Annotated in this window: 51 protein-coding genes and 1 pseudogene (2 of these 52 running past the window's edge); 34 read left to right on the top strand and 18 right to left on the bottom strand. The window is 65.8% G+C overall.

Going from position 1 to position 56,994, the window contains the following annotated elements; translation table 11 throughout:
• Positions 1–10: the 3' end of a cysteine hydrolase family protein gene (locus tag FAS41_RS15980; RefSeq protein WP_138523904.1), read on the top strand. The gene continues 518 nt to the left of window position 1, outside the view; the window shows 10 of its 528 coding nt (coding positions 519–528); the start codon falls outside the window, past its left edge; it ends in the stop codon at positions 8–10.
• A gap of 8 nt (positions 11–18) precedes the next feature.
• On the top strand, positions 19–939 hold the full coding sequence (locus FAS41_RS15975) for a LysR family transcriptional regulator (RefSeq protein WP_138523902.1): 921 nt from the start codon (positions 19–21) through the stop codon (positions 937–939).
• Between the two features lie 63 nt (positions 940–1,002).
• On the opposite strand, the gene FAS41_RS15970 is transcribed toward FAS41_RS15975, so the two are convergent.
• The 4 genes from FAS41_RS15970 to FAS41_RS15955 form a co-directional block, all read right to left on the bottom strand.
• Positions 1,003–2,442 carry a short-chain fatty acid transporter gene (locus tag FAS41_RS15970; RefSeq protein WP_138523900.1) on the bottom strand — a complete coding sequence of 480 codons (1,440 nt, stop codon included), beginning with the start codon at positions 2,440–2,442 and terminating at the stop codon, positions 1,003–1,005.
• Between the two features lie 254 nt (positions 2,443–2,696).
• Positions 2,697–3,878: an acetyl-CoA C-acetyltransferase gene (locus FAS41_RS15965; protein WP_138523898.1), complete on the bottom strand. Its 1,182-nt coding sequence runs from the start codon at positions 3,876–3,878 to the stop codon at positions 2,697–2,699.
• Positions 3,879–4,040: 162 nt separating this feature from the next.
• The gene (locus FAS41_RS15960) at positions 4,041–4,697 is read right to left on the bottom strand and encodes a CoA transferase subunit B (protein WP_138523896.1); all 657 of its coding nucleotides are present in this window, start codon (positions 4,695–4,697) and stop codon (positions 4,041–4,043) included.
• 26 nt (positions 4,698–4,723) lie between these two features.
• Complete coding sequence (locus FAS41_RS15955; RefSeq protein WP_138523894.1) at positions 4,724–5,422, bottom strand: CoA transferase subunit A; 699 nt, start codon at positions 5,420–5,422, stop codon at positions 4,724–4,726.
• Positions 5,423–5,545: 123 nt separating this feature from the next.
• Between FAS41_RS15955 and FAS41_RS15950 the strand changes: the two genes are divergently transcribed.
• Positions 5,546–6,448: a LysR family transcriptional regulator gene (locus FAS41_RS15950; RefSeq protein ID WP_138523892.1), complete on the top strand. Its 903-nt coding sequence runs from the start codon at positions 5,546–5,548 to the stop codon at positions 6,446–6,448.
• Between the two features lie 111 nt (positions 6,449–6,559).
• Here the strand turns inward: FAS41_RS15950 and FAS41_RS15945 are convergent, their stop codons facing one another.
• On the bottom strand, positions 6,560–7,291 hold the full coding sequence (locus tag FAS41_RS15945) for an IclR family transcriptional regulator (protein ID WP_138523890.1): 732 nt from the start codon (positions 7,289–7,291) through the stop codon (positions 6,560–6,562).
• A gap of 99 nt (positions 7,292–7,390) precedes the next feature.
• Here FAS41_RS15945 and hmgA point away from each other — a divergent pair, with 99 nt between their 5' ends.
• Positions 7,391–8,683, top strand: a complete 1,293-nt coding sequence (gene hmgA, locus FAS41_RS15940; RefSeq protein ID WP_138523888.1) for a homogentisate 1,2-dioxygenase — start codon at positions 7,391–7,393, stop codon at positions 8,681–8,683.
• Between the two features lies 1 nt (position 8,684).
• Positions 8,685–9,989, top strand: coding sequence for a fumarylacetoacetase (gene fahA / locus FAS41_RS15935; protein WP_138523885.1), 1,305 nt, complete (start codon positions 8,685–8,687; stop codon positions 9,987–9,989).
• Between the two features lie 256 nt (positions 9,990–10,245).
• On the opposite strand, the gene FAS41_RS15930 is transcribed toward fahA, so the two are convergent.
• The 5 genes from FAS41_RS15930 to paaY all read right to left on the bottom strand — a co-directional run bounded on the left by FAS41_RS15930 (position 10,246) and on the right by paaY (position 15,178).
• Positions 10,246–11,736, bottom strand: coding sequence for an aldehyde dehydrogenase family protein (locus FAS41_RS15930; protein WP_138523883.1), 1,491 nt, complete (start codon positions 11,734–11,736; stop codon positions 10,246–10,248).
• 16 nt (positions 11,737–11,752) lie between these two features.
• Complete coding sequence (locus FAS41_RS15925; RefSeq protein ID WP_138523881.1) at positions 11,753–12,157, bottom strand: c-type cytochrome; 405 nt, start codon at positions 12,155–12,157, stop codon at positions 11,753–11,755.
• Positions 12,158–12,484: 327 nt separating this feature from the next.
• On the bottom strand, positions 12,485–13,402 hold the full coding sequence (feaR, locus tag FAS41_RS15920; protein ID WP_138523879.1) for a transcriptional regulator FeaR: 918 nt from the start codon (positions 13,400–13,402) through the stop codon (positions 12,485–12,487).
• Positions 13,403–13,565: 163 nt separating this feature from the next.
• Entirely contained in the window at positions 13,566–14,489 is a 924-nt protein-coding gene (gene paaX, locus FAS41_RS15915) for a phenylacetic acid degradation operon negative regulatory protein PaaX (protein ID WP_081519801.1), read from the bottom strand.
• A 77-nt stretch (positions 14,490–14,566) separates the two neighbouring features.
• Complete coding sequence (paaY, locus tag FAS41_RS15910; protein ID WP_138523877.1) at positions 14,567–15,178, bottom strand: phenylacetic acid degradation protein PaaY; 612 nt, start codon at positions 15,176–15,178, stop codon at positions 14,567–14,569.
• Positions 15,179–15,554: 376 nt separating this feature from the next.
• Between paaY and paaF the strand changes: the two genes are divergently transcribed.
• The 20 genes and pseudogenes from paaF (at position 15,555) to FAS41_RS31455 (ending at position 37,975) form a co-directional block, all read left to right on the top strand.
• A complete protein-coding gene (paaF, locus tag FAS41_RS15905) occupies positions 15,555–16,328 on the top strand; it encodes a 2,3-dehydroadipyl-CoA hydratase PaaF (protein WP_138523875.1) in 774 nt (257 codons plus the stop codon).
• A 72-nt stretch (positions 16,329–16,400) separates the two neighbouring features.
• Positions 16,401–17,192 (top strand): 2-(1,2-epoxy-1,2-dihydrophenyl)acetyl-CoA isomerase PaaG, encoded by a 792-nt coding sequence (gene paaG / locus FAS41_RS15900; protein WP_138523873.1) that lies wholly within the window; start codon positions 16,401–16,403, stop codon positions 17,190–17,192.
• Positions 17,193–17,195: 3 nt separating this feature from the next.
• On the top strand, positions 17,196–18,713 hold the full coding sequence (paaH, locus tag FAS41_RS15895; protein ID WP_138523871.1) for a 3-hydroxyacyl-CoA dehydrogenase PaaH: 1,518 nt from the start codon (positions 17,196–17,198) through the stop codon (positions 18,711–18,713).
• Complete coding sequence (gene paaI / locus FAS41_RS15890) at positions 18,706–19,146, top strand: hydroxyphenylacetyl-CoA thioesterase PaaI (RefSeq protein WP_138523869.1); 441 nt, start codon at positions 18,706–18,708, stop codon at positions 19,144–19,146. Before paaH ends, paaI begins: the two co-directional genes overlap by 8 nt.
• Positions 19,143–20,357, top strand: a complete 1,215-nt coding sequence (pcaF, locus tag FAS41_RS15885; protein ID WP_138523867.1) for a 3-oxoadipyl-CoA thiolase — start codon at positions 19,143–19,145, stop codon at positions 20,355–20,357. The genes paaI and pcaF overlap by 4 nt, the downstream gene beginning before the upstream one ends.
• 174 nt (positions 20,358–20,531) lie before the next feature.
• Positions 20,532–21,851, top strand: coding sequence for a phenylacetate--CoA ligase PaaK (gene paaK / locus FAS41_RS15880; protein ID WP_138523865.1), 1,320 nt, complete (start codon positions 20,532–20,534; stop codon positions 21,849–21,851).
• A gap of 336 nt (positions 21,852–22,187) precedes the next feature.
• A complete protein-coding gene (locus tag FAS41_RS15875; protein ID WP_138523863.1) occupies positions 22,188–22,541 on the top strand; it encodes a DUF1428 domain-containing protein in 354 nt (117 codons plus the stop codon).
• A 437-nt stretch (positions 22,542–22,978) separates the two neighbouring features.
• Entirely contained in the window at positions 22,979–23,971 is a 993-nt protein-coding gene (gene paaA / locus FAS41_RS15870; protein ID WP_138523861.1) for a 1,2-phenylacetyl-CoA epoxidase subunit PaaA, read from the top strand.
• Between the two features lie 20 nt (positions 23,972–23,991).
• Positions 23,992–24,273: a 1,2-phenylacetyl-CoA epoxidase subunit PaaB gene (gene paaB / locus FAS41_RS15865; protein ID WP_017520939.1), complete on the top strand. Its 282-nt coding sequence runs from the start codon at positions 23,992–23,994 to the stop codon at positions 24,271–24,273.
• A gap of 10 nt (positions 24,274–24,283) precedes the next feature.
• A complete protein-coding gene (gene paaC, locus FAS41_RS15860; protein ID WP_138523859.1) occupies positions 24,284–25,045 on the top strand; it encodes a 1,2-phenylacetyl-CoA epoxidase subunit PaaC in 762 nt (253 codons plus the stop codon).
• The gene (paaD, locus tag FAS41_RS15855; protein ID WP_138523857.1) at positions 25,032–25,565 is read left to right on the top strand and encodes a 1,2-phenylacetyl-CoA epoxidase subunit PaaD; all 534 of its coding nucleotides are present in this window, start codon (positions 25,032–25,034) and stop codon (positions 25,563–25,565) included. The genes paaC and paaD overlap by 14 nt, the downstream gene beginning before the upstream one ends.
• Before the next feature lie 25 nt (positions 25,566–25,590).
• Positions 25,591–26,667 (top strand): 1,2-phenylacetyl-CoA epoxidase subunit PaaE, encoded by a 1,077-nt coding sequence (gene paaE, locus FAS41_RS15850; RefSeq protein ID WP_138523855.1) that lies wholly within the window; start codon positions 25,591–25,593, stop codon positions 26,665–26,667.
• A 354-nt stretch (positions 26,668–27,021) separates the two neighbouring features.
• On the top strand, positions 27,022–29,073 hold the full coding sequence (gene paaZ, locus FAS41_RS15845; RefSeq protein ID WP_138523853.1) for a phenylacetic acid degradation bifunctional protein PaaZ: 2,052 nt from the start codon (positions 27,022–27,024) through the stop codon (positions 29,071–29,073).
• Between the two features lie 523 nt (positions 29,074–29,596).
• A complete protein-coding gene (locus FAS41_RS15840; protein ID WP_138523851.1) occupies positions 29,597–30,916 on the top strand; it encodes an amino acid permease in 1,320 nt (439 codons plus the stop codon).
• Complete coding sequence (locus tag FAS41_RS15835) at positions 30,909–32,183, top strand: aspartate aminotransferase family protein (protein WP_138523849.1); 1,275 nt, start codon at positions 30,909–30,911, stop codon at positions 32,181–32,183. Before FAS41_RS15840 ends, FAS41_RS15835 begins: the two co-directional genes overlap by 8 nt.
• An 11-nt stretch (positions 32,184–32,194) precedes the next feature.
• Complete coding sequence (locus FAS41_RS15830; RefSeq protein ID WP_138523847.1) at positions 32,195–33,214, top strand: phosphotransferase enzyme family protein; 1,020 nt, start codon at positions 32,195–32,197, stop codon at positions 33,212–33,214.
• A 92-nt stretch (positions 33,215–33,306) separates the two neighbouring features.
• Entirely contained in the window at positions 33,307–34,254 is a 948-nt protein-coding gene (locus FAS41_RS15825; protein ID WP_138523845.1) for a helix-turn-helix domain-containing protein, read from the top strand.
• A 227-nt stretch (positions 34,255–34,481) separates the two neighbouring features.
• Positions 34,482–35,819, top strand: coding sequence for an alginate export family protein (locus FAS41_RS15820; RefSeq protein WP_138523843.1), 1,338 nt, complete (start codon positions 34,482–34,484; stop codon positions 35,817–35,819).
• A 32-nt stretch (positions 35,820–35,851) separates the two neighbouring features.
• Positions 35,852–37,117: pseudogene (locus FAS41_RS31460) on the top strand (methyl-accepting chemotaxis protein); the annotation flags it as partial.
• Between the two features lie 102 nt (positions 37,118–37,219).
• A complete protein-coding gene (locus tag FAS41_RS31455; protein ID WP_425049172.1) occupies positions 37,220–37,975 on the top strand; it encodes a methyl-accepting chemotaxis protein in 756 nt (251 codons plus the stop codon).
• A 1-nt stretch (position 37,976) separates the two neighbouring features.
• Here the strand turns inward: FAS41_RS31455 and FAS41_RS15810 are convergent, their stop codons facing one another.
• Entirely contained in the window at positions 37,977–38,219 is a 243-nt protein-coding gene (locus tag FAS41_RS15810) for a DUF2790 domain-containing protein (protein ID WP_138523839.1), read from the bottom strand.
• A gap of 260 nt (positions 38,220–38,479) precedes the next feature.
• Here FAS41_RS15810 and FAS41_RS15805 point away from each other — a divergent pair, with 260 nt between their 5' ends.
• Positions 38,480–39,442 (top strand): GlxA family transcriptional regulator, encoded by a 963-nt coding sequence (locus FAS41_RS15805; protein ID WP_138523837.1) that lies wholly within the window; start codon positions 38,480–38,482, stop codon positions 39,440–39,442.
• 206 nt (positions 39,443–39,648) lie between these two features.
• Here FAS41_RS15805 and FAS41_RS15800 read toward each other — a convergent pair whose 3' ends face one another.
• The gene (locus FAS41_RS15800) at positions 39,649–40,110 is read right to left on the bottom strand and encodes an Lrp/AsnC family transcriptional regulator (RefSeq protein WP_024762520.1); all 462 of its coding nucleotides are present in this window, start codon (positions 40,108–40,110) and stop codon (positions 39,649–39,651) included.
• Positions 40,111–40,382: 272 nt separating this feature from the next.
• On the opposite strand from FAS41_RS15800, the gene FAS41_RS15795 reads away from it, so the two are divergent.
• The 6 genes from FAS41_RS15795 to FAS41_RS15770 all read left to right on the top strand — a co-directional run bounded on the left by FAS41_RS15795 (position 40,383) and on the right by FAS41_RS15770 (position 47,069).
• Positions 40,383–41,615, top strand: a complete 1,233-nt coding sequence (locus FAS41_RS15795; RefSeq protein WP_138523835.1) for a 3-methyl-2-oxobutanoate dehydrogenase (2-methylpropanoyl-transferring) subunit alpha — start codon at positions 40,383–40,385, stop codon at positions 41,613–41,615.
• Positions 41,612–42,664, top strand: a complete 1,053-nt coding sequence (locus FAS41_RS15790) for an alpha-ketoacid dehydrogenase subunit beta (RefSeq protein ID WP_017518320.1) — start codon at positions 41,612–41,614, stop codon at positions 42,662–42,664. Before FAS41_RS15795 ends, FAS41_RS15790 begins: the two co-directional genes overlap by 4 nt.
• Positions 42,665–43,948: a dihydrolipoamide acetyltransferase family protein gene (locus FAS41_RS15785; protein ID WP_138523833.1), complete on the top strand. Its 1,284-nt coding sequence runs from the start codon at positions 42,665–42,667 to the stop codon at positions 43,946–43,948. It abuts the gene before it with no gap.
• Positions 43,949–43,960: 12 nt separating this feature from the next.
• Complete coding sequence (gene lpdA / locus FAS41_RS15780; protein ID WP_138523831.1) at positions 43,961–45,367, top strand: dihydrolipoyl dehydrogenase; 1,407 nt, start codon at positions 43,961–43,963, stop codon at positions 45,365–45,367.
• Between the two features lie 407 nt (positions 45,368–45,774).
• Positions 45,775–46,215, top strand: a complete 441-nt coding sequence (gene aroQ / locus FAS41_RS15775; RefSeq protein ID WP_138523829.1) for a type II 3-dehydroquinate dehydratase — start codon at positions 45,775–45,777, stop codon at positions 46,213–46,215.
• Positions 46,216–46,220: 5 nt separating this feature from the next.
• Positions 46,221–47,069, top strand: coding sequence for a shikimate dehydrogenase (locus tag FAS41_RS15770; protein WP_138523827.1), 849 nt, complete (start codon positions 46,221–46,223; stop codon positions 47,067–47,069).
• A 63-nt stretch (positions 47,070–47,132) separates the two neighbouring features.
• Here FAS41_RS15770 and FAS41_RS15765 read toward each other — a convergent pair whose 3' ends face one another.
• Both FAS41_RS15765 and quiC read right to left on the bottom strand, forming a co-directional pair.
• Positions 47,133–47,798, bottom strand: coding sequence for a TetR/AcrR family transcriptional regulator (locus FAS41_RS15765; protein WP_138523825.1), 666 nt, complete (start codon positions 47,796–47,798; stop codon positions 47,133–47,135).
• A gap of 100 nt (positions 47,799–47,898) precedes the next feature.
• Complete coding sequence (gene quiC, locus FAS41_RS15760; RefSeq protein ID WP_138523823.1) at positions 47,899–49,809, bottom strand: 3-dehydroshikimate dehydratase QuiC; 1,911 nt, start codon at positions 49,807–49,809, stop codon at positions 47,899–47,901.
• Positions 49,810–50,345: 536 nt separating this feature from the next.
• Between quiC and FAS41_RS15755 the strand changes: the two genes are divergently transcribed.
• Positions 50,346–51,680: an MFS transporter gene (locus FAS41_RS15755; RefSeq protein ID WP_138523820.1), complete on the top strand. Its 1,335-nt coding sequence runs from the start codon at positions 50,346–50,348 to the stop codon at positions 51,678–51,680.
• Positions 51,681–51,812: 132 nt separating this feature from the next.
• Here the strand turns inward: FAS41_RS15755 and FAS41_RS15750 are convergent, their stop codons facing one another.
• From FAS41_RS15750 to FAS41_RS15740, 3 genes are all read right to left on the bottom strand, one after another.
• Positions 51,813–52,232, bottom strand: coding sequence for a cupin domain-containing protein (locus tag FAS41_RS15750; RefSeq protein WP_138523818.1), 420 nt, complete (start codon positions 52,230–52,232; stop codon positions 51,813–51,815).
• A gap of 343 nt (positions 52,233–52,575) precedes the next feature.
• Positions 52,576–53,457 (bottom strand): Dyp-type peroxidase, encoded by an 882-nt coding sequence (locus FAS41_RS15745; protein ID WP_138523816.1) that lies wholly within the window; start codon positions 53,455–53,457, stop codon positions 52,576–52,578.
• An 82-nt stretch (positions 53,458–53,539) separates the two neighbouring features.
• Complete coding sequence (locus FAS41_RS15740; protein WP_138523814.1) at positions 53,540–54,133, bottom strand: DedA family protein; 594 nt, start codon at positions 54,131–54,133, stop codon at positions 53,540–53,542.
• Positions 54,134–54,514: 381 nt separating this feature from the next.
• Between FAS41_RS15740 and FAS41_RS15735 the strand changes: the two genes are divergently transcribed.
• Entirely contained in the window at positions 54,515–55,969 is a 1,455-nt protein-coding gene (locus tag FAS41_RS15735; protein ID WP_138523812.1) for a high affinity choline transporter 1, read from the top strand.
• 57 nt (positions 55,970–56,026) lie between these two features.
• Here FAS41_RS15735 and FAS41_RS15730 read toward each other — a convergent pair whose 3' ends face one another.
• Positions 56,027–56,994, bottom strand: partial view of a TonB-dependent siderophore receptor gene (locus FAS41_RS15730; RefSeq protein ID WP_138523810.1) — the 3' end only. It continues 1,237 nt past the right edge of the window; 968 of the gene's 2,205 nt are visible here — the last part of the coding sequence; the start codon falls outside the window, past its right edge — the gene reads right to left on this strand; the stop codon is at positions 56,027–56,029.

Below are 56,994 nucleotides of genomic sequence, written 5' to 3'. Positions count from 1 at the left end.
GCGCTTCTGAGAGGCACCATGAACTTCGACTGGAACGATATCCCGATCCTGCTCGCCCTCGCCCGCCACGGCAGCATGAGCGCCGCCGGCCGCGCGCTGGGCGTCGATCCCTCGACCATGAGCCGGCGTCTGGTGGCAGCTGAGACCGCGCTGCAGACGCGCCTGTTCATCCGCGACAACGCCGGCTACAAGGCCACCGATGCCGGCGAGGCCTTCCTCAGCCATGCCGAGCGCATTCTCGGCGATGTGCAGAGCATGTTGCTGGAGACCCGCGACGAAGCCAGCGCCATCAGCGGCAGCGTGCGCATCACGGCGGTGGATTTCCTCTTCAGCCACTGGCTGGTGCAGCACATGCCCCACCTGGCGCGAACGTACCCGGCCCTGCAGCTGCAACTGATTCCGGCGAACCGTTCGCTGTCCTTCACCCGCCGCGAGGCCGACTTCGCCCTGCGCCTGGCGCGCCCGGCGGAGGACGCCGCACTGGTCATGCGCAAGGTGGCCGACATCGGTTTTGCGGTGTACGCCGCGACCTCCTTCTCCCGCGTGCCGGTGGAACTCTGGCCACAGCAGGCCTGGCTCGGCTATGGCGAGGAGCTCGACGATACCCCGGAGATGGCCTGGGTGCGTGGCTTCGCTCCCAAGGCAAACCTGGCCCTGCGCGCGAGCAGCGTGACGACGCTGATCCACGCCTGCCAGAGCGGCCTGGGCATGGCGCTGCTGCCCTGCATCCTCGGCGATCGCGAGGGGCTGGTGCGGCTCTCCGGGCCGGTGGTCGCTCGTGAAATCTGGCTGCTCAGCCATCGCGATGCCGGCCGTATCGGACGCTTCCAGGCAGTCAGCGACTGGTTGCGCGAGGTCTTTGACCAGGATGCCGCCCAGCTCAGCGGCGAGCATCTGGATGCACGGGTGCTGGGGCCGGTGGAGATCAGCCGGGGCTGAGCCTGAAAAAGCCCGGATATCCTGCGATATCCGGGCTCGCTGCCATCGGTGCCGAATGCGTGGTTACGGCTGGACTGGCGGCAGGTACTGCAGGGTGGTGCCCAGCGCCCAGAGCAGGAACAGCACCAGGGGTACGTGGACGAGCAGCTGGACGAAGCTGAAGCCGATCAGGTCGCGCGCCTTCAGGCCCAGCACACCCAGCAGCGGCAGCATGTAGAACGGGTTGATCAGGTTCGGCAGCGCCTCGGCGGCGTTGTAAATCTGCACCGCCCAACCCAGGTGGTATTGCAGCTCGTTGGCCACCTGCATCACGTAGGGCGCCTCGATGATCCACTTGCCGCCACCGGAAGGAATGAAGAAGCCCAGCACCGCCGAGTACACGCCCATCAGCAGCGCATAGGTATCGTGGGAGGCGATCTGCACGAAGAAAGTGGAGATGTGGTGAGCGATGGTGGAACCGTCACCGCCCTTCACGGTGGTCAGGATCGCTGCGATGGAGCCGTACAGCGGGAACTGGATCAGTACCCCGGTGGTGGTCGGCACGGCACGGGCCACGGCATCGAGGAAGTTGCGCGGACGCCAGTGCAGCAGCGCGCCCACCATGATGAACAGCAGGTTGTAGGTGTTCAGCCCGGAGATCGCGGTGATCGCCGGCTTGGTGCTGAACTCGTGGAACAGCCAGCCAGCGGCCAGCGCCACCAGCATCAGGATAAGCAGCGGGCTGTGTTCCAGCCATTCGCCGGGGCGGGTCGCCCTCGGTGCGCTGGGCGGAGTGAAGCTGACGTCCACGCCGCAAGCCTTGGCGTCACGGGCACTGGTCGCGCCGGGCGCGGTCATGTAGGCGATGACCAGCGACACCAGCACCAGGGCCAGCAGCATCACACCGGACTGCCAGAGGAAAATGGTCTCGGTGAACGGGATGACGCCGGTGATCGCCAGGATCGACGGCGGCAGGCTGGCGGGGTTGGCCTGCAACTGCGCGGCCGACGACGACAGGCCCAGCGCCCACACGGCGCCCAGGCCCAGGTAAGCGGCGGCTCCGGCGGCGCGGTAGTCCATCTTCAGGTCTTCGCGGCGCGCCAGGGCGCGTACCAGCAGGCCGCCGAACACCAGGGACAGGCCCCAGTTGAGCAGCGAGGCGACCATGGAAATGACCGCGACCCAGGCAACTGCCGAACGGCCATTCTTCGGCACGCGGGCGAACAGGTCGATGAGTCGGGAAGCCGGGCCGGAGCTGGCAACCACGTAGCCGCCAATGACCACGAAGGCCATCTGCATGGTGAAGGGAATCAGGCTCCAGAAGCCGTCACCGAAGGCCTTGGCGGTTTCGGTGGCCGGCGCGCCGATGGCCAGCGCGGCGACCGTGACGATCAGCACCGCGAGTGCGGCGAAGACCCAGGAGTCGGGGAACCAGCGTTCGGCCCAGTTGGAACAGGCCATGGCGAAGCGCGCGGAACGGCTGTCCTGCACAGCAGTACCGGGGGTGTGCACGTGGGAATTCATAAGGTCTACCTCATTGTTCTTGTCATGGCTCAATTCGGATGAGCTCGTTGTGGCAATGGTGCGGTATTCAGAAACAGAAAAACCGCCCGGCCTGCGTGGGGCCGAGCGGTGACGCAAGGGTTTGCCGGCACCGGGGGACGCCGAAAACCGCGGCGGGATGTCGTCTGTCGGTGTGCCCACCTCCCATCCCACCTGCCGGAGCAGCATTGCTACAAGCCGCCCGGCGCTCGCCAATAGGTCGTTAGTCGCGCGCCTCAGTCCCGGACGAGGGCCATGGCGACACCCTGGCCACCGCCGATGCACAGGGTCGCCAGGCCCTTCTTCGCATCGCGGCGGAGCATTTCGTGGAGCAGCGTCACCAACACGCGAGCGCCGGAAGCACCGATCGGGTGGCCAAGGGCGACGGCGCCGCCGTTGACGTTGACCTTCTCGGCGTTCCAGCCCAGCTCCTTGCCGACCGACAGGGCCTGAGCGGCAAAGGCTTCGTTGGCCTCGATCAGCTCGACTTCGTCGAGACTCCAGCCGGCCTTTTCCAGGCAGCTGCGGGTCGCGGTCACCGGGGCGATACCCATGATCGAAGGGTCTACGCCGCTGCTGGCATAGGCTTGGATGCGCGCCAGAACCGGCAGGTTCAGACGCTTCGCGCGCTCGGCGCTCATCAGCAATACCGCCGCTGCGCCATCGTTGAGGGTGGAGGCGTTGCCGGCAGTGACGGTGCCGTCCTTCTTGAAGGCAGGCTTGAGCTTGCCCAGGGACTCCGCGGTAGTGCCAGCGCGCGGTTGCTCATCGGTGTCGAAGGACAGCGGCTCACCCTTGCGCTGGGGAATCAGCACCGGGGTAATCTCGTCCTTGAAGCGGCCAGCTTCGATGGCCGACGCGGCTTTGAGCTGGGACTGCGCGGCGAAGGCGTCCTGCGCTTCGCGGCTGATGCCGAACTTTTCTGCCAGGTTCTCGGCGGTGATGCCCATGTGGTAGTCGTTGAAGGCATCGATCAGGCCGTCGCGCAGCAGGGTGTCCTGCAGCTCGGCATGGCCCATGCGCAGGCCGGTACGCGCCTTGGGCAGCACGTAAGGCGCGAGGCTCATGCTCTCCTGGCCACCGGCGATGATGGCGTCGGCATCGCCACAGCGGATCGCCTGGACGCCGAGGAACAGCGCCTTCAGGCCGGAGCCGCAGAGCTTGTTGAGGGTCATCGCCGGCACTTCCACCGGCAGGCCGGCGCCGATGGCGGCCTGGCGCGCGGGGTTCTGCCCGGCACTGGCGGTGAGCACCTGGCCGAGGATGACTTCGTCGATCTGCTCCGGCTTCACGCCGCTGCGCTCGAGCAGCGAGCGGATGACCAGGCTGCCCAGTTCATGGGCGGGAACATTCGCCAGGCTGCCCTGGAAGGCGCCGATGGCGGTGCGGGTGGCGGCAACGATGACTACGTCTTGCATGAATTTCTCTCCGGAAGGCTTGGGCTGCCCTCTCCCCCCGCCCTCTCCCGCAAGCGGGAGAGGGGGCTGTTCGCGTCAGGCTGACTCCCGTGCCAATCCCGGCACCGTGTCACCCCCTCTCCCTTCAGGGAGAGGGTTGGGGAGAGGGAATCGCGGAATCACTCAGAAGGTCATTTCCTTCACATCGTCCGGCACGATCAGGCGGCCGGCGGTCTTCTCGGCAATCTCGGCGACGCTCACGCCCGGCGCGGTCTCGCGCAGGATGAAGGCGCCGTCCTCGATCTCGAGGTAGGCCAGGTCCGTCAGCACCTTGCGGATGCAGCCGGCACCGGTCAGCGGCAGCGAGCAGCGCTCCAGCAGCTTGGACTCGCCGTCCTTGGAGGCGTGGGTCATGGTCACGATGATGTTGTCCGCGCCAGCCACCAGGTCCATGGCGCCGCCCATGCCTTTCACCAACTTGCCGGGGATCATCCAGGAAGCGATGTTGCCCTGTACGTCCACCTCGAAGGCGCCGAGCACGGTAAGGTCGACGTGGCCGCCGCGGATCATCGCGAAGGATTCGGCAGAGGAGAAAATCGACGCGCCCTTCACGGCGGTCACAGTCTGCTTGCCGGCGTTGATCATGTCGGCGTCGACGCTGTCCTCGGTGGGGAACGCGCCCATGCCGAGCAGGCCGTTTTCCGATTGCAGCATCACTTCCATGCCCTCAGGCACGTAGTTGGCGACCAGGGTCGGGATGCCGATGCCCAGGTTCACGTAGAAGCCGTCCTGCAGCTCGCGCGCCACGCGCTGAGCCATCTGTTCGCGGGTCAATGCCATCTTCTTGTCTCTCTTGTCCGGTGGGCTCAGGAACGAACGGTGCGCTTTTCGATGCGCTTCTCGAAGGTTCCCTGGATGATGCGGTCGACGTAGATGCCGGGCGTATGGATCTGGGTCGGGTCCAACTCGCCCGGCTCGACGATCTCCTCCACCTCGACGACGGTGATGCGGCCCGCGGTGGCGACTACCGGGTTGAAGTTCTGCGCGGTGTGGCGATAGATGACGTTGCCGTAATGGTCGGCCTTCCAGCCCTTGACGATGGCGAAGTCGCCGGTGATGGCGCGCTCCATGACGTAGTGGCGGCCGTCGAACTCGCGCACTTCCTTGCCGTCGGCGACCGGGGTGCCGTAGCCGGTGGCGGTGAAGAAGGCCGGGATGCCGGCGCCGCCGGCACGGAGTTTTTCCGCCAGGGTACCCTGCGGGGTCAGCTCGACCTCCAGTTCACCGGACAGCAGCTGCTGCTCGAACAGCGCGTTCTCGCCAACGTAGGAAGCGATCATCTTGCGGATCTGGCGGTCCTCCAGCAGCACGCCGAGGCCGAAGCCATCGATGCCGCAGTTGTTGGAGACCACGGTCAGGCCCTTCACGCCCAGCTTGCGGATCTGCGCGATGAGGTTTTCCGGGATGCCGCAGATGCCGAAACCGCCCGCCAGTACCGTCATGTCGTCGGTGAGCCCGGCAAGGGCTTCCTCGTAACTGCCTACACGCTTGTCGAGTCCTGCCATGTTGCTGCTGCCTCTTGTATTTGGAATGTCCGACCCATCGGTCAGAGAGCGAATGCAGCTTCACCGGCGGAGACTGATTTGTTAAGTTTGTTTTTCCAATCGATTGATTTGGCGATCTTATAAATGACCGTGAAGCAGCTGCGCGCCTTCCTCGCCGTTGCCCAGAGCCTGAGCTTTGCCCAGGCCTGCGAGCGCCTGCACCTGTCGCAACCGGCACTGAGCCTGGCGATCAAGAGCCTGGAGGAATCCCTGGGCGGCCAGCTGCTGGTGCGCACCACCCGCAGCGTGGCGCTCACGCCCGAGGGCGAAACACTGCTGCCGCTGGCCCGCCGCCTGCTGGCGGACTGGGACAATGCCGAGGAAGTGATGCATCAGCACTTCACCCTGCAACTGGGCAAGGTCTCCATCGCCGCCATGCCCTCCTTCGCCGGCAACCTGCTGCCCGCCGTGCTGCGCACCTTCCGCGACCGCCACCCGAAGGTGAACGTGGCGGTGCACGACGTGATCAACGAACAGGTGCTGGAGATGGTCCGCAATCGCCGGGTGGAACTGGGCATCGCCCTGGAGCCGGACAGCCTGGACGGGCTGATCTTCACTCCCTTCTATACCGACCGTTTCGTCGCGGTGCTGCCGGCGGATTCACCGCTGGCGAATGAGGCGCGAATTACCTGGGAGCAGTTGCTGGAAGATCACTTCATCACCCTGCAGCGCCCGTCAGCCGTGCGCTTGTTGCTGGAAGACCAGTTGGCGTCACGGCACGGTCGACTGCCGGTGGCGTTCGAAAGCCACCAGTTGGTGACGGTGGGCCGGATGGTGGCCGAAGGACTCGGCGTCAGTGCGGTGCCGCGCCTGTGCCGGCAGCAGATGGAAGAACTGGGCGCGCGCTGCGTAGCGCTCGACGAACCGCGCATCGAGCGCCGCGTAGGTCTGTTCTGCCTGGCGGAGCACCAGCTGTCCAGCGCCGCGCAGGCGCTGAGCGATGTGCTGGTGAAGGGGACGGATTGGGCGGGGATGGAGCAGGAGTGAGGTTTACCTGTAGGAGCGAGCTTGCTCGCGAACCCGCACCTCCCGGTCACTCCGCTGTCAGGCCATTCGCGAGCAAGCTCGCTCCTACAGAAAGCTCCGGGCAGTAGGCGATTAGTATTCGCCCCCCATCCGCAAGCTGATCTCCCGAGCGGCTTCCAACAATGTCCGCGCCGCCTCCCCTTGCGCTTCAGCGGCAAAGCTCGCCTGCGAACCCACCACGGTAATCACCCCGGCCAGTTCGCGGCCGGTCTTGAACAGCGGCACCGACAACGCGTTCACCCCCGGCATCAGCAAACCGTGGATCGCATGCAGTCCTTCGCTGCGAATGCTCTCCAGCACTGACTGGTCCGCGCCCTCCTCCAGCCCGGTCTTGAATGCCGCGAACACCAACCCGGTGGACGAACCGTGCAGCGGCAGCACCGAGCCGACCTGCGTTACCAGCGTGACCATGCCCTGGGCCGGCTCGACCTGCACTACGGTGGGCCCGTGGCTGCCCCAGATGGCGAGGAAGCAGGTCTGTCCCAGCGCATCGCGCAGATCGGCCAGCGCCGGGCTGGCGACCTTCACCACATCCAGCCGGCGGATTGCGGCCAGGCCGACGTACAGCGCCTCACGCCCCAGGCCGTAATGGTTGGTCAGCGGGTCCTGCTCGGCGAAACCGCTGGCGATCAGCGCCTGCAGGTAGCGGTGGACCTTGGCCGCCGGCATGTCCAGGTACTCGCCCAGATGCTTGAGCGAGGTGCTCGGTGCAAGGTCCGCCAGGGCCTTGAGGATCTGCGTGCCCACCTCGGCGGACTGCACCTTCGCGCCCTTCGTCGGGACGGTGTCTTCGGTGTCGTTCATGGTCTTCAACTTAAAGGAACTCCCAGACGGACTTGACGGGCCGTCGACACGAAATTACGTTAATCGTAATTCAATTACGATAAAAAGAGTGAAACCACCATGACCGCCTCCCCTGCCTACCAGTCCGGGTTCGGCAACGAATTCGCCAGCGAGGCCCTGCCGGGTGCACTGCCCGTGGGCATGAACTCGCCGCAGCAGGTGCCGTTCGGGCTCTACGCCGAGCAATTCTCCGGCACTGCCTTCACCGTCCCACGCAGCGAGGCCCGGCGCACCTGGATGTACCGCATCCGGCCGTCCGCCGCGCACCCGCGCTTCGAACGCCTGGAGCGGCAGATCACCGGCACCGCCCTCGGCCCGGTCACGCCCAACCGCTTGCGCTGGAACAGCTTCGTGACGCCCGAGGAGCCTACCGACTTCGTCGACGGCCTGCTATGCATGGCCGCCAATGCTGAGGCAGAGGCCTGCAGCGGCGTCAGCCTGTATGCCTACCGCGCCAATCTCTCCATGCGCCGGGTGTTCTTCAACGCTGATGGCGAGCTGCTGATCGTGCCCCAGGCCGGCCGCCTGCGCCTGGTCACCGAACTGGGCGTGCTGGAGCTGGAGCCACTGGAGATCGCCGTGATCCCGCGCGGCATGCGCTTGCGCGTCGAACTGCTGGAAGCCGAGGCCGCCGGCTATGTGGCGGAAAACCACGGCGCCGCCCTGCGCCTCCCCGACCTGGGCCCCATCGGCAGCAATGGTCTGGCCAACGCGCGCGACTTCCTCACCCCAGTGGCGCACTTCGAAGACGTCGAAGGCCCGGTACAGCTGGTACAGAAGTTCCTCGGCGAACTCTGGGCCACCCAGCTCGATCACTCGCCGCTGGACGTGGTCGCCTGGCACGGTAACAACGTGCCCTACAAATACGACCTGCGCCGCTTCAACACCATCGGGTCGATCAGCTACGACCACCCGGACCCGTCCATCTTCACCGTGCTGACTTCGCCCAGCGACACCCACGGCATGGCCAACATGGACTTCGTGATCTTCCCGCCGCGCTGGATGGTGGCCGAGAGCACCTTCCGCCCGCCGTGGTTCCACCGCAACCTGATGAACGAGTTCATGGGCCTGATCCAGGGCGTGTACGACGCCAAGGCCGACGGCTTCGTCCCCGGCGGCGCCTCGCTGCACAACTGCATGAGCGCCCACGGCCCGGACAACGCCACCACCGTGCAGGCGATCGCCGCCGACCTCAAACCCCACAAGATCGACAAGACCATGGCCTTCATGTTCGAGACCGGCCGCGTGCTGCGCCCCAGCCGATTCGCCCTCGACTGCCCGCAGCTGCAGGGTGACTATGACAGCTGCTGGAGCGGCATGCAGAAGACCTTCGACCCTTCCCAGGAGCAGTAACATGAGCACCGCCCAGAACACCCAAAGCTGGATCGAATCGGCCAACGGCCACCCGGATTTCCCCCTGCAGAACCTGCCGCTGGGGGTATTCAGCCCACCCGGCGACTCGCCCCGTGGCGGCGTTGCCATCGGCGACTACATCTTCGACCTCAAGACCGCCTGCGAAACCGGCCTCTTCCACGGTGCTGCCCACCAGGCCGCGCTGGTGGCCAGCGGCGACAGCCTGAACGCATTCTTCGCCCTGGGCGGCACGGCCCGCCGTACCCTGCGTGACGCCTTGATCCACCTGCTCAGCGAAGGCTGCGGCGAACAGAAGCGCATGGAACACCTGGGCGCTGCGCTGCTCAAGCCGCAGGCCGCGTGCCGCATGCACCTGCCGGCCAAGATCGGCGACTACACCGACTTCTATGTCGGCATCCACCATGCGCAGAACGTCGGCAAGCTGTTCCGCCCGGACAACCCTCTGTTGCCCAACTACAAGTACGTGCCCATCGGCTACCACGGTCGCGCGTCCACCGTTGTGCCCTCCGGCACCGAAGTGCGCCGCCCCAACGGCCAGACCCTGCCCGCTGGCGCGGAGGCGCCGGTGTTCGGCCCCTGCGCGCGGATGGACCTGGAGCTGGAGCTGGGCATCTGGATCGGCCAGGGCAACGACCAGGGCAAGGCCATCCCGATCAACGCCGCGTCCGGTCATATCGCCGGCTTCTGCCTGCTCAATGACTGGTCCGCACGCGACATACAGGCCTGGGAGTACCAGCCGCTGGGGCCGTTCCTGTCCAAGAGCTTTGCCACCACGGTGTCACCCTGGGTGGTCACCGCCGAGGCGCTGGAACCGTTCCGCGTCGCCCAGCCGGCCCGTCCGGAAGGCGATCCGCAGCCGCTGCCGTACCTCTACGACCAGGGCGACCAGCACCGCGGCGCGCTGGACATCGAACTGGAAGTCCTGCTGCACACCGCCCGCATGCGCCGCGAGCACCAGCCGGCGGAGCGCATCGCCCTGAGCAACACGCTGAACATGTACTGGACCGTCGCACAGATGGTCGCGCACCACAGCGTCAACGGCTGCCGCCTGCAACCGGGTGATCTGTTCGGTTCCGGTACCCTCTCCGGGGAAACCCCGGACAGCTTCGGCAGCCTGCTGGAGCTCACTGGCGGAGGTAAACAAGCGCTGGTGCTGGGCAACGGCGAGGAACGCCGCTTCCTCGAAGACGGCGACGAGATCATCCTGCGCGCCCGCTGCCGCCGTGAGGGGCATGCCTCCATCGGCTTCGGCGAGTGCCGTGGGCGGATTCTGCCCGCCCACTGACAGGCTTACCGCCGCGCCCGGCACTCCACGCAGGATGGCGTGGAGCGAAGCGATACCCATCAACGCCCCGCGCCATCAGCATGGGTATCACTGCGCTCCATCCATCCTACGAATCGCCATCCCGATCTCCGCCGTGAACTGGCTCTTCGTAGGAGCGAGCAAGCTCGCTCCTACAGGTTTGCCACACCTGAATGGCGCGCAAAAAAAACGGGCCCGAAGGCCCGCTGCTAAACGAGGGTGTTGCTCTCACTATCAATCAGTGCGCGATGCACACCGACTTGATTTCGGTATAAGCCTCGACCACGGCGCGGCCGAATTCACGGCCCATGCCCGACTGCTTGACGCCGCCGAAGGGCATGCTCGGATCGAGCAGCACGTGGGCGTTGACCCATACGGTGCCGGACTCGATGCGCGGCACCAGGTTCATGGCCTTGGACAGGTCGTTGGTCCACAGGCTCGCACCCAGGCCGTACTCGCTGTCGTTGGCCATCTCGATGGCCTGGTCTTCGTCGTCGAACGGCAGCACCGCCAGCACCGGGCCGAACACTTCGTCGCGGGCCACGGCCATCTGCATGGTCACGTCGGCCAGCACGGTGGGCTGTACGTAGAAACCGTTACCAGCGATCTGCTCGCCACCGCAGACGATACGCGCGCCCTGTTCGCCGGCTCGGGCGATGTGTTCCAGCACGCTGCGCTGCTGCTTGGCGGATACCAGCGGGTTGATCTGCGCGCTCGGATCCATGCCCTCGCCCAGGCTCATGCCAGCTACTGCGGCGGCCAGCTTTTCGACGAACTCGTCATAGCGCGAACGGTGCACGTAGAAGCGCGAAGCCGCAGCGCAGACCTGGCCGTTGTTCAGCAGGCCGCCCAGCAGCGCGCCCTGCACGGCATTGTCGATATTGGCATCCGCCAGCACGATCATCGGGTTCTTGCCGCCCAGTTCCAGGGCAAAGCGGGTCATGTTCTGCACGGCGGCCAGACCGACGCTGCGACCCACCGCCGTGGAGCCGGTGAAGGACACCTTGTTGATCAGCTTGTGGCTGGCCAGGCCGCCACCGATACGCGGGCCGTCGCCGGTCACCAGGTTGAACACGCCGGCCGGCACGCCGGCTTCGAAGGCCAGTTCGGCCAGGCGCAGGGCAGTCAGCGGGGTTTCCGAGGCGGGCTTGATCACCACGCTGTTGCCGGTGGCCAGTGCCGGGATCAGCTTCCACACGGCGATCATCAGCGGGAAGTTCCACGGCACGATGCCGGCCACCACACCTACCGGCTCGCGGCGGGTATAGGCGGTGAACTTGGCGCCGGGCGGCAGCGGGATGGAGACGTTCAGCGACTGCCCTTCGATCTTGGTCGCCCAACCGGCCATGTAGCGCATGAACTCGACGGTGGCGCCCACATCCAGCATGCGCGAGATGTTGATCGACTTGCCCTGGCTGAGGGTTTCCAGCTGGGCCAGCTCTTCGCCGTTGGCTTCCACCAGATCGGCGAAGCGCAGCAGGATGCGCTCGCGGTCGGCCGGGCGCAGGTCGGCCCAGACCCGGGACTTGAACGAAGCCTGGGCGGATTTCACCGCGCGGTCGAGCAGGTCGGTATCGATGTCGGCAACGCTGGAGATGGCTTTACCGGTGGCCGGGTTGAGCACGTCGGTGCGGGCCCCCTCGGGCACCACCCAGGCGCCGTCGATGAAGCAGCCATGCTTGCGCTGCAGGAAGTCAGCGACCTTGGGCAGGATTTCAGTGACGTTCATGGTCTCTCCTGAGGGATCAGTGCTGCTGGCTCAGCCAGCAGGTGAGCGCCCGCCGCTCGGCCGCGTCGGCCAGGCCTGCGAAGGGCATGTAGGTACCGGGCACGGCGGCCTGGGGTTGGCTGACGAAGGCGTCGAGGCTGTCGCGGGACCAGGCCGCGCCCTTGCCCTTCATCGCCTGGGAATAGCTGAAGCCAGCGAGCGAGCCGGCCATGCGACCGACCACGCCATGCAGGTTGGGGCCCATCATGCCGGGGCCGTCGGCCTTGGCGGTGTGGCAGATCGAGCAGTCGCGGGCGAACACGGATTCGCCCTGCTGGGCATCGGTTGCCGGGCAGTCGCCGGCGAACGCCAGGATCGGCTGCAGCAGCGCGCCGGCCAGCAGCAGGCCAAGGGCGCCGAATCGGAACTTGTTGCGGGACATCGGGATATCACCTTCGAGTACAGCGTGCGGCCGAGAAGGCGCGCGTCATCGAAAGTGATTGTTGCCAGCGGCGCTGGGCGGGGTCTTTTCCTCTGTGCCAGTCGTATTGGCGGGAGTGCCAGGATGGCGCTCAGGTGACGAGGATCATTGTGCGAAAGCGTTCGCGGGTACGGTACGGGTGCACCCCGGCAGCATGGGTATCGCTGCGCTCCACCCATCCTACGAAGGCGTCAGTCGAGGGCAATGGTGCAGGCGGGCATCAACGTAGGATGGCGTGGAGCGCAGCGATACCCATCATTCCCGTGGATACCGCTCGCACCACATGAATCAGTTGGCGTAGCGCTTGCGATACTCGCCCGGAGAAACACCAAAGCGCCCTTTGAACGCCGTGGAGAAGTAGCTCGAGTCGGAGAATCCCCAGGCATAGCCCAGCGCCGACAGCTTCTGCTCGAACTGGGCGTTGCGCAGGGTCTCGGCGCAGAAGTCCAGGCGGCGGTTCTTGATGTACTGCGCCACCACCAGACCCTTCTTGGCGAACATGCGATACAGGCCGCGCACCGAGATGCCCACTTCGCGAGCGATCAGCTCGGGGCAAAGTTCTTCGGCGCCGATGTGCTGGTCGATGAAAGCCGTGGCCTTGCGGAACATGCGTTCATGGTTGTCCTGTTCGGCGTCCTGGCTGGCCAGCGCCGGGCGCAGCAGCGTCACCAGGGCGTCCAGAGTCGCCTCGCTTTCCAGCATGCCGAGGCTCTCCTGCTGGCTGGTCTCGACGATCAGGCGGTTGGCGAGCACGGCGATCGGCGAACTGGCCGGGATCTTCGACGCGCAGGTGACTTCCGACATGCGCAGGCCGCGCTCGATCACCTGGCGCGGCAGGATCAGCGAAAGCTGCCGGGACTCCTCCAGGTACGTCATGTCGCTGGGCCGGCTGGCATCGATCAGGCTGATGTCGCCGCGCGACAGCTCCACGCGGTTGTCGCCCTGCTCGAGGCGCGAGCGCCCTTCGAGCTGGAACACCGCATAGTAGTGCCCGCCCGCGCTGGAGCCGACTTCCTTGCTGGTCCGGTACAGGTGCACCTGAGCCATGTCGACCACGGAAAGCTTGATCGCACCGCCCTGGTACTCGCGCAACCGTCCATGGAACTGGGGGCCGAGGGTGCGCGCATCGAAACGACCGCACGCCCGGTTGACCTGTCCCAGCCACGCCTCGAAAGCGTCATCCCTCAATGTCGATGAAGAATTCATGACCTGCAAAGCCTCACACGCATTGTTTGTTGTTATTCAGCGACGGCCTCATGGGCCTGTCGTCATCGTCCGTCGCTCATCTTCTCAGGAAGACTCACGCCGGTGTCCCCACCCTGCAACCGCAGCGCTGCAGAGCGGGAGGCATTTTTCACGCCAACTCCTGTCAGTTCAATCCGCCGAAGCGCTTGTAGAAGCTTTCGCCGACATCCGGTAACGGGCCGTCAGCGGTCTCCAGGTTGCGGTTCAGCCAGTCCTCGGCCTTGGCGTGGATCAGTCGGTAGATATTGCGGCACAGCTGCCGTGCCGCGCGCCCTTCCCAATCGCCCGGCAACAGTTCGTCGGGCAATTGTGGGTCACGCAGGAGCAGCCGGCGGTATTCGTGGATCAACAAGGTGCGCGCCAGGAAGCAGTCTTCCGGGCGCAGCTGGTCCTGCTCGCGCAGCGCTTGCCAGAGCGGGCGGAACAGCTGGATGAATTCGCTGTAGTGCTCGCCGAGTTCGTCGATCTTCCAGCTCTCGCGTACCTGCATGCGCATGGCCCGGGAGGCCAGCACGTCCTGGGCGCGGGTTTCGAAGACGATGCAGTCGTCGGCCACATCCAGGTCCTGCAGGGTCGCCATCACGTCGCTGCGGTCGGCGCGCGGGCAGGCCATCACGGTCGGCGAGATTGCGCCGAAGCCTTGCCATTCCAGCTCCTCGCGGACCTGCTTGCGCTTGTCGGCGGCGATCTGCGAGAGCATCACCAGCGTCCAGGAGCCATCCCAGGCCGGCAGGCTGGAGCTGTACACGCGCTTGAAGGCCTTCTCGAACCGCCGCCGGCCGGTGCCGGTCAGGCTGTAGTAGCTGCGCCGGCCGACCTTCTCGGCGGTCAGCCAGTCTTCCTTGGTCAGGCGGAAGATCGAGGTGCGGATCAGCCGCTCGTTGATGCCGAACGGCTCCAGCAAGTTGATCAGGCTGCCCAGCCAGACGGTACCGCCATGGGGTTCGATGGCATCGCCATAGAGGGTGATGATCAGCGAGCTGGCGCGGATCGGCGTCTGTTCCTGGAAGCGATTGATCAGCTGATTCAGCGGTGCTAGAGCGGTCATGGCACGTTGCGCAGGCGAAGGAGCGGCGACTATACCTGCCCGCCGCACCGCCTGGCCATTGGAGCGAACCCCAGTACTCATGCGTCCTTCCCTGCCCCAGCCTCTGCCTTGGGCCGGAAACCGGAGTCGCCCAGGCGCGGGCGTTCTTCCTCTACTTCCGTCAGCGGCTGGCATTCCACCAGGCTTTCGATGCAGCGCTTGGCCAGGGACTGGTATTCCTCGGTTCCACGGCGCTTCCAGGCGATTTCCTCATCGCTGAGGCTACGCTTGACGCTGGCCGGCGCGCCCATCACCAGGCTTTGCGGAGCGCACTCGAACCTGGCCTTGACGAAGGCCGCGGCTGAAACGATGGAGCGCGGGCCGATCTGCGCATAATCCATCACCACGGCGTTCATGCCTACCAGGGCGTCCTCGCCAATGCGGCAACCATGCAGGACCGCGCCATGGCCGATGTGGCCGTTGCGCTCCACCACGGTGTCGCTGTCCGGGAACCCGTGCATGACACACGTGTCCTGAAGGTTCGCGCCTTCTTCGAGAACGATCCGCCCGAAGTCGCCCCGCAGCGCCGCCAGCGGACCGATATAGCAACCGGGGCCGACGATGACGTCGCCGATCAACACGGCAGTGGGATGGACATATGCGGTCGGGTGAACGACCGGGCGCACGCCTTCGAGGCTATAGCAGGGCATCGGGTTCTCCTGCGGCGCTGCCGGCCTTCGGCATCACCGCACAAAGCGATTTGTTCTTTTGAAAATCTTGTATCACATCAAAGCGAGTACCTCCAGTCTAAAACTGATGTATCACTTCTGACCAACCACGAAAGAACAACAAAAAGCCTTATAAAACCAGCAAATACGCTGTACTCAAGACCGTCATCAGCCACCTTTGATACCTGCCCTGTGGCACCGCCAGAAACATTTTAGACACGCGATTAAACTTTCGTAGTTGTTTTCTTGTATCGCTTTAGGCCTATACTGCGGGAAGGCCGGAGTCGGGCAACGCCTGCCTCCCATAATTCCAATACAGCCGGCCATGCAGCCGCGCGTGCAGCCTGAGGACGATGTCATGCCTCGCACCCTTGCCGTTCAGATGCCTGAAGCAGGCGTCCGCCTGATTACATTGCAGCGCCCCGAGGCGCTGAACGCCCTGAACACCGAACTGCTCGGCGAACTGGCCAGTGAACTGGACGCCGCCGAACAGGACGTCGAAACCCGCGCCGTGGTGCTGACCGGAAGCCGCAAGGCGTTCGCTGCCGGCGCCGACATCAAGGAAATGGCCGAGCGCGACCTGGTCGGCATCCTCAACGATCCGCGCGTCGGCTACTGGCAGCGCATCGCTGCCTTCTCCAAACCGCTGATCGCCGCCGTCAACGGCTTTGCCCTGGGTGGCGGCTGCGAGCTGGCGATGCACGCTGACATCCTGATCGCCGGGGAAGACGCCCGCTTCGGCCAGCCGGAAATCAATCTCGGCATCATGCCGGGCGCAGGCGGCACCCAACGCCTGCTGCGCGCCGTGGGCAAGCCGCTGGCGATGCAGATGGTACTCACCGGCGAAGCCATCGATGCGCGCCACGCCCAGCGCGCCGGTTTGGTCAGCGAAGTCACCCAACCCGAATTCACTGTCGAGCGCGCCCTGCAGGTCGCCAGGAGCATCGCCGCCAAGGCGCCACTGGCCGTGCGCCTGGCCAAGGAAGCGCTGCTCAAGGCCCAGGACACCGATCTGGCCAGCGGCCTGCGCTTCGAACGCCACGCCTTCACCCTGCTGGCCGGCACCGCCGACCGCGACGAAGGCATCCGCGCCTTCCAGGAAAAGCGCAAGCCGGCCTTCCTTGGCCAGTAGAGCCGGGACCGCTGAGCGCACCCCCCTTTCTTTTCTGGCAAAAGCCTGCCCTTTGATGGAGCGAGTCCGCCCATGAACTTCGAGCACATCCTGTTTTCCATCGAGGACGGCGTCGCCCTCCTCAGCCTGAATCGCCCCGAGCAGCTGAACAGCTTCAACACCGCCATGCACGGCGAAGTACGCGAGGCGCTCAAGCAGGTCCGGCAGAACCCCGAGACCCGTGTCTTGCTGCTGACCGGCGAAGGTCGCGGTTTCTGTGCAGGCCAGGACCTGTCCGACCGCAATGTCGCGCCGGGTGCCGAGGCGCCCGACCTGGGCCAGTCCATCGAGCAGTTCTACAACCCGCTGATCCGCACCCTGCGCGACCTGCCGCTCCCGGTCATCTGCGCGGTGAACGGCGTGGCCGCTGGCGCTGGCGCGAACATTCCGCTGGCCTGCGACCTGGTGCTGGCGGCGCGCTCGGCCAGCTTCATCCAGGCCTTCTGCAAGATCGGCCTGATCCCCGACTCCGGCGGCACCTGGACCCTGCCGCGCCTGGTCGGCATGGCCCGCGCCAAGGCGCTCGCCCTGCTGGGTAATCGCCTGACCGCCGAGCAGGCCGAGCAATGGGGGCTGATCTACCAGGTGGTGGACGACGCCAGCCTGCGCGAGGAAGCGCTCAAGCTCGCCCGTCATCTCGCCACCCAGCCGACCTATGGCCTGGCGCTGATCAAGCGCAGCCTCAACGCCAGCCTGAACAACAGCTTCGACGAACAGCTGGAGCTGGAGCGCGACCTGCAGCGCCTGGCCGGGCGCAGCGAGGACTACCGCGAGGGCGTATCCGCCTTCATGGAAAAACGCACCCCCAGCTTCAAGGGCCGCTGATCGATGAGCGCACTGTCTAAAGACGCGAAAGTCGCGGTGATCGGCGCCGGCGCCATGGGCGCGGGCATTGCCCAGGTCGCCGCCCAGGCCGGCCACCCGGTAAAACTCTACGACAACCGCCCCGGCGCCGCTGCCCAGGCCATCGATGGCATCGACCGCCAGCTTGGCCGGCTGGTGGAGAAAGGCAAACTGGGCGCCGAAGATCGCAGCGCCATCGTCGCGCGCCTGCAGCCGGTGGAGGCCATCGAGGCGCTCGCCGATTCGAAGCTGGTCATCGAAGCCATCGTCGAGAACCTGGAGGTCAAGCGCGGCCTGTTTCAGCAACTGGAAGCGCTGTGTGGCGAAGACTGCGTTCTCGCCAGCAATACCTCCTCGTTGTCCATCACCAGCCTGGCGGCCGGTCTCAAGCGTCCGCAACAGGTGGTTGGCATGCACTTCTTCAACCCGGCGCCGCTGATGGCGCTGGTAGAAGTCGTCTCCGGCCTGGCCACCGATCCGGCGCTGTCCGACAGCCTCTACGCCACCTCGCTGGCCTGGGGCAAGAAGCCGGTTCATACCAAGTCCACACCCGGCTTCATCGTCAACCGCGTAGCGCGCCCCTTCTACGCCGAAAGCTTGCGCCTGCTGCAGGAAGGCGCTGCCGATTGCGCCACGCTGGATGCGCTGATGCGCGACGCCGGCGGCTTCCGCATGGGCGCCTTCGAGCTGACCGACCTGATCGGCCACGACGTCAACTACGCCGTCACCTGCTCGGTGTTCGCGGCCTATTACGGCGACTTCCGCTTCCAGCCTTCGCTGATCCAGAAGGAACTGGTGGATGCCGGCCGACTCGGCCGCAAGAGCGGCCGAGGCTTCTACGACTACGCGGAAGATGCCGAGCGCCCGCAGCCGGCCAACCTGAGCAGCACCACGAACATCAGCACCTGCGTACTGGAGGGCGATCTGGGCGTCGCCCAACCGCTGGTTCAGCGATTCAAGGATGCGGGCATCGAGATCACCCAGCGCGCCGGCACTGGCCTGCTACGCGTCGGCGATGCAGTGATCGCCCTCTCCGACGGCCGCCTCGCCAGCCAGCGCGCCAAGGAAGACGGCCTGCGCAACCTGGTGCTGATCGACCTGGCACTGGATTACACCAAGGCCTCGCGCCTGGGCATTTCCTGCTCGGCCGATACCACGCCCGACGCACTGGACCAGGCCGTCGCCCTGCTGGCCAAGGCCGGCATCGCCGCCAGTCGCCTGAGCGACAGCCCCGGCCTCGCCGTGCTGCGCACCGTCGCGATGCTCGCCAACGAGGGCGCCGATGCCGTGCTGCAAGGCGTCGGCAGCGCCAGTGACATCGACCTCGCCATGCGTGCTGGCGTGAACTACCCGCAAGGCCCGTTGGCCTGGGCCGGGCAGATCGGCATCGGTAACGTGCTGCGCGTGCTCGACAACCTGCAGGCCGCCTATGGCGAGGACCGCTACCGCCCGTCCCTGCTGCTGCGCCGCCTGCACGCGGAAGGGAGAGCTTTCCATGACTGACGCCACCCAACTCGCCCGCGCCTGCGCCGAGGCGATGTACGAGCGCGACCAGGCCACCCGGCGCATGGGCATCCAGTTGCTGGATGCCGGCCCGGGCAGCGCCAAGCTGTCGATGCGCGTACGCGAGGACATGATCCAGGGCCACGGCACCTGCCACGGCGGCTACCTGTTCGCCCTCGCCGACTCGGCCTTCGCCTTTGCCTGCAACAGCTACAACGACGCCACCGTCGCCATCGGCTGCAGCATCGACTACGTGGCACCGGCCCGCGAGGGCGACGAGCTGATCGCCAGCGCCTGCGAGCAGAGCCGCAGCGGCCGCACCGGCAACTACGACGTACGCATCGAGAATTCCCAGGGCCAGCTGATCGCCCTGTTCCACGGCAAATCCTACAAAGTGCGCGGCACCGTGCTGGCGCAGGAGACCTCCGAATGACAGACCTCACCGACGCCCTGATCATCGACGCGGTGCGCACGCCCATTGGCCGCTACGCCGGTGCGCTGTCCGGCGTACGCGCCGACGACCTCGCGGCGATTCCGATGAAGGCCCTGATGCGGCGCCACCCGGAGCTGGACTGGAGCGCCATCGATGACGTGATCTTCGGCTGCGCCAACCAGGCCGGCGAAGACAACCGCAACGTTGCCCACATGGCCTCCCTGCTCGCCGGCCTGCCGGTGAGCGTGCCGGGCACCACGCTCAACCGCCTGTGCGGCTCGGGCCTCGATGCGGTAGGCAGCGCCGCCCGCACCCTGCGCTGCAACGAGGCCGGATTGATGCTCGCCGGCGGCGTGGAATCCATGTCCCGCGCACCGTTCGTGATGGGCAAGTCCGAGCAGGCCTTCGGTCGCAGCGCGGAAATCTTCGACACCACCATCGGCTGGCGCTTCGTCAACAAACTGATGAAGCAACAGTTCGGCATCGATTCCATGCCCGAGACGGCGGAAAACGTCGCCGAGCAATTCAACATCAGCCGCGAAGATCAGGACGCGTTTGCCCTGCGCAGCCAGCACAAGGCCGCCGCCGCCCAGGCCAATGGCCGCCTGGCGAAGGAAATCGTCCCGGTGGAAATCCCCCAGCGCAAAGGCCCGGCCAAGGTGGTCGAGCAGGATGAACATCCGCGCGGTGATACCACCCTCGAACAACTGGCCAAGCTCGGCACGCCGTTCCGCGAGAACGGCAGCGTCACCGCCGGCAACGCCTCGGGCGTCAACGACGGCGCCTGTGCCCTGCTGATGGCGACCCCGGCCGCTGCCGCGCGCCACGGCCTGAAGGCCCGCGCCCGCGTCGTCGCCATGGCCACCGCCGGCGTCGAACCGCGAATCATGGGCATCGGCCCGGTACCGGCGACCCGCAAGGTGCTGGAACTGGCTGGCCTGTCGCTGAACGACATGGACGTGATCGAACTGAACGAAGCCTTCGCCGCCCAGGGCCTTGCCGTGCTGCGCGAGCTCGGTCTTGCGGACGACGACGTGCGGGTGAACCCCAACGGCGGCGCCATTGCACTCGGCCACCCACTGGGCATGAGCGGCGCGCGCCTGGTCACCACCGCCCTGCATGAGCTGGAGGAACGCGGCGGCCGCTACGCCCTGTGCACCATGTGCATCGGCGTCGGCCAGGGCATCGCCCTGATCATCGAACGGATCTGATCCATCGGCCGGATCGAACCCCGCACCGCCAGTCGCCTCCGTGCAACGACTGGCAGGCAGAGCAAAGTCTCTGGCAGGGGTTCGAATCCTTCCGCGAACGGGGGCGCTATCCTGCTCCCATGACACTCGCAGCCCTCACCGGGGCTGGCGTACAAGAACAAATCGAGTGAACCCATGAACATGTACCATGATGCCGAACGCGCCCTGCTTGACCCGATGGAAACCGCCAGTGTCGACGAATTGCGCCAGCACCAGCTGGAGCGCTTGCGCTGGAGTCTCAAGCATGCCCACGACAACGTCCCGCTGTACCAGAAGCGCTTCGCCGAAGCCGGCGTACACCCGGACGACCTGACTTCCCTGGACGATCTTGCCAAGTTCCCCTTCACCGGCAAGAACGACCTGCGCGACAACTACCCCTACGGCATGTTCGCCGTACCGCAGAGCGAGATCGTGCGCCTGCACGCCTCCAGCGGCACCACCGGCAAGCCCACGGTGGTCGGCTACACGCAGAACGACATCGACACCTGGGCCAACGTGGTGGCGCGCTCCATTCGCGCCGCCGGCGGCCGCAAGGGTGACAAGGTGCACGTGTCCTACGGCTACGGCCTGTTCACCGGCGGCCTGGGCGCGCACTACGGCGCCGAGCGCCTGGGCTGCACCGTGATCCCGATGTCCGGCGGTCAGACCGAGAAGCAGGTCCAGCTGATCCGCGATTTCCAGCCGGACATCATCATGGTCACCCCGTCCTACATGCTCAACATCGCCGACGAGATCGAGCGCCAGGGCGTCGACCCGCACAGCCTCAAGCTGCGCCTGGGCATCTTCGGCGCGGAACCCTGGACCGCCGAGCTGCGTCGCGCTGTCGAAGAGCGCATGGGCATCACTGCCCTGGACATCTACGGCCTCTCGGAAATCATGGGGCCGGGCGTGGCCATGGAGTGCGCCGAGACCAAGGACGGCCCGACCGTCTGGGAAGACCACTTCTACCCCGAGATCATCGACCCGGCGACCGGCGCGGTACTGCCCGACGGCCAGTACGGCGAGCTGGTGTTCACCTCGCTGTCGAAAGAAGCGCTGCCGATGATCCGCTACCGCACCCGCGACCTGACCCGCCTGCTGCCGGGCACCGCGCGGCCGATGCGGCGCATCGACAAGATCACCGGCCGCAGCGACGACATGCTGATCATCCGCGGCGTCAACGTGTTCCCGACCCAGGTCGAGGAGCAGGTACTGAAGATCAAGCAGCTCGCCGAGTGCTACGAGATCCACCTGCACCGCAACGGCAACCTCGACTGCATCGACGTGCATGTCGAACTGCGCCACGACCAGCAAGGCCTGTCGGCGGACGAACAGAAGGCCATCGGCAGCGAGCTGGGCAAGCAGATCAAGACCCACATCGGCGTCAGCGCCCGCGTGCTGGTGCAGCCGTCCCACAGCCTCAAGCGCTCGGAAGGCAAGGCCTGCCACGTCTACGACAATCGGCCCAAGGGCTGATCGGTCGGCGTCGTCAGAAAGCCCCGCCTCGGCGGGGCTTTTCTTTTCCCGCCCTCTAAACGCCGGCCTTGCCGGCGATTCGCGGATAAGATCCGCTCCTACGAAAGCAGCTCCGCAGCCAACCTGTAGGAGCGGACCTTGTCCGCGAAATCCATCGCGGATGACACGATTCCGAAAGCCGGGCACAGTGCATCGCGCCCGCCCCGATTCGCCGCCAGGCGATTCGACGACCACCTGTCGCCCCACCGCCCTTCCCTGTCGATCCGTCACCCCGCCCTTCGACTATTCCTCAAAGGCAGGCGGCACCCGCCGTCCGCCACACCCAGGAGATGAACGATGAACTATGTCGATGGCTTCCTCGTACCCGTACCCACCGCCAGCCGCGAGCGCTACATCGAAGTTGCACGCAAGGCGGCGGCGCTGTTCAAGGAGCATGGCGCCCTGAGCGTCGTCGAGTGCTGGGGCGATGACGTACCCGAGGGCAAGGTGACCTCCTTCCCCATGGCAGTGAAGCTCAAGGAGGGCGAAATCGTGGTGTTCTCCTGGATCACCTGGCCCAGCAAGGCCGCGCGCGACGAAGGGATGAAGAAGTTCATGGAGGATGCGCGAATGAAGACCGACTTCAACGACATGCCTTTCGACGGCCAGCGCATGATCTTTGGCGGCTTCCAGGTGATCGTCCAGGCCTGATGCCGGCCCCTGCCAACTCGCACGGCCCTTTGTAGGAGCGAGCTTGCTCTCGAACGATTTTCCCGGCAGCTCCGGCGCTGGGTGGGTTCGCGAGCAAGCTCGCTCCTACAACCCCTAACATCCGCATACGATTCACTCATAAGAATAAATTTTCGTATCGCTTCATCGTATTTCCAAGGCATGGGCAGTGCGCACAGCACGCAAACGGTTACGCCTCATAACGCCATCAAATACCCGCACAATCAGCGATTTTCATGTATTTAAATCCATGAAACGCGCTCCCTCTTGCGCCCACAACAACGCCAAAAACTGCTAAAGCGATACAGAATCCAATTACGACACATCATTTAGTGTTAGACATTCATTTCTGTATCATTTAAAAATACCGCCATGGCCAAGGCCGTCCCACGAACAAGACAAAAGGCTGGAGACACAGCATGTACGCACAACTGGTTGAGACCGGCGTGAAGCGCATCAAGGCGCTGGAGGAGATGTCCCCCGAGGAACGTGCCTTCCAGGAAAAGATCGATGCCGAGGTGAAGATCGAGGCAAAGAACTGGATGCCCGACGCCTACCGGCAGACGCTGATCCGGCAGATTTCCCAGCACGCCCACTCCGAGATCGTCGGCATGCTGCCCGAGGGCAACTGGGTGACCCGCGCCCCGACCCTCAAGCGCAAACTGCAGCTGATGGCGAAGATCCAGGACGAGGCTGGCCACGGCCTCTACCTCTACAGCGCCATGGAAACCCTGGGCGCCGACCGTGACGCCGAGATCGCCAAGCTGCACAGCGGCAAGGCCAAGTACTCGAGCATCTTCAACTACCCGACGCTGAACTGGGCCGACATGGGCGCGGTGGGCTGGCTGGTGGATGGCGCGGCGATCGTCAACCAGGTGGTGCTGCAGCGCACCTCCTACGGCCCGTACTCGCGCGCGATGATCCGCATCTGCAAGGAAGAGAGTTTCCACCAGCGCCAGGGCTACGAAATCCTCCTGACCATGATGCGCCACGGCAACCAGGCGCAGAAGGACATGGTCCAGGACGCCATCAACCGCCTCTGGTGGCCGGCCCTGATGATGTTCGGTCCCAGCGACGCCGACTCCCCCAACAGCGCCCAGTCCATGGCCTGGAAGATCAAGCGGCAAAGCAACGACGAGCTGCGCCAGCGCTTCGTCGACCAGACCGTGCCGCAGCTCGAACTGCTCGGCTGCACCGCCCCGGACCCGGACCTGAAGTGGAACGAGGAGCGCGGCCACTACGACTTCGGCGACATCCAGTGGGAAGAGTTCTACGAAGTGCTCAAGGGCAACGGCCCGTGCAACACCGAGCGCGTCGCTACCCGCCGCAAAGCCATCGAAGACGGCGCCTGGGTCCGCGAAGCTGCGGTCGCCTATGCCCGCAAACAACAACAGAAAAAAGACGCCGCCTGAGCCGCGAGGAGAGAAAAGTCATGTCCGAGTGGACTTTGTTCGAAGTATTCGTGCGTAGCAAACACGGCCTGAACCACAAGCACGTCGGCAGCGTCCACGCCGCCGACGCCGCCATGGCCATCGAGAACGCCCGCGAGCTGTACACCCGCCGCAACGAAGGCGTGAGCCTGTGGGTCGTGCCCTCCGCGCTGATCACCGCCTCCTCCCCCGACGAAAAGGATCCGCTGTTCGATCCGTCGCAGGACAAGGTCTACCGCCACGCCAGCTTCTACGAGCTGCCGCCCGAAGTCGGCCACATGTGAGACGCGTGCGATGAACCCGAACAACGACAAGATCGAATACCTGCTGCGCCTCGCCGACAGCGCCCTGATTCAGGGCCAGCGCCTTTGCGAATGGTGCGGCCACGCCCCGGCGCTGGAAGAAGAACTGGCGCTGATGAACGTCGGCCTCGACCTCGTGGGCCAGGCACGCAACTGGTACGAATACGCCGTGGAACTGCTGGACGACGGCCGCGACGCCGATGCCCTGGCCTTCCGCCGCGATGAGCGGGCCTTCCGCAACCTGTTGCTGGTCGAGCAGCCCAACGGCGACTTCGCCGTGACCATCACCAAGCAGTTCCTCTATGACACCTGGCACTTCCATGTACTGCACGCCCTGAGCAGCTCCAGCGACGAGCGCATCGCCGCCATCGCCGCCAAGGGCCTGAAGGAAGTCACCTACCACCTGCGTCGCTCCGGCGAATGGATGCAGCGCCTGGGCGATGGCACCGAGCAAAGCCATGCGCGCATGCTCGCGGCGATTCCGCAGGTGTGGCGTTTTACCGTCGAACTCTGCAACGCAGACGACATCGAGCAGCGCCTGTTCGAAGCCGGGATCGCACCGAACCCGACCGAGCTGGCCGCCGCCTGGAAGTCCAAGGTCGCCGACATCTTCGCCGCCGCGACCCTGCCGGTGCCCGAACCGGCGGTGAACTTCTACCTCAGCGGCCGCCGTGGCCTGCATACCGAGCACCTGGGCATTCTGCTGGCCGAGATGCAGTTCCTCCAACGGGCCTACCCCGATGCGACCTGGTGAGCTGATTACCAGCGATCGCGGCGCCCGTGCCGGCACGGCTGACGACCTCAGCCGCGCCTGGCACGTGCTCGGCGCGGTGATGGACCCGGAAGTGCCGGTGGTCAGCGTGGTCGACCTCGGCATCGTCCGCGGCCTCGACTGGCAGGACGGGCATCTGCACGTGGTAGTCACCCCGACGTACTCCGGTTGCCCGGCCACCGAGGTCATCGAGCAGGACATCCAGCACGCCCTGGAGCACGCCGGCTTCGCCGCGCCGCAACTGGAGCGCCGGCTGAACCCGGCGTGGACCACCGACTGGATCAGCGACAGCGGCCGCGAAGCGCTGCGCGTCTACGGCATCGCACCGCCGTCCGGCAGCACCAGCAAGCGCAGCCTGCTCGGTGAAAGCCCGGAAGTGTGCTGCCCACAGTGCGGCAGCGCGCACACCGAGCTGCTCAGCGAGTTCGGCTCGACCGCCTGCAAGGCGCTGTACCGCTGTGTCGACTGCCGCGAGCCGTTCGACTACTTCAAGTGCATCTGAGCGGCAACGCCGCCGGAGAAGAACAATGAGCAAGTTCCACAGCCTGAAAATCAAGGAAGTACGCGCCGAAACCCGCGACGCCGTGTCCATCGCCTTCGACGTCCCGACGGACCTGGCCGACAGCTTCCGCTTCCAGCACGGCCAGCACCTGGTCATGCGCACCCAGCTCGACGGCGAGGAAGTGCGCCGCTCCTACTCCATCTGCAGCGGCGTGAATGATGGCGAGCTGCGCGTGGCGATCAAGCGCGTGCCGGGCGGGCGTTTTTCTGCCTACGCCAACGAGTCGCTGAAGGTCGGCGCCAGCCTGGAAGTCATGCCGCCAGCCGGCCACTTCAACGTCGCACTGGACCCGGCACGCCACGGCAACTACCTGGCGGTCGCCGCCGGCAGCGGCATCACGCCGATCCTGTCGATCGTCAAGACCACCCTGGAAACCGAGCCGAACAGCCGCGTCACCCTGCTCTACGGCAACCGCTCCAGCAACGCCGCGATGTTCCGCGAACAGCTCGAAGACCTGAAGAACCGCTACCTGCAGCGCCTCAACCTGATCTTCGTGTTCAGCCGCGAACAGCAGGACGTCGACCTCTACAACGGCCGCATCGACGCCGACAAGTGCGGCCAGCTGTTCAGCCGCTGGCTCGACGTGAAGAGCCTGGACGCTGCCTTCATCTGCGGCCCGCAGGCAATGACCGAGACCGTGCGCGACCAGCTCAAGGGCAATGGCATGCCGGCCGAGCGCATCCACTTCGAACTGTTCGCCGCCGCCGGCAGCGAGAGCAAGCGCGAAGCCCGCCAGGCCGCCGCCGCAGTCGACAGCGCGAAGAGCCGGATCACCGTGATCAGCGATGGCCGCGAGCTGTCCTTCGAACTGGCCCGCAACAGCGTCAGCGTGCTCGACGCCGGCAATGCCCAGGGCGCCGAACTGCCCTACTCCTGCAAGGCCGGCGTGTGCTCGACCTGCAAGTGCAAGGTGGTTTCCGGAGAAGTGGAAATGGACAGCAACTTCGCCCTGGAGGATTACGAAGTGGCGGCCGGCTACGTGCTGAGCTGCCAGGCGTATCCGGTCAGCGACAACGTCGTACTCGATTTCGACCAGCTCTGAGCCGTTCCTGCAGGACCGAGGGGGACGCCTAGTCCTTGCTCGCGAACCGCACTCTGCCGCAGCCCCGGCATGCGCAGAAGGATTCGCGGACAAAGTCCGCTCCTACAGGGTGGTCCCGGCGCGCTTTGCGTAGGAGCGGACCTTGTCCGCGAACCGCCGGCAAGGCCGGCGTCGAGCAGGCTCGCCTTCTGCGACAACGATTCAGCTCCACCGCCAGCGCCCCACAAGGACCCTGGCGGACCTTTTCCGGCGGCTTAGTCCCGCCAATTAATTAAGCGCCGCCGACGCCCACCCGGCGCGGCGGTCACCGGCACCAGCCGGCACCCTTGCGTAGCGATCCGGAGGAAGACAACCATGGCCCAAGAGCCAATCCTGCAAAGTTTCATCGGCGGCCGCTGGGTCGGCCAGCACGGCGCCCAGGCGCTGCGAAGCGCGCTCAACGGCCAGACCGTGGCACGCACCCACGAAGAGGCACTGGATTTCGCCGAAGCCGTCGCCCATGCCCGCGAGCAGGGCCTGAAAGAACTGATGTCCATGGACTTCCAGCAGCGCGCCCAACGCCTGAAGGCCCTGGCGCTGTACCTCACCGAGCGCAAGGAACAGCTCTACGAGATTTCCCGCCACAGCGGCGCCACTCGCGCCGACAGCTGGATCGACATCGAAGGCGGCGCCGGTACGCTGTTCGCCTACGCCGGCGTCGGCGGCCGCGAGCTGCCCTCGGGCAACGTCGTCCACGAAGGCCCGGCCATGCCGCTGGGCAAGACCGGCAAGTTCGCCGGCAGCCACATCCTGGTGCCGCGCGGCGGTATCGCCGTGCACATCAACGCCTTCAACTTCCCCATCTGGGGGATGCTGGAGAAGTTCGCGCCGAGCTTCCTCGCCGGCATGCCCTGCATCGTCAAACCGGCCACTGCCACCAGCTACATCACTGAAGCCGCCGTGCGCGTGATGCACGAGTCCGGCCTGCTCCCGGCTGGCAGCCTGCAGCTGATCATCGGTGGCACCGGCGACCTGCTGGACCGTCTGCAAGGCCAGGACGTGGTGACCTTCACCGGCTCCGCCGACACCGCCGCCAAGCTGCGCGTGAACGCCAACCTGATCCGCAACTCGGTGCCGTTCAACGCCGAGGCCGATTCGCTCAACTGCGCCATCCTTGCCCCGGACGTCACCCCGGACGATGAAGAATTCGACCTCTTCGTCAAGGAAGTAGCCCGTGAGATGACCGTCAAGGCCGGGCAGAAATGCACCGCCATCCGCCGCGCCATCGTCCCCGCCAAGCACGTCGACGCCGTCGCCGAACGCCTGCGTGAGCGCCTGGCCAAGGTCGTGGTCGGTGACCCATCGGTGGAAGGCGTGAAGATGGGCGCCCTGGCCTCCCACGCGCAGCAGGCCGACGTCGCCGAGCGCGTGGAAGCCCTGCTGAAGTCCAGCGATCTGCTCTTCGGCGCGAAGGACGGTTTCGCTCCACGCGGCGACGGCGTGGCCGAAGGCGCGTTCTTCGCCCCGACCCTGCTGCGCAGCCGTGATCCGCACGCCGAAGGCGGTGCCCACGACATCGAGGCCTTCGGCCCGGTGACCACCCTGATGACCTACGACGACATCGACGAGGCAGTGGCCCTGGCCGCACGCGGCAAGGGCAGCCTGGTGGCCAGCCTGATCACCCGCGACCCGCAGGTCGCCGCGAAAGTCGTTCCGGTCATGGGCGCACTGCACGGTCGCCTGCATATCCTCGACCGCGAATCCGCCGCCGAATCCACCGGCCACGGCTCGCCGCTGCCGGTGCTCAAGCACGGCGGCCCCGGTCGCGCCGGCGGTGGTGAAGAGCTGGGTGGCCTGCGCGCAGTGAAGCACTACCTGCAACGTACCGCCGTGCAGGGCTCGCCGAGCATGTTGATGGCCGTCACCGGCGAATACGTGCGCGGCGCCAAGGTGTACGAGACCGAGGTGCACCCGTTCCGCCGCTACTTCGACGATCTGAAGATCGGCGAATCGCTGCTGACCCATCGCCGTACCGTCACCGAGGCCGACCTGGTGAACTTCGGCTGCCTGTCGGGCGACCACTTCTACATGCACTTCGACGAGCTGGCGGCGAAGGACTCGCAGTTCGGCAAGCGTATCGCCCACGGCTACTTCGTGCTCTCGGCGGCGGCCGGCCTGTTCGTCTCCCCCGGCGTCGGCCCGGTGCTGGCCAACTACGGCCTGGACACCCTGCGCTTCATCAACCCGGTGGGCATCGGCGACACCATCCAGGCCCGCCTGACCTGCAAGCGCAAGATCGACCAGGGCAAGAAGAGCCCCAAGGGCGAACCGCAGGGCGTGGTGGCCTGGGACGTGGAAGTCACCAACCAGCTGGGTGAACTGGTCGCCAGCTACGACATTCTGACCCTGGTGCTCAAGCGCGCGTGATGCGCTGATCGCTGCAACTCCAGTGTCATTCTCGACCGGCCTTCGGGCCGGTTTTTTTATGCCTGCACCACACCCTGTAGCGCGTAGGGCGGATAACGCTGGCGCGTCATGCGCGTTGCGGTCCTGGCACGATCGGCTCTTCGTAGGAGCGATCTTGCTCGCGAACCTGCCTCACCCCTGACGCATCCTACGCATGCTGTTCGCGAGCAAGCTCGCTCCTACCAGTTTCCGCCCCATCGGAGCCGCCTGGCCCCCTCTGCCTTCTCCCGCGGAAAACCCCACCTTGCGTCTTTGCGCATTTCTGATATCGCCCCACCCCGCGCCCTCCGTACCTTCTCCCTGCCCGCTGCTCCTGACGGCGGGCGCGTGCACCACCCCATAAAACAACAAGAAGGGCCGCCCCATGACTCCACGCATTCAACCGTCGGCATCCGCCGGCCATCTCCCTTGCCCGCTGCGCCCAGGCGCACGCGGCTGACTGCCGCTCACTACTTCGATCAATCAAAGGCAAGGGACAACCACCATGCTCAAACAAGGCGTACTCCGCTGGCCCCAGATCGCCGGGCTCGGCATTTCACTGGTCATCGCCGGGCAGTTCTCCGGCTGGAACTACGGCCTGGCCAGTAGCGGCTGGGCCAACATGCTCGTCGCCACCCTGCTGATGGCCGTGCTCTGCGGCGGCCTGGCACTGTGCGTGTGCGAACTCTCCACCGCCCGGCCCCACGCTGGCGGCGTGTTCGCCTACGCACAGCTGGCCTTCGGACCCTTCGTCGGCTACCTGGTCGGTGCCGCCTGTGCACTGGCTTTGACCATCGGCACCGGCGCGGCCGCCAACTTCCTCGCCGCCTACATGGAATCGGTGTTCGGCTTCGGCGGCTGGCCGGTACGCATCGGCCTGTTCGCGGTGATCATCGGCATCCACATCATCGGCGTGGGCGAGGCTCTCGGGCTGACCCTGCTGGCCGGCGCGGTGGCAGCCATCGCACTGCTCGCCTTCGGCGGCGCCATGCTGCCCCACGTGCACTGGGAGAATCTGCTGGCTACATCCGGCAGCGCACTGCCGGGCGTGAGCGTCTCCGGCGTGTTCGCCTGCGTCCCCTTCGCCATCTGGATGTTCATCTGCCTGGAGCAGGTCGCCTCCGCTGCCGAGGAAGCCGCCGAACCGGGCCGCAGCATGCCGCGCGGGATCATCGCCGCCGTCGGCACCCTGCTGCTGACCGCCCTGACCGTGGTAATCAGCGCGCCGGGCGCTGCCGGCGTGGAAGTGGTCGGCAACGCGGGTGATCCGCTGTACGCCGCCATGACCCACGGCGGACTCTACGGCGAGCGCGACTGGCTGCCCTTGCTGGTCGGCTCCGGCGCCGTGTGCGGCCTGCTGGCGACCTTCTTCTCGGTGGTGTTCTCCGCCTCCCGCCAACTGTTCGCCCTGGCCCGCGACGGCTTCTTCCCCGCCGCTCTCGCCCGCACCAACCGTCGTGGCTCGCCCTACGTGGCCCTGCTGGTGCTGACCGTGATCGGCCTGCCGCTCACCCTGGTGCCGCCGGAAAAACTCCTGCTGTGCATCGTCCTGCTGCTGGGCAGCTGCCACCTGGTGCTGTTCGCCGCCTACCTGCGCCTGCACCGCACCCAGCCCGGCCTGGTGCGCCCCTTCCGCCTGCGCGGCGGCCCGGCCGTGGCCAGCGTCGGCATGCTGCTGACGCTGGTGGTGATCGCTGCCTGCTTCCAGCTGGAAGTGGCGATGCTCAGCGCCCTGGCCCTGGTGGTCGTCGCACTGATCCTCAACTACCTGCTGCGCGCCGCGAGCCGCGCCGGCAAGCCCCTGGAGAATGCCGAGAATGTCTGAAGCAACCCTGCTGCAACGCCGCCACCAGGTCATGGGCGATGCTTCGCCGCTGTTCTATGACGAGCCGCTGGAACTGGTGCAAGGCGAAGGCGTCTGGCTCATCGACGCCGCCGGCAAGCGCTACCTGGACTGCTACAACAACGTGCCCTGCGTCGGTCACTGCCACCCCAGAGTGGTAGCCGCCATGGCCGAACAGGCGGCGACGCTGAACATCCACACCCGCTACCTCAATGAACGCGTGGTGCGCTACGCCGAAAGCCTCACCGCGACCTTCGCCGACCCGCTGGACAGCCTGATGTTCACCTGCACCGGCAGCGAGGCCAACGAACTGGCCCTGCGCATGGCGCGCTTCGCCACCGGCAACAAGGGCATCATCGTCAGCGACTACAACTACCACGGCAACACCACCACGCTAGCGGCGGTGACCACCGCGCTGCCCAGTTCGGAGCCGTTCTCGGCCCATGCGCGGGCCGTGCCTATCCCCTGCCTGTACCACGCGGACGGCACGCCCGAGCAGGTCGCCGACCGCTATGTCGCCAAGGTCGCCGAAGCCATTGCCGAGCTGCAGGCGGCCGGCGTAGGCCTCGCGGCCATGTTGATCGACACGCTGTTCGCCAACGAAGGCATCCCGCGCCTGCCGGCCGGCTACCTGGAGCGCGTCGCCAAGCTGGTGCGCGAGGCCGGCGGCCTGCTGATCGCCGACGAGGTGCAATCGGGCTTCGCCCGCACCGGTGATCACCTGTGGGGCCACCAGTCACACCCGCTGGTGCCGGACATCGTCACCCTCGGCAAGCCCATGGGCAACGGTTTCCCCCTGGCCGGTCTGGTGACCAGCCGCGAGCGCGTCGAATCCTTCGGCCGCGCCAACCTGTACTTCAACACCTTCGGCGGCTCGCCCGTGGCCGCGGCCGTCGGCCAGGCGGTGCTCGACGTGATCGCCGAAGAGGACCTGCAAGGCAACGCCCGGCGCCAGGGAGCTCGCCTCAGCGCCGAACTGCATCGACTCGCCGAGCGCCACTCGATCATCGGCGACGTGCGCGGCCAGGGCCTGTTCTTCGCCGTGGAACTGGTGCGCGACCGCACCAGCCGCGAGCCGGCAGGCCCGGAGGCACGGCGCATCGTCAACGCGATGCGCCAGCGCGGCGTGTTGATCAGCAAGATCGGCGGCGACGACAACATCCTCAAGATTCGCCCGCCACTGCCCTTCCAGGGCGAACACGGCGAGCTGTTCATCCACACCCTGGACCAGGTCCTGGGCGAGCTTTGAAGGAAACCGGCATGACTGACTTCTCTTTGCTCGACCATGACCAGCAGATCGCCTGCCTGCGCGACCTGGCGCTGGACGCCCTGCACCACTGGGACGGCGACTTCGTCGGCCTGGAACTGCTCAAGTACCGCGAGAACGCGGTGTTCTGCGCCACCCGCAGCGACGGCACCCGTAGCGCCCTGCGCGTGCACCGCGGCGGCTACCACAGCGAGGCGGCGCTGCGTTCCGAGCTGACCTGGATGGAGCAACTGGCCGCCGGCGGCATCGGCGTGCCCAGCATCATCCGCACCCGCAGCGGCGAACACCTGGCCGAGGTACGCAGCACCGCACTGGCGGAGCCGCGCTTCGTCGACATGCTCGGCTGGCTTGGCGGCAGCACCCTGGGCTCCGCCGAACAGGGCCTGAGCGCCGATGGCGACATCGAGGCGCTGTTCCACCAGGCCGGCGCCGTCGCCGCGCGCATCCACCTGAATTCGGCCCAGTGGCGCCAACCCAACGAATTCACCCGGCACGCCTGGGATGAGGAAGGTCTGATCGGCGCCAATCCGTTCTGGGGACGCTTCTGGGAGCTGGACCTGCTCAGCGACGAGCAACGCGAACTGCTCCAGCGCGCGCGCCAGGAAGCCCGCCTCGACCTGCGCCGTTACGGCCGCAGCCTGGGCAACTTCGGCATGATCCACGCCGACCTGGTGCCGGAGAACCTGTTGCTCGAAGGCGGCGAACTGCAGCTGATCGACTTCGACGATGCTGGCTTCGGCTGGCACATGTTCGAGTTGGCCACCGCGCTGTACTTCTGCCTGGACGATCCGCGCCTGGCGCAGATCCAGGCGGCGCTGCTGGCCGGCTACGACTCGGTCAAACCGCTGTCCGCCGCCGACCGGGCCGCCCTGCCACTGTTCCTCGCGCTGCGCGGCACGACCTACCTGGGCTGGGTGCACACCCGGCGCAACAGCGAAACCGCACGGGAACTGGCCCCCATGCTGATCGAACGCGCCTGTACACTGGCCGCCGCCTACCTCGCCGACCGCTGAAACTGGCAGAGCGCCGCAACACCCTGGCGTGCAGGCACAAGCCTGCACGCCAGCACTGACCGATACTCGGCGCACCACCGAGGTGAACCGCCATGACCGGCATAGCCCGCCACCAGGCAACCGACTCCGATGAACTGGCCTGCGCCCTCGCCGGCTGGAGCCAGGACTACACCCAGCTCGGCCATGGCCGCCTGCAGGCGGAGCTGCTGCATGTGCAGCTGCCCGGTGCCTCGCTGATCTACGAACACTCCAACCTGCACCTGCACGAGAACATGGCGCCACCGGCCGGACACCTGGTGATCGGTATTCCCCTGCGTGCCAGTGCCGATTCGCGCTTCAACGGCCAGTCCCTGCATGACGACACCCTGCTGGTGCTCGAAGGCGGCCGCGAGCTGGAAATCTGCGCCGCCGGGGAAATCCACATGCTCGGCCTGACCTTCAGCCAGCCGCAGCTGGAACGCCTGCTCGGCACCGAAGAGCGCGAGTTGTTCGAGCGCGCGCTGCAGCAACGGCGCCTGCAACTTTCACCGACGGGGGCCGGCGATCTGCGCCGCAGTCTCTGTGGCGCCCTCGCCGTCTTCGAGGCCGAACCGTGGCGGGTGGACGATCCGCAACAGGCCGGGCACGCCGTCGCCCTGGTGCTGAGCCACGTGCTGCAGGCGCTGGAGGAAATCCTTCCCGGCACTGACCGCGAGGGCGCGCCACGCTCATTGCAGCAGCATCGCCGGCTGGTGCTGGCAGCCATCGAGCGCATGCAGGCGGACCTTTCCGAGCCACTGTCGTTGCTGGAACTGAGCCAGAGCCTGAACACCAGCCAGCGCACCCTGCAGTACTGCTTCCGGCAGATCTGCCAGAGCACGCCGCAGCAGTTCTTTCTCAGCCTGCGCCTGGCCGAGGCGCGCCGCCGGCTCAAGCAGGAGCCGCAGCAGAGCATCACCAGCCTGGCGCTGGACCTGGGCTTCGCCAGTTCCAGCCATTTCTCGGCCTTGTACAAGCGGTTGTATGCGGAGCAGCCGTCGCTGCTCTCGCGCATGCGCTGAGCTTCTGCTCTTCGTAGGAGCAAGCTTGCTCGCGAACAGATCCACCGGCAGTTCCCGCGTCAAGCGGGTTCGCGAGCAAGCTCGCTCCTACAAAAGGCACACCACCGGATCTGGCAACCACACCCAATCACTTGGCAGACACACGCAACGGCACAACGCCAGCCCTTACTTAGCATCGGCAGAAGACCCATCCCCTCCAACCGACAAGAACAACGGATGCCTTCGCCATGACCCACGCCGCCGTGCTGCGCCCCACCCTGCTCGCCCTGCTCATCGCCGGGGCCAGCTCCGCCAGCGCCTACGAGCTGTACGCCACCGACGACACGCACCTGAACGCCGATCTCTCGGCGACCTTCGGGCTGTTCCACAGCCAGGAGCGCTACAACATGACTGGCACGCTGGATGAAGGCTCGTCCTCCTGGCAGGAAGGTTTCATCAAGTACGGCCTGAGCGGCGACCAGAAGCTGGGCGGTGCGGGTACCGCCTACGGTGCCTTCAACCTGATCAGTTCCGGCACCTGGGGCGACGGCGACGCCGCCGGCTTCACCGACGGCTCCGAACGCACCACCAAGATCGAGGACGCCTACGCCGGCTGGCGCTCGGGCAACCTGTTCCCGATGCTGGGTGAGGACGGCATCGACCTCTCCGCCGGCCGCCAGAACGTCGTGGTCGGCGACGGCTTCCTGATCGACGGCGACGCGCTGAACATGGGCAAGGGCCTGGCCGACGGTGAATACAACCGTGGCGGTGCCTATTACCTCGCCGGCCGCCGCGCTTTCGACGAGACCGCCGTGCTGCGCATCGGCGGCAAGGAAGGCTGGCGCGGCGACCTGATGCGCCTGAAGTCGGACAACCGCGCCCAGGCCAACTCCGAGCTGTACGTTACCACCCTCGAGCACGTCGCCCCAGAAGCCACCTTCGGCCTGACCTACATCGACGTCACCGACGTTGACGAGCGCTACGCCTCGCCCATCCAGCTCGACCGCAAGGACATGAAGACCTACAGCCTGCGCGGCACTGGCAACGCCGGCGTGGAAAACCTGTTCCTCTCCGGCGAATACGCCTGGCAGGACAAGGACAATGCCCAGTACAGCGACGACAGCGAGAACGCCTGGTACCTCGAAGCCGGTTGGACCTTCTCCGACATCGCCTGGAAACCCTACGTCAGCTACCGCTTCAGCCGCTTCTCCGAAGGCTACGACACGCTCTTCTACGGCTTCAGCCGTGGCTTCGGGACCTGGTTCCAGGGCGAAGTGGCGGGCAACTACTCCGGTCCGTTCAACAGCAATACCCGCGTGCACAACGTCGGCGCCAAGGTCACCCCGCTGGAGAACCTTTCCATCGGCGCGCAGTACTTCGACTTCCACACCCTGGACACCGACCTGGGCAACACCGACGGCCGCGAGCTGGACCTCTACGCCGAATGGGCGATCAACGAGCACCTGATGATCATCCCGCTGGTGGGCCTGTACCAGCCGAAGAAGAGCGCGGCCGAAGGCGGCACCCAGATCGGCAACGACAACAGCAACCTGTACAGCCAGCTGATGTTCTCCACCACCTTCTAAGCCCCCTCACCCAGCAGAAAGAAGAGCCCGCCATGCCCAGCCTCCTGACTTCGATCCAGGGCCGCATCACCTGGCTGGCGGGCCTCTGCCTGCTGCTGGTCTCCAGCGTCCTGATCGGCCTTTCGCTGTACCAGGCGCGGCAGGACAGCCGTACCATCCAGCACGACAGCGGCGAACTCTTCGCCGTTGCCGCGCAGCACAACCTGGAAACCCAGGGCCAGGTGCAGGCCCTGCTGATCCGCGAGCGCCTGCAGAACAACCTGCTGCTCGGTGAAGGACTGCTGCGCACGGTGCAGACCCTGCGCGCACAACAGCGCCAGGGCGTCCTCGACCCCACTGCGCTGCGCACCGCGCTCAATCACTCGATGGCCGATACCCTCGGCGCCCACCCGGAGCTGCTCGGCCTGTTCCTGGTGTTCCAGCCCGATGCGCTGGATGCCGCCGACGGCCAGTTCACTGCCCGCGAAGACCTGGGCAGCAATGAAACTGGCCGCTTCGCCCTCTACCTGCTGCAGAACGGCAAGGAGACCCAGCGGGTGATCGGCACCGAGCAAGTGCTCGGCGACACCACGCCCGGCCCCAGTGGTCAGCCCTACAACGCCTTCTTCACCTGCTCCACCGGGCACGCCCGCCCCTGCGTGCTCGATCCCTACTTCGACGACGCCTCAGGCCAGCGCCGGCTGGTCACCAGCGTCACCCTGCCGCTGCTGGAGAACGGCAAGGCAATCGCCGCCGTGGGCTTCGACATCGATCTGGCGGCGCTTCAGCAAAGCAGCGCAGAGGGCAGCCGCAGCCTGTTCGACGGTCAGGGCCGCATCCGCATCCTCAGCCCCAACGGCCTGGTTGCCAGCGACAGCGGCGATGCCTCGAAACTGGGGCAGAGGTTCGACGACAAGGCCCTCCTCGCCGAGATCGCCGCCGGGCGCTCGCAGTCCAGCGACGACGGCGAATCCATCAGCGTGCTGCACAGCCTGGCGCCGGTGCCGGACGCCGCCCCCTGGGGCATCCTGCTCAGTGTGCCGCGCGCGGTGATGCTCGCCCCGGCGGAACGTCTAAAGGGCACGCTGGATGATCTGCGCTGGAAAAGTACCGCACTGGAGACTGGCGTCGGCATCGCCGCCGGGCTGCTCGGCATGCTGCTGGTGGCACTGACCGCACTGGGCATCAGCCGGCCGATCCTGCGCCTGGCGCGCATGCTCGAGGACATCGCCGATGGCGAAGGCGACCTCACCCGCCGGCTCGACTACCCGCGCCGCGACGAACTGGGCCGCCTGGCCACCGCCTTCAACCGCTTCCTCGACAAGCTGCAACCGAGCATCGCCGCCGTGCAATCGGCGACCCGCGAGGCGCACTCCACCGCTGATCGCTCGGCACAGATCGCCCGGCAGACCAGCGACGGCATGCAGCAGCAGTTCCGCGAGATCGACATGGTCGCCACGGCGCTCCAGGAGATGTCCGCCACCGCCCAGGATTCGGCGCGCAGTGCCGCGCGCGCCGCAGAAGCCGCGCGTACGGCGGAACAGGCCTGTGACGATGGCTTCCGCACCCTCGACGCCACCAACAGCGGCATCGACCTGCTGGCGACCGGGATGAACCAGGCAATGGCTGAGTTGCAGCAACTGGCGGCGAGCAACGAGCAGATCGGCTCCATCCTCGAAGTCATTTGTGGCATCGCCGCGCAGACCAACCTGCTGGCGCTCAACGCCGCCATCGAAGCGGCGCGCGCTGGCGATGCCGGCCGCGGTTTCGCCGTCGTGGCGGACGAAGTACGCGGGCTGGCCCGGCGCACCCAGGAGTCCGTGGAGGAGATTCGCCAGGTGATCGAGAACCTGCAGGCTCGCGGCCACTCAGTGACCAGCGCGATGCAGGGCAGCTTCGCCCAGGCCCAGGGCAACGTCGATCAGGCGCGCCAGGCCATCGACGCCCTGCGCCGGATCGGCGAGGCGGTGAACCTGATCAGCGAGATGAACCTGCAGATCGCCAGCGCGGCAGAGGAACAGAGCAGCGTCGCCGAGGAGATCAATCGCAACATCGCCGGCATCCGCGACGTCACCCAGACCATTTCCGATCAGGCGCAGCAAGCCGCCAGCGCCAGTCGCTCACTGAACGACCTGGCCAGCCGGCAGCAGGGATTGGTGGAGCAGTTCCGCGCCTGAATCAGATGTCGCTGCAGCGCGGGGTCTGGCGCAGGTACTTGACGGTGTGCTGCTGGCCCTGGGAGTCCAGGTAGACCATGGTGGCCTGGCTGACTTCGCAGCGTTCGTTGGGTTGGGAGATGCTCAGCACCTTGGCCACGTCCAGCGGCATGCCGTAGTGGTACACGGCTGCGTTGTCGGCGAAAGCGCTGAAGGACAGCAGCAAGGCGGGAATGGCGAAGAGTGCGCAAAGGCGGGATTTCATGGCAGGAACCTCAGGGATCACGCGGGTCGCGTCGATCGTGGCCCACTGCCATGAATTTAGCCGATGGGACCGTTCCTACACAGCGCGACTTCGACAATGCATTTCTACTGATCCCGTAACAATCGCTCTGTTCATCGACGCTACGGCGACTATTGTCACGCGCACTGTCAGCTGATTGGCTGCATTCGCACTCTTAAAGCGTTTGCAGCCAGACCACTCCACCGCAAGAATGGATGCCTTCTGTCAGATCGAGAGGGGCCATGAAACGCGTAGCCATGCTGCTGTTCCCCGGCGTGCAGGCGCTGGATGTTTCCGGGCCGCTGGACGTGTTCGCCGAGGCCAATGCCTTCGTGCCCGCCGGCCAGGGTTACCAGGTAATTACCCTCGCTGCGCCACCGTTGCCTTTGCGCGCATCCAACGGGCAGCTGCTCGGTGCCGATTTCAACCTCGAACAGGGCCACAGCGCCGCCGATATCCTGCTGGTGCCGGGTGGGCCGACCTTGCCGGAAGAGTCGCCTGCATCCGAGCTGCTCGACTGGTTGCGCAGCGCTTGCGCCCTGGCGCCGCGCTACGGCTCGATCTGCACCGGTGCCTTCCTGCTCGGACATGCCGGACTGCTCGACGGCAAGCGCGTGACCACCCACTGGAGCGATGCGCGTCGGTTGGCGGAATTGTTCCCGCAGGCACAGGTCGAGCCGGATCGCATCCATGTCCGCGATGGAGCGCTGGTGACGTCGGCGGGCGTGACCGCCGGCATCGACCTGGCGTTGGCCTTGGTCGCCGAGGACCACGGCGCAGCGGTGGCGCTGTCGGTCGCGAAACGGCTGCTGGTGGTGGCACAGCGTCAGGGCGGGCAATCGCAGTTCAGCCCCTTCCTGCAGGCGCCGGCCGATGAAGGCTCGCCGGTGGCGCGCATCCAGCGCTATGTGCAGGAGAACCTCGACCAGCCGCTGGGCGTGCCGCAACTGGCCACCGAGGTGGCGATGAGCCCGCGCAGCTTCGCCCGTGTGTTTGTCCGCGAGGCGGGCGTAACGCCGGCCGAGTTCGTCCAGCGCGCCCGCATCGACGCCGCGCGAGGGCTGCTCGAAGGCGGTGATCTCGCCTTGAAAGTGGTCGCCTGGCGCTGCGGCTTCGGTAGCGCGGCACGCATGCGGCTGGTGTTCACCCAACGCCTTGGGGTGACGCCGACGCAGTATCGGGAGCAATTCCGCCGCGACGGTTGATCTGTTTTTTGTAGGAGCGAGCTTGCTCGCGAACCGCACTCTGCCGATGTTTCAGTGCCTGCGGTAAGCCATCGCGGACGAAGTCCGCTCCTACGCCTGGGCGGGACGGGCCGGCTGCTGTAGGAGCGGATTCATCCGCGATCGGGTCGGCGCCACACCGAGCCGCAGGTTCGCGAGCAAGCTCGCTCCTACACAGCACTCGTCTCTCAGATCGGTGGCGCCGAGCGCAGCATCACCGACTTCAGGGCGAACGCCGACTTGATCCCTGCCACGCCGGGAATCTGCGTCAGGGTGTTGGTGAGGAACAGCTGGTACGCCGACAGGTCCTTCACCACCACCCGCAGCATGTAGTCGGCGTCGCCGGTCATCTGGAAGCAACTCATCACCTGCGGCGCCTGGACGATGCGTTCTTCGAACCGGGCGAGGTAGTCGCCGGTCTGCTTCTCCAGGGACACCGAGACGAACACGCTCATGCCACCGGAAAGGCGCTCCTCGTCGAGCCGGGCGAAATACCCCTGGATGTAGTGTTCCTCTTCCAGGCGGCGTACCCGGCGCAAGGTCGGGGTCAGCGACAGGCCGATGTTCTGCGCCAGATCGCGCCACGAGAGGCGGCCATCGTCGGCCAGGGCGCGGAGGATTTTCAGGTCGGTGCGGTCGAGATCAGCCATTTTCTGTCGTACTACTCAGCGCTGTTTTTATAGTGCAAACACACTAATCCGTAAGCTCTGAGCTAGTCAATTTGGAGCAAAAAACCAATCGGTCACACCTATACTGAAACCACAACTACAACAACCGAGGACCTCACCATGAGTGATGTCACCCCCCGCCACGCGACCCCGCGTGGCACCCGCACCGTAGCCCTACCCGGCCGGGTGCGCCCGCCGGGCATGGCTTCTTCCGTCTGCTGATCCACACCCACGATCACAACTGGAGACCCGCCATGACCGACTATGCTCCGCTTCGCCTGCACGTCCCCGAGCCCACCGGGCGTCCGGGCTGCAAGACCGACTTCTCCTACCTGCACCTGTCGCCCGCCGGCGAAGTGCGCAAACCCGACATCGACGTAGAACCCGCGCAGACCACCGACCTGGCCTTCAGCCTGGTGCGCGTGCTCGACGAGGACGGCCATGCCGTCGGCCCCTGGGCCCCGGACCTGAGCCACGAGCAGTTGCTGCGCGGCATGCGCCTGATGCTCAAGACGCGCATCTTCGACGCGCGCATGCTCACCGCCCAGCGCCAGAAGAAGATGTCCTTCTACATGCAGTGCCTGGGCGAGGAGGCCATTGCCACCGCCCACACCATGGCGTTGCGCGACGGCGACATGACCTTTCCGACCTACCGTCAGCAAGGCATCCTGATCACCCGCGACTACCCGCTAAAAGACATGATCTGCCAGTTGCTCTCCAACGAGCAGGACCCGCTCAAGGGCCGCCAGCTGCCGATCATGTACTCCAGCCGCGAGAAGGGCTTCTTCTCCATCTCCGGCAACCTCGCCACCCAGTTCATCCAGGCCGTCGGCTGGGGCATGGCCTCGGCGATCAAGGGCGACACCAAGATCTCGTCCGCCTGGATCGGCGACGGCGCCACCGCCGAATCCGACTTCCACACCGCCCTCACCTTCGCCCACGTCTACCGCGCGCCGGTGATCCTCAACGTGGTCAACAACCAGTGGGCGATCTCTACCTTCCAGGCCATCGCCGGCGGCGAAGGCACCACCTTCGCCAACCGTGGCGTGGGTTGCGGCATCGCCTCGCTGCGGGTGGACGGCAATGACTTCCTCGCTGTCTATGCCGCCTCGCAATGGGCCGCCGAGCGCGCCCGCCGTGGCCACGGCCCCAGCCTGATCGAGTGGGTCACCTACCGCGCGGGTCCGCACTCCACCTCGGACGATCCGTCCAAGTACCGCCCCGCCGACGACTGGACCAACTTCCCCCTCGGCGATCCCATCGCTCGCCTGAAGCAGCACCTGATTGGCCTCGGCATCTGGTCTGACGACCAGCACGAAGCGCTGAAGAAGGAACTGGAAGCCGAAGTGATCGCCGCGCAGAAAGAGGCCGAGCGCCACGGCTCGCTGGTGGACGGCCACGTGTTCAGCGCCGCCAACCTGTTCGACGACGTCTACAAGGACCTGCCGGAACACCTGCGTCGGCAGCGCCAGGAGCTTGGGGTATGAATGCCATGAACCCGCAACACGAGAACGCCCAGGCGGTCACCAGCATGACCATGATCCAGGCCCTGCGCTCGGCCATGGACGTGATGCTCGAGCGCGACGACAACGTCGTGGTGTTCGGCCAGGACGTCGGCTACTTCGGCGGCGTATTCCGCTGCACCGAGGGCCTGCAGAAAAAGTACGGCACCTCGCGGGTGTTCGACGCGCCGATCTCCGAGAGCGGCATCATCGGCGCCGCCGTCGGCATGGGCGCCTATGGCCTGCGCCCGGTGGTGGAAATCCAGTTCGCCGACTACGTCTACCCGGCCACCGACCAGTTGGTCTCGGAAGCTGCACGCATCCGTTACCGCTCGGTGAACGACTTCACCGTGCCGATGGTGGTGCGCATGCCTTGCGGCGGTGGCATCTACGGCGGGCAGACCCACAGCCAGAGCCCGGAGGCGATGTTCACCCAGGTCTGCGGCCTGCGCACCGTCATGCCGTCCAATCCGTACGACGCCAAGGGCCTGTTGATCGCCTGCATCGAGAACGACGACCCGGTGATCTTCCTCGAACCCAAGCGCCTGTATAACGGCCCGTTCGACGGCCACCACGACCGCCCGGTGACCCCGTGGTCCAAGCACCCGGCCAGCCAGGTTCCCGAGGGCTACTACAGTGTTCCGCTGGACAAGGCCGCCATCGCCCGCCCCGGCTCGGAACTGACCGTGCTGACCTATGGCACCACCGTCTACGTGGCCCAGACCGCCGCCGAGGAAACCGGCATCGATGCCGAGATCATCGACCTGCGCAGCCTCTGGCCGCTGGACCTGGACACCATCGTCGAGTCGGTGAAGAAGACTGGCCGCTGCGTCATCGTCCACGAAGCCACCCGCACCTGCGGCTACGGCGCCGAGCTGATGTCGCTGGTGCAGGAGAACTGCTTCCACCACCTCGAAGCGCCGATTGCCCGTGTCACCGGCTGGGACACGCCCTACCCGCACGCCCAGGAATGGGACTATTTCCCCGGCCCCGCCCGCGTCGGCGCGGCCTTCAAGCGCGCCATGGAGGTCTGAATGGGCACTCACGTCATCAAGATGCCGGACATCGGCGAAGGCATCGCCGAGGTCGAGCTGGTGGAGTGGCACGTCCAGGTCGGCGACGAGGTCCATGAGGACCAACTGCTCGCCGAAGTCATGACCGACAAGGCCACGGTGGAAATCCCCTCGCCGGTATCGGGCAAGATCATCGCCCTGGGCGGCGTGCCGGGCCAGGTGATGGCCGTAGGCGGCGAGCTGATCCGCCTGGAAGTGGAAGGCCACGGCAACCACAAGGAAGCCGCGCAACCCAAGGCCCAAGAGGAAGCCCCGGCCCAGCCGGAAGCCAAGCCGGCCCCGGTCGTCGATGCGCCCAAGCCAGCACCGCGCGTGGAGAGCAAGCCAGTCGCCCCGGCCGCACGCCCCGCTCCGTCGCCGGCTCCCCGTCGCGCGCCGGGCGAGAAACCACTGGCCTCGCCGGCGGTGCGTCAACGCGCCCGCGACCTGGGCGTTGAATTGCAGTTCGTCCAGGGCAGCGGCCCGGCCGGACGCATCCTGCGCGAGGACCTGGAACACTTCCTGGAGCATGGCGGCGCCACCATCGCTTCGGGCTACACCGCACGCCACGATGAGCACCAGATCCCGGTGATCGGCCTGCGCCGCAAGATCGCGCAGAAGATGGCCGAGGCCAAGCGGCGCATTCCGCACTTCAGCTACGTCGAGGAAATCGACGTCACCGACCTGGAAGACCTGCGCGTCCACCTCAACGCCAAGCACAGCGCAGCGCGCGGCAAGCTCACCCTGCTGCCCTTCATCGCTCGCGCCATGGTCGTTGCCCTGCGTGACTTCCCGCAACTCAATGCGCGCTATGACGACGACGCCGACGTGATCACCCGCTACGGTGCCGTGCACCTGGGTGTCGCCACCCAGAGCGACAACGGCCTGATGGTGCCGGTGCTGCGCAACGCCGAATCCCGCGACCTGTGGGGCAACTCCGCGGAGGTGGCACGCCTCGCCGAGGCCGCCCGCCACGGCAAGGCCAGCCGCGAGGAGCTGTCCGGCTCGACCATCACCCTCAGCAGCCTCGGCGCCCTGGGCGGCATCGTCAGCACGCCGGTGATCAATTACCCGGAAGTCGCCATCGTCGGGGTCAACCGCATGGTCGAGCGCCCCATGGTGATCAACGGGCAGATCGTCGTGCGCAAGATGATGAACCTGTCCTCGTCCTTCGATCACCGGGTGGTCGACGGCATGGATGCCGCGGCCTTCATCCAGGCCGTGCGAGCCCTGCTCGAACATCCCGCCACCCTGTTCATCGACTGACGGAGCCGACTCGTGAAGCAGAACCAGACTCTCGAAACCACCCTGCTGGTGATCGGCGGCGGCCCCGGCGGCTACGTCGCGGCGATCCGCGCCGGCCAGCTGGGCATCCGCACCGTGCTGGTGGAAGGTGCTGCCCTGGGCGGCACCTGCCTGAACATTGGCTGCATCCCGTCCAAGGCACTGATCCACGCCGCCGAGGAATACCTGAAAGCCCGCGAGTTCGCCGGCAAGTCGCCGCTGGGCATCAGCGTGCAGGCGCCGAGCATCGACATCCAGCGCACCGTGGAATGGAAGGACGGCATCGTCGACCGCCTGACCACCGGCGTCGCCGCACTGCTGAAGAAGCACGGCGTCACCGTGGTCAACGGTTGGGCGAAGATCGTCGACGGCAAGACCGTCGAGGTCGATCTCGCCGAAGGCGGCACCCAGCACATCCACACCGAACACCTGCTGCTGGCGGCCGGCTCGAAGTCCGTGGAGCTAGCGTTCCTGCCGGTGGGCGGCAATGTCATCTCCTCCACCGAAGCCTTGGCACCGAAGACGCTGCCCAAGCGCCTGGCAGTGGTTGGTGGCGGCTACATCGGCCTGGAACTGGGCACCGCGTACCGCAAGCTGGGCGTGGAGGTGACAGTGGTGGAAGCGCAGCCACGCATCCTGCCAACCTATGACGAGGAGCTGACCAAGCCGGTAGCCCATTCTCTGCGCAAGCTGGGCATCGAGCTGTACCTGGGCCACAGCGTGATGGGCCTGGAGCCGGACGGCAAAGGCCTGCGCGTGCAGGACGGCGCCGGCTCGCAACGTGTGATTGAAACCGATCAGGTGCTGGTCGCGGTCGGCCGCCACCCCAACACCGCCGGCTGGAACCTCGACACCCTGCGCCTGGACATGAACGGCCGTGCCGTGCAGATCGACGACCAGTGCCGCACCTCCATGCGTGACGTGTGGGCGATCGGCGACATCGCCGGCGAGCCGATGCTGGCCCACCGCGCCATGGCCCAGGGTGAGATGGTCGCGGAGATCATCGCCGGCAAGCGTCGCGCCTTCACCCCCACGGCCATTCCAGCCGTGTGCTTCACCGATCCGGAAGTGGTGGTGGTCGGGCTGTCGCCGGAACAGGCCCAGGCCACCGGCCATGAAGTGCTGACCGCGAGCTTCCCGTTTGCCGCCAACGGCCGTGCGATGACCCTGGAATCCAGTGACGGATTCGTCCGTGTGGTGGCCCGCAAGGACAACCACCTGATCCTTGGCTGGCAGGCCGTGGGCAAAGCTGTCTCGGAGCTGTCCACGGCGTTCGTACAGTCGCTGGAAATGGCTGCCTGCCTGGAAGACATCGCCGGCACCATCCACGCCCACCCGACCCTCGGCGAAGCGGTGCAGGAAGCTGCGCTGCGCGCGCTGGGGCATGCCTTGCACGTCTGAAGCCGGCTCTCTCCAACGGGCTTCCCCCTCCTGACCCGCCGATTGGCGGGTCTTTTTTTGCCGGCCGGCTTTTCGTAGGACCGAGGGGGACGCCCAGTCCTTGCTCGCGAACCCGTTGTCCCACTGCGGAGATCGTTCGCGAGCAAGCTCGCTCCTACAGGTCTGCCGTTACGTCGTACCCGCTACGTCTGGTCGATCACCGCCCAGCAAGTGAGCTTGGTTATTTTCGAGACCTTGGAAGGAAAACCACCGGATCGCCGATTTTCTTCATGCTTAGCTCCAAGATCGCTGTATTTACCGGCACACCTTGCCAATCTCCATCAACATTGACCAAATTAACCATTTGGTACATTTTGACTCCACAGGCCTGCCCCATAGGCCATACAAGAACAACGGAGCCAAATTCCATGCCGCAAACCCTGCTCGTGCTCAACGGGCCAAACCTAAACCTGCTCGGCACCCGCGAACCGGCTACGTACGGCCACGAAACCCTCGACGACATTGCCGCGCTTTGCCAGCGCACCGCCACCGAACTGGGTCTGGAAATCGAGTTTAAGCAGACCAACCACGAAGGCCAGCTGATCGACTGGATCCACCAGGCGCGTGGCCGCTGCGCCGGGATACTGATCAACCCCGCCGCCTGGACCCACACGTCGGTGGCGATTCGCGATGCGCTGGCCGCCGTGGAGTTGCCGGTGATCGAAGTGCACCTGTCCAACGTGCACAAGCGCGAGGAGTTCCGGCACCACTCGTTCATCTCCGCCATTGCCGTGGGCGTCATTGCCGGACTGGGCAGCGACGGTTACCGCGCGGGCCTCCAGCACTTCGCCAAGCTGCTCAAGGGGTGAGCTCCATGAACGACTACCGCACCGTGCTGGCCGGCCTGATCGGCGCCGGCATCCAGGCTTCGCGCACCCCGGCCCTGCATGAGCGCGAAGGCGACGCCCAGGGGCTGCGCTATCTCTATCGGCTCATCGACCTGGACAGCCTGGGCGTGGATGCCGGCGCCCTGCCCGACCTGCTCGCCGCCGCTGAACGCATGGGCTACACCGGGCTGAACATCACCTTCCCCTGCAAGCAGGCGGTGATTCCGCTGCTGCACGAGCTGTCCGACGAGGCGCGCGGCATCGGCGCGGTGAATACCGTGGTACTACGCGAGGGCAAGCGGATCGGCCACAACACCGACTGCCTGGGCTTTGCCGAAGGCTTTCGGCGCAACCTCGGCGATGCAGCGCGCGAGCGCGTGGTGCAACTGGGCGCCGGCGGTGCGGGTGCCGCCGTGGCCCATGCGCTGCTCAGCGAAGGTGTGCGGCAACTGACGATCTTCGAAGTGGACTCGGCCCGCGCCCAGGCGCTGGTGGACAACCTCAACGCGCATTTCGGCGGACAGCGCGCGCGGGTCGGTCACGACCTGGCCGGCGCAGTCACCGAAGCGGACGGGCTGGTCAACACCACGCCCGTGGGCATGGCCAAGCTCCCCGGCGCGCCCCTGCCGCTGGAGTTGCTGCACTCGGGCCTGTGGGTAGCCGAGATCATCTACTTCCCGCTGGAGACCGAGCTGCTGAGGCATGCCCGCCGCCTCGGCTGCCGCACGCTGGATGGCGGCAACATGGCGGTGTTCCAGGCGGTGAAGGCGTTCGAGCTGTTCAGCGGCGTGCCGGCGGATGCGGAACGCATGTTGGCGCATTTCGCCAAGATGTGAGTTTACAAAGAGCGTAGGAGCGAGCTTGCTCGCGAACAACCTTCGCTCCAGATCCGAATCCGGTTACGGCTGCACGTACCGTAAAACCGCCTCGATGATCATCTCCTTGTGCCGCGCCTTGATCGCCGGGTCCTCCAGCTCGACCTGGAACAGCGAGCCGACGGTATGGCGGTTGGACACCCGATAGAAACAGAACCCGCTGATCAGCATGTGCACGTCGATGGCCTGCAGGCCATCGCGGAACGCGCCGCTGGCGGCGCCGCGCACGAGGATGTCCTCGATGGTACGCAGGATGTTGCTGTTCATCGAACGGATCGCCTCGGAGCCGGAGGCGAACTGGCCGTAGTGGATGTTCTCGATGCTGACGATACGCACGAAGTCGACGTTGCGGTCGTGGTGGTCGAAGGTGAAGTCCACCAGCCGGCGCATGGCTTCCAGCGGCTCCAGCTCGGCCAGGTGCAGGGTCTGCTCGGTGCCGCGAATGTCGCCGTAGAGTTTCTCCAGCACCGCCTGGTAGAGCTGCTCCTTGCTGCCGAAGTAGTAGTAGATCATCCGCTTCGAGGTGTTCATGCGCTCGGCGATGGCATCCACTCGCGCCCCGGACAGCCCCTGCTGGACGAACTCGACGATGGCCGCCTGGAGGATGTCCTCGCGGGTCTTCTCCGGGTTGTTCTTGCGGCCCCGGCGGGCAGTTTCAGCAGGAGTCGGCTGGGTGGCGCTGTCGGTCATGGCTTTGCATCGTCAGGCAGGCGCCAGGGGCGACTGCTTCATGGTGAAGAGGTGCGCGGATTATGCGCGCCCCTACGCCTTTCAGGCAAAGCGCAGCGGCTCAGACCTTCGGTCGACGCGTGGTGCCGTTGCGCGCCTGGGCCATGGCCGCCAGGCGCACGGCGACGTTGGCCGCGCCGTAACCCGCATAGCCGCCACGACGCTGGATGATTTCGAAGAAGAAGCGCTCCTCGAACGGCTCGGTGTACACATGGAACAGCTCGCCGCCGTTGGCGTCCCGGTCGTAGAGCACGTTGAAGTACGCCAACTCGCTGAGGAACTCGTCATCGAAGTCGAAGCGCGCCGCAAGGTCGTCGTAGTAATTGAGCGGGATTTCCAGCAGTGGCACGCCGGCATCCTTGGCCCGCGCGACTTCGGCGAAGATGTCCTCGCAGGCGAAGGCGATGTGGTGGACGCCGGAGCCGCGATAACTGGACAACGCATGGGAAATCGCCGTGTTGCGGTTCTCCGAGATGTTCAGCGGCAGCCGCACGCTGCCGTTGGCGCTGCGCAGGGCGCGGCTCTTCACCAGACCGTAAGGGTCGGGCAGCACCACTTCGTCGTCGGCCTCGAAGTCGAACAGGCCCTTGTAGAACAACACCCAGCTGTCCAGCCCATCCGCCGGCAGCGCCATGGCCATGTGGTCGATGCGCTGCAGCTGGCCGCTGGGCTGGGCCTCGGGATCGAGACGGAAGTCGACGTCATAGATGGTCTTCCCGGCGGCACGCGCTTCGACCAGGTAGATCAGGCTACCGTCCGGAGCACGCACGGCGGGAATCTCCCGCTCGTTGGGGCCGACCAGCCCGCGATACGGTTGTCCCTTGTAGTCCTGCGCACGCTCCAGCGCACTGGCGGCGTCACGCACACGCAAGGCGGTGGCGCACAGCGACGGGCCGTGGGCTTCGAAGAAGCTGTGGCCGAAGGAATATGGCTCGGCATTCAGTACGATGTTGATGTCGCCCTGACGCAGCAGGCTCACTGCCTTGGAGCGGTGTTCGCCCGCACGGGCGAAGCCCAGGCGCTCCAGCCAGTTGCCCAGGCGTGCGCCAAGCGCTTCGTCGACAGCGAACTCAAGGAACTCGACGCCGTCGAGCTGGCTGGCCGGCGGCGGTGCGAACAGGCAGCCAAGCTGTTCCTGCGGGGCGCCTTGGTCGAGCAGACGCTCGCGGGTTTTCTCCTCCAGGTACAGCAGCGAACGCAGGCCGTCGGCGGCGTTGGCGCGCGGCGGCGCAGCGCGGAAGCCGTCATTGAAGATTTCCAGCGACAACGGACCGCGATAGCCGCTCTTCAGGATCGGCGCGAGGAAGCCCGGCAGGTCGAACTCGCCCTGCCCGGGGAAGTTGCGAAAGTGCCGGCTCCACTCCAGTACGTCCATGGCCAGGATCGGCGCGTCGGCCATCTGCACGAAGAAGATCTTCTCCCCCGGAATCTGCGCGATGCCGGCCGGGTCGCCCTTCAGCGAGAGGGTATGGAAGCTGTCGAGGATCACCCCCAGCGCCGGGTGGTTCACTTCCCGCACCAGGTCCCAGACTTGCTGCCAGGTGTTCACGTGGCGCCCCCAGGCCAGCGCCTCGTACCCCACGCGCAGGCCACGGGCACCGGCGCGCTCGGCAGCAAGGCCGAGATCCTCGAGGAGGAAGTCGCGCTCGCCCAGGGAGTCGGCGGCGACGTTGCTGCACATCAGCACCAGGTCGGTGCCCAGCTCCTGCATCAGGTCGAACTTGCGTTCCAGGCGGTCGAGGTTGCGCGGCAGGCGGTCGCGGCGGCAGCCCTCGAAGTCGCGGAACGGCTGGAACAGGGTGATCGCCAGCCCCAGATCCGCGCATAGCCGGCGTACGTCGCGCGGGCTGCCGCCGTAGTAGAGGAGATCGTTCTCGAAGATTTCCACGCCGTCGAAACCGGCGGCAGCGATGGCTTCGAGTTTGTCCGGCAGGGTTCCGCTCAAGGAAACGGTAGCGATCGAACGTTGCATCTCTGGACTCCTGCCGGGCGGGGTGAGGGGCTTGTTGGAATCGGTCTCCGGCTGCGTCTGATTATTCTGGCGGTCCAGGCCGGCAGCAATTTAAAGTGTACTAACTGGTTAGTTTTGTGTTCGATTACCGAACCAAAGGCCGTTTATCGAATTGACGCTCCTCCGGTCGCTGCTCAAGATTTAGCCACGTCGACGCAATCCGGCTGCCCGGGGACCTGCCTCAATCCCTGGAACAACGACAGCCGCTGCGAGATGGCCTGCGTGTCATCCATAACAATTTCAAGAACGGGTAAATGCTCATGTACATCCCCCACCCTCGCCTCGCTGCTTCCATCCCTCATCCGCAAACCGTCCTGGCCCGCCTGATGCCAGGGTTATGCAGCCTGCTCGGCCGCCATCGCGCCCACTGATTTTCGCCAGCCACCGCATGCCCCTCCTCAAGTCCACGCCGATCGGCGGTGGAGCACGGGGAACGCCTGCGGCACGACAATAATTCCTGAGGCTGCGCGTCAGCCCGATAACGGATGGCCCCGATCATGATCCATACGCAATCCGCTCCCCTCGCCGCCGTCGCTCCGCACGGTTCCTCCTTCTTCGGCAAGGTGCGTGGCGCCATGGCCGTCGGCAAGGTGCGCTGGGGCATGCTCGCCCTGGTGTTCTTCGCCACTACCCTGAACTACATCGACCGCGCCGCCCTGGGCGTGATGCAGCCGATCCTCGCCGAGAAGATGGCCTGGACGGCCATGGACTACGCCAACATCAACTTCTGGTTCCAGGTAGGCTACGCCATCGGCTTTGTGCTGCAGGGCCGGCTGATCGACCGCATCGGCGTGAAGCGCGCGTTCTTCTTCGCCGTGCTGCTGTGGAGCTTCGCCACCGGCGCCCATGGCCTCGCTACTTCGGCAGCCGGCTTCATGGTCTGCCGCTTTATCCTCGGCCTGACCGAGGCGGCCAACTACCCGGCCTGCGTGAAGACCACGCGCCTGTGGTTCCCGGCCGGTGAACGCGCGGTGGCGACCGGCATCTTCAACGCTGGCACCAACGTCGGAGCCATGGTTACGCCCGCCCTGCTGCCGCTGATCCTCTCGGTCTGGGGCTGGCAGGCGGCGTTCCTGTGCATGAGCGCGCTGGGCTTCGTCTGGGTGGTGCTGTGGAGCCTGAAGTACTTCAACCCCGAAGAGCACCCGACGGTGAAGCAGAGTGAACTGGACTACATCCAGGAAGCCGACGAGCCGCCCGCCGAACGTGTGCCCTTCTCCGCCGTACTGCGCATGCGCGGCACCTGGGCCTTCGCCCTGGCCTATTCGCTGACCGCCCCGGTGTTCTGGTTCTACCTCTACTGGCTGCCGCCCTTCCTCAACCAGCAGTACGGCCTGGGCATCAGCGTCACCCAGATGGGCATCCCGCTGATGCTGATCTGGTTGACCGCCGACTTCGGCAGCATCGGCGGCGGCATCCTGTCGTCGTGGCTGATTGGCCGCGGCATGAACTCCATCCACGCACGCCTGCTGTCGATGTTCATCTGCGCCTGCGCCATCATCGGCGTGATCTTCGCCGCCAAGGCCAGCGGCCTGTGGATCGCCGTGGCCGCCATCGCCCTGGGCGTGGGTGCGCACCAGGCCTGGACGGCGAACATCTGGAGCCTGGTGATGGACTACACGCCCAAGCACCTGATGAGCACGGTCTTCGGGTTTGGCGGCATGTTCGCGGCGATTGGCGGCATGTTCATGACCCAGGTCGTCGGCTACATCCTCACCGTCACCCACAACAACTACGCGATCCTCTTCACCATCATCCCGACCATGTACTTCCTCGCGCTGGCCTGGATGTTCTTCATGGCCCCCCGCAAGGTGCCGGGCACACAGGCGTGAGATCGACTCGCGCAGGGCGCATAACCTGGAACAGGTTATCCGCCGATGCCAGCGTGACGGACGACAAAAGGCCGGCATAACACCTGTCCCGCTACGAACAACCCCACCAATTGGCGGGGTTCTTCATTGCGCTCACTGTTTCAGCGGCGTCAGCACCGGGGCTTTCTCGTCCAGCAGCATCCACACCAGCAGCTTGGCCGGCTTCTGGTTGCTGGCATTACGCGACACCAGGTGTGGTGTGTTCGGTGCCTCGTACCAGGACTGGCCGGCCTGGTAGGTCACCGGCTTCTGCCCTTCCAACTGGGAGATCACTGCACCTTCGAGCACGTAGGCGAACACCGAGCCACTGTGCACATGGGCGCCGGAGGCCTGCCCGGGCTCGTAGGAAACCGTGATCATCAGGCCTTTCTTGCCAGCGGCGTCAGGGAGTTTCTGCTCCTGCTGGACTTCGATCTTCTCGGCATTGGCACCGTCGCCATGGGCGAAAACGGGCAGGCTCAGGGCCAGGCCGAGGCCGGCGAACAGGAACTTCAGGGACGTGGATGCGAGCATGGTGGAATCCTCGGGTGGTCAGGTCGTGGGATTCACGCTACGCCTCGCGAGGTGGCGGACCAACAGCCAATTCCGCGGAAGATCGGGGTGCCATTGACAACAAGCGCAGCGCGCGCCTTCTCCGGCCCCTCTCCCCAGCCCTCTCCCTGAAGGGAGAGGGAGCCGTTTGGTGTGTAGTGATATTGCGGAGTCAGCCGGCGAGCACGGAATGTTCCGTCCGCTCGGGACAGTCCCCTCTCCCTTCAGGGAGAGGGTTAGGGAGAGGGCATCGCCAAATGCCCGCACACTAGCCTGCCCCCAAAAAGCCCGCACGCTGGCGGGGCTTTCGAGGTGCGGCAAAGGATCAGCCCAGCAATGCACTCAAATCCAGCAACCCATCCTTGCGCGGCGGGCACCAGTAGTAGCCGCCGGTCAGCGGTCGGCTGAAGCGGTACAGCGCGTCGGTGATGCCGTCCTCCAGCCCGCTCATGCGGCGCAGTTGCACTTCGAAGGCATCCAGGGTGCAGCCGAAGGCGAGGAACATCAGCCCGGCGTCCTGGCCCTGGGTCCAGGGCATGGAGCGGCGCACGATGAAGGCTTCCGGCTCGAAGCTCTCCTGGGCGGTGCGCTTGACGTGGGCGGACTCCGGCGCGTCGTCCAGTTCTTCGTTGTCGCTCAGGCGACGGCCCATGATGTCGTCGCGCTCGTGCTGTGGCAGCGCGGCGAAGTCCTGCAACTGGTGGCGCCATTGCTGGATCGCGGCGAAGCTGCCGCCGGCCAGCCCGGCTTCACCTTCGACGATGGCGGCGGCGATGGCGTCGTCGTCCTGCGGGTTCTCGGTACCGTCCTCGTAGCCGGTCAGGTCGTGGCCGCTGCCGTGGCGGAAGGCTTCGGTCAGGCTGGTCAGCTCCAAAGCCGGGGCCAGCAGGGCCTGGACTTCCTGGGTACGCAGCAGCAGCTCGCCGCGCTCGTTACCACGCAGCCAGACCCACAGGGCATGCGGGGTCGACGGGTTGTCGACGCCCACCCCGGAGATCGCCGGGAACTCGCGCAGCCCCTCGATACGACGGCCGAGCGCACGCACCAGCGACTCACCGAAGCCAACCACCGCGCGCTCGCCATCGGCGAACTGCAGCAGGCGATCCAGCGCGGCAGGCAGGTCCTGCAGCGACTTCAGATCGAAGAACAGGTGGCGGGCGTGGGCGGGAACCGGGGTGGCGAGAATGCCGGGCTGGTGAAGGCTCATGACAGCGTCCTTGAACGAAAGAGCGGCGATTCTAATCGCCCCGCGCACGAATCCAAACCGCTCTGTATCAAGGACTTGGCGATCAGTTCGCGGAGGTGTCGAGCTTGCGCTTGTGGCGATGCCGCACGTAGCGCCACAACGCCAGACCGGCGAACACCAGCACCACCGCGATGAATACCGGCAGCCGATAAGGCCGCAGATTGCCCAACCACTGCTCCAGCAACTGGCCGGCCCAATAGCCGGCGCTTGCGAACAGCAGCGCCCAGCAGAAGGCACCGAGCAGGTTGATCAGCAGAAAGCGCAGCGGGCCTACCCGGCTCGCGCCGATCAGCAGTGGCCCGGCCAGCCGCATGCCGTAGAGAAAGCGCACCGCGAAGATCGACAGATGCGGATAGCGTTCGATCAGAGCGGTGACCCGCTCGATGGCCAGCCCGCGTCGTTGCAGCCAGGGTACGGCACGGTCGCCCGCGCGCCGGCCGGCCCAGAAGAGCAACTGATCGCCCAGGGTTCCCGCCAGCGTCGCCCACACCACCACCGGCGAGAAACCAAGCAGCCCCTGATGCGCCGCGATGCCCGCCAACAGCAGCATCGACTCGCCCTCCAGCAGGCAACCGAGAAAAAGCACCGGATAGCCGTAGCTGGAAAGCAGTTGGGCGAGATCGAGATGCTCGAACATGAACGTCCTTCCAAAGCGTGCCGTGCCAAGAGCCTAGCGGCTTGGCGAATGTTCTGCTTATCGAACATCGACTGTAAAAAATAAACGACTAAACGGTCACTCCAGATCGTTAGCAACCAATCAAATCAATCCTTTAGCTACACCATTCGTCTAAGGATGTAATTTTTTTCGCTCATGATCGATTCAAGTGTTTGACATATTTAACGGATTTGGCAGACTGCGGCCCGTTGTCGCAACTGGTTACGTTTTCCGGCTTCCCTGCCTGGTGCACCGGATGACCTTGGCCGCGCAACCCAACAAAAACAACTTTGTCAGTCGTGGCCCACCTGCCTGAGTTTCGTCTCGGCAGCACGGTTCCCGGCGAGCCAACGGAACGAACAAATGCTGATCTGGTTTGTAGCGGTGTATCTGGTGATCACCGTAGCTGTCGGTTTCTACGCCACCACCCGCGTGCACAACTCCTCGGACTACGCGGCCGCCGGTCGTAGCATGTCCTTCCCCCTCGTCGTGACCATGGTGTTCGCCACCTGGTTCGGCTCCGAAGCCGTGCTGGGCATTCCGGCCACCTTCCTCGAAGAAGGCTTCGCCGGAATCATCGAAGACCCCTTCGGCTCCTTCGGTTGCCTGATGCTGGTCGGCGTGGTCTTCGCCCGCCCGCTGTACCGTCTGAACCTGCTCACCATCGGTGACTTCTTCCGCAAGCGCTTCGGCCAGCACGTGGAAATCTTCACCAGCCTGGTGATCATCATTTCCTACATGGGCTGGGTCGCCGCACAGATCACCGCGCTGGGCGTGGTCTTCAGCGTGCTCTCCGACGGCGGCATCACCACCACCCAGGGCATGATCATCGGCACCATCATCGTCCTGCTGCACACCCTGTTCGGTGGCATGTGGTCGGTGGCGCTGACTGACTTCCTGCAGATGATCATCATCGTCTGCGGCCTGTTCTACCTGGTCTGGCTGATCGGCGACATGGCCGGCGGCCCGGTCAACGTGATCAGCCATGCCGCCAGCGAAGGCAAGTTCACCTTCCTGCACGGCACCTCGGCCAAGGACATCGTCGCCTTCCTCGGCGCCGCGGTAACCATGATGTTCGGCTCCATCCCGCAGCAGGACGTGTATGCCCGCGTGATGTCGGCCAAGACCGAGACGATCGCCAAGCGCGCCACCATGACCGGTGCCTGCTGCTACCTGGTCTTCTGCATGCTGCCGATCTTCCTGATCTACGCCGCGCAGATGATCGAGCCGGAGATGGTCAAGCACTGGCTGACCGAAGACTCCCAGCAGATCCTGCCGCGCCTGATCCTGGAACGCACCCCGCTGTTCGCCCAGATCATGTTCTTCGGCGCCCTGCTCTCGGCGATCATGTCCTCCGCCTCCGGTGCCCTGCTGGCCCCGTCGGTGACCCTGACCGAGAACATCGTCAAGCACTTCCTGCCCAACATGAATGACCGCCAGGCCCTGCTGGCCATGCGTTGCAGCGTGCTGGCGATGACCGTCGCCACCTGCCTGTTCGCCCTGCTGTCCAACGCCAGCATCTACGAGATGGTCGGCAACGCCTACAAGGTGACCCTGGTCGCCGCCGTGGTGCCGCTGTTCTTCGGCCTGTTCTGGAAGCGCGCCACTACCCAGGGTGCCCTGACCGCCATCGCCTGCGGCCTGATCGGCTGGGTATCGCTGGAGCTGGGCCACCAGGAAGGCGACTTCTGGCCGCCGCAGCTGGTGGGCCTGATCTGCAGCGCCATCGGCATGATCGCCGGCTCCCTGGCTCCGCAATTCAGCGCACACCGTGGCGAAAGCGTGTCGGACATGGCCGCCGCCGCTGCCAGCAACTGATTGCCTGAGCAAAGACGAAAAAGCCCCGCCTGATGCGGGGCTTTTTCATGGGCGTCGTCAGAAGGTGAAATCCACCGCTGCAAACAGCGCCCGCCCCGGCTGATTGTAGGTACTGGCGCCGGCGCTGCTGGCATTGCCTTCACGATAGATCTGCTTGTCGAAGACGTTGTTCACGCCCACCCGCACCTTGTAGTTCCGAGTGAAGGCGTAGCCGGCGCTGACATCCACGAGGCCATAGGGATCGAGATCCTGTTGTGCGGCCTCGTCGTAGTCCTCCTGCAGGCGATAGTTGTAGCTGGGCGATTCCTGCTTGCCGTAGTAGGTGCCGGCCAGCTGGAACGACAGCTGGTCGGTGGCCTGCCAGTCCAGTGTGGTGTTGACCGTGTATTTGGGAATCACGCTCAGCGGCTCGCCGGTGTCGCGATCGTCGTTCTTCATCATCACCGTGAGGTTGGTGTTCCAGTCCAGGGTCGGCGTCAGCTCGACGAAGAAGTTGCCCTCGACACCCTCTACCAGCGCCTTGTCGGCATTCACCCACTGGGTGACACGGCGCCCGCTGTTGATGGTGTAGAGCACATCGGTGCCACCGATGATCTTGTTCTTGTAGTCGTTGCGGAAGTAGGTTCCGCTGACGCGCCAGTCGCCCTTGTCGTAGAGCAGGCCGATTTCCTTGTTGATGCTGGTTTCCGGCTTCAGGTCGGCATTGCCCACCAGGTAGCAACCACCGGAGTTGGTCTGGTTCACGCTGCAGCCGTTACCGCGGCTGTACAGCAGGTAGTTGGGATTGGACTGGTACAGGTTCGGCGTCTTGTAGGCGCGGGCGATGCCGCCCTTGATGCTCAGCGCGTCGGTGATCTGGTGCGCCAGGTTCAAGCTCGGACTCCAGTTGTCGCCGAACTGGTTGTGGTGGTCGAAGCGCAGGCCGGGCGTCAGGGTGGTGTCGCCGTACTGGATGTTGTCCTCGACGAACAATGCGTTGCTGCTGGCGGTCATCTTCGAATCGGAGCGGTCGAATCCGGCAATCG

The sequence above is a fragment of the Pseudomonas nicosulfuronedens genome (assembly GCF_005877905.1).
Lineage (GTDB): Bacteria > Pseudomonadota > Gammaproteobacteria > Pseudomonadales > Pseudomonadaceae > Pseudomonas > Pseudomonas nicosulfuronedens.
This window is presented reverse-complemented; position numbering and strand designations above follow the sequence as displayed.

Bases quoted from the DNA above. Each gene is read 5' to 3' on its own strand.
- paaG (WP_138523873.1), top strand. From the start codon at position 16,401: ATGAACTTCGAGCACATCCTGTTTTCCATCGAGGACGGCGTCGCCCTC.
- paaA (WP_138523861.1), top strand. From the start codon at position 22,979: ATGTACGCACAACTGGTTGAGACCGGCGTGAAGCGCATCAAGGCGCTG.
- FAS41_RS15945 (WP_138523890.1), bottom strand. From the start codon at position 7,291: ATGAACGACACCGAAGACACCGTCCCGACGAAGGGCGCGAAGGTGCAG.
- FAS41_RS15830 (WP_138523847.1), top strand. From the start codon at position 32,195: ATGACTGACTTCTCTTTGCTCGACCATGACCAGCAGATCGCCTGCCTG.
- quiC (WP_138523823.1), bottom strand. From the start codon at position 49,809: ATGCAACGTTCGATCGCTACCGTTTCCTTGAGCGGAACCCTGCCGGAC.
- FAS41_RS15975 (WP_138523902.1), top strand. From the start codon at position 19: ATGAACTTCGACTGGAACGATATCCCGATCCTGCTCGCCCTCGCCCGC.
- paaH (WP_138523871.1), top strand. From the start codon at position 17,196: ATGAGCGCACTGTCTAAAGACGCGAAAGTCGCGGTGATCGGCGCCGGC.
- FAS41_RS15755 (WP_138523820.1), top strand. From the start codon at position 50,346: ATGATCCATACGCAATCCGCTCCCCTCGCCGCCGTCGCTCCGCACGGT.
- FAS41_RS15925 (WP_138523881.1), bottom strand. From the start codon at position 12,157: ATGTCCCGCAACAAGTTCCGATTCGGCGCCCTTGGCCTGCTGCTGGCC.
- FAS41_RS15735 (WP_138523812.1), top strand. From the start codon at position 54,515: ATGCTGATCTGGTTTGTAGCGGTGTATCTGGTGATCACCGTAGCTGTC.
- hmgA (WP_138523888.1), top strand. From the start codon at position 7,391: ATGACCGCCTCCCCTGCCTACCAGTCCGGGTTCGGCAACGAATTCGCC.
- FAS41_RS15765 (WP_138523825.1), bottom strand. From the start codon at position 47,798: ATGACCGACAGCGCCACCCAGCCGACTCCTGCTGAAACTGCCCGCCGG.
- FAS41_RS15790 (WP_017518320.1), top strand. From the start codon at position 41,612: ATGAATGCCATGAACCCGCAACACGAGAACGCCCAGGCGGTCACCAGC.
- pcaF (WP_138523867.1), top strand. From the start codon at position 19,143: ATGACAGACCTCACCGACGCCCTGATCATCGACGCGGTGCGCACGCCC.
- paaF (WP_138523875.1), top strand. From the start codon at position 15,555: ATGCCTCGCACCCTTGCCGTTCAGATGCCTGAAGCAGGCGTCCGCCTG.
- paaB (WP_017520939.1), top strand. From the start codon at position 23,992: ATGTCCGAGTGGACTTTGTTCGAAGTATTCGTGCGTAGCAAACACGGC.
- FAS41_RS15745 (WP_138523816.1), bottom strand. From the start codon at position 53,457: ATGAGCCTTCACCAGCCCGGCATTCTCGCCACCCCGGTTCCCGCCCAC.
- FAS41_RS15805 (WP_138523837.1), top strand. From the start codon at position 38,480: ATGAAACGCGTAGCCATGCTGCTGTTCCCCGGCGTGCAGGCGCTGGAT.
- FAS41_RS15840 (WP_138523851.1), top strand. From the start codon at position 29,597: ATGCTCAAACAAGGCGTACTCCGCTGGCCCCAGATCGCCGGGCTCGGC.
- FAS41_RS15955 (WP_138523894.1), bottom strand. From the start codon at position 5,422: ATGGCAGGACTCGACAAGCGTGTAGGCAGTTACGAGGAAGCCCTTGCC.
- paaD (WP_138523857.1), top strand. From the start codon at position 25,032: ATGCGACCTGGTGAGCTGATTACCAGCGATCGCGGCGCCCGTGCCGGC.
- FAS41_RS15825 (WP_138523845.1), top strand. From the start codon at position 33,307: ATGACCGGCATAGCCCGCCACCAGGCAACCGACTCCGATGAACTGGCC.
- FAS41_RS15965 (WP_138523898.1), bottom strand. From the start codon at position 3,878: ATGCAAGACGTAGTCATCGTTGCCGCCACCCGCACCGCCATCGGCGCC.
- FAS41_RS15740 (WP_138523814.1), bottom strand. From the start codon at position 54,133: ATGTTCGAGCATCTCGATCTCGCCCAACTGCTTTCCAGCTACGGCTAT.
- paaI (WP_138523869.1), top strand. From the start codon at position 18,706: ATGACTGACGCCACCCAACTCGCCCGCGCCTGCGCCGAGGCGATGTAC.
- paaZ (WP_138523853.1), top strand. From the start codon at position 27,022: ATGGCCCAAGAGCCAATCCTGCAAAGTTTCATCGGCGGCCGCTGGGTC.
- FAS41_RS15770 (WP_138523827.1), top strand. From the start codon at position 46,221: ATGAACGACTACCGCACCGTGCTGGCCGGCCTGATCGGCGCCGGCATC.
- paaX (WP_081519801.1), bottom strand. From the start codon at position 14,489: ATGACCGCTCTAGCACCGCTGAATCAGCTGATCAATCGCTTCCAGGAA.
- paaC (WP_138523859.1), top strand. From the start codon at position 24,284: ATGAACCCGAACAACGACAAGATCGAATACCTGCTGCGCCTCGCCGAC.
- feaR (WP_138523879.1), bottom strand. From the start codon at position 13,402: ATGAATTCTTCATCGACATTGAGGGATGACGCTTTCGAGGCGTGGCTG.
- FAS41_RS15970 (WP_138523900.1), bottom strand. From the start codon at position 2,442: ATGAATTCCCACGTGCACACCCCCGGTACTGCTGTGCAGGACAGCCGT.
- FAS41_RS15810 (WP_138523839.1), bottom strand. From the start codon at position 38,219: ATGAAATCCCGCCTTTGCGCACTCTTCGCCATTCCCGCCTTGCTGCTG.
- FAS41_RS15875 (WP_138523863.1), top strand. From the start codon at position 22,188: ATGAACTATGTCGATGGCTTCCTCGTACCCGTACCCACCGCCAGCCGC.
- FAS41_RS15795 (WP_138523835.1), top strand. From the start codon at position 40,383: ATGACCGACTATGCTCCGCTTCGCCTGCACGTCCCCGAGCCCACCGGG.
- fahA (WP_138523885.1), top strand. From the start codon at position 8,685: ATGAGCACCGCCCAGAACACCCAAAGCTGGATCGAATCGGCCAACGGC.
- paaK (WP_138523865.1), top strand. From the start codon at position 20,532: ATGAACATGTACCATGATGCCGAACGCGCCCTGCTTGACCCGATGGAA.
- FAS41_RS15930 (WP_138523883.1), bottom strand. From the start codon at position 11,736: ATGAACGTCACTGAAATCCTGCCCAAGGTCGCTGACTTCCTGCAGCGC.
- FAS41_RS15950 (WP_138523892.1), top strand. From the start codon at position 5,546: ATGACCGTGAAGCAGCTGCGCGCCTTCCTCGCCGTTGCCCAGAGCCTG.
- FAS41_RS15820 (WP_138523843.1), top strand. From the start codon at position 34,482: ATGACCCACGCCGCCGTGCTGCGCCCCACCCTGCTCGCCCTGCTCATC.
- FAS41_RS31455 (WP_425049172.1), top strand. From the start codon at position 37,220: ATGCAGCAGCAGTTCCGCGAGATCGACATGGTCGCCACGGCGCTCCAG.
- FAS41_RS15960 (WP_138523896.1), bottom strand. From the start codon at position 4,697: ATGGCATTGACCCGCGAACAGATGGCTCAGCGCGTGGCGCGCGAGCTG.
- FAS41_RS15785 (WP_138523833.1), top strand. From the start codon at position 42,665: ATGGGCACTCACGTCATCAAGATGCCGGACATCGGCGAAGGCATCGCC.
- paaE (WP_138523855.1), top strand. From the start codon at position 25,591: ATGAGCAAGTTCCACAGCCTGAAAATCAAGGAAGTACGCGCCGAAACC.
- FAS41_RS15750 (WP_138523818.1), bottom strand. From the start codon at position 52,232: ATGCTCGCATCCACGTCCCTGAAGTTCCTGTTCGCCGGCCTCGGCCTG.
- aroQ (WP_138523829.1), top strand. From the start codon at position 45,775: ATGCCGCAAACCCTGCTCGTGCTCAACGGGCCAAACCTAAACCTGCTC.
- FAS41_RS15835 (WP_138523849.1), top strand. From the start codon at position 30,909: ATGTCTGAAGCAACCCTGCTGCAACGCCGCCACCAGGTCATGGGCGAT.
- paaY (WP_138523877.1), bottom strand. From the start codon at position 15,178: ATGCCCTGCTATAGCCTCGAAGGCGTGCGCCCGGTCGTTCACCCGACC.
- FAS41_RS15800 (WP_024762520.1), bottom strand. From the start codon at position 40,110: ATGGCTGATCTCGACCGCACCGACCTGAAAATCCTCCGCGCCCTGGCC.